Origin of the sequence: Cyclobacterium lianum, assembly GCF_900143075.1 — a bacterium.
Lineage (GTDB): Bacteria > Bacteroidota > Bacteroidia > Cytophagales > Cyclobacteriaceae > Cyclobacterium > Cyclobacterium lianum.
The window spans coordinates 1-57,671 of record NZ_FRCY01000021.1; the positions used below are offsets into that span (position 1 = coordinate 1).

Annotated in this window: 32 protein-coding genes and 1 pseudogene (1 of these 33 running past the window's edge); 5 read left to right on the plus strand and 28 right to left on the minus strand. The window is 45.7% G+C overall.

The window, feature by feature from the left end:
* On the plus strand, window positions 1–266 hold a 266-nt coding region (locus BUB19_RS22125), incomplete at its 5' end, for a hypothetical protein (protein WP_218588586.1).
* Window positions 267–452: 186 nt separating this feature from the next.
* Here the strand turns inward: BUB19_RS22125 and BUB19_RS22130 are convergent.
* From BUB19_RS22130 to BUB19_RS22250, 25 genes and pseudogenes are all read right to left on the minus strand, one after another.
* Window positions 453–1,265 (minus strand): annotated as a pseudogene (locus tag BUB19_RS22130) (RagB/SusD family nutrient uptake outer membrane protein); the annotation flags it as partial.
* 39 nt (window positions 1,266–1,304) lie between these two features.
* Window positions 1,305–4,514 (minus strand): SusC/RagA family TonB-linked outer membrane protein, encoded by a 3,210-nt coding sequence (locus BUB19_RS22135; protein ID WP_073097967.1) that lies wholly within the window; start codon window positions 4,512–4,514, stop codon window positions 1,305–1,307.
* A 1,146-nt stretch (window positions 4,515–5,660) separates the two neighbouring features.
* The gene (locus tag BUB19_RS22140) at window positions 5,661–7,988 is read right to left on the minus strand and encodes a PSD1 and planctomycete cytochrome C domain-containing protein (RefSeq protein WP_073097845.1); all 2,328 of its coding nucleotides are present in this window, start codon (window positions 7,986–7,988) and stop codon (window positions 5,661–5,663) included.
* 150 nt (window positions 7,989–8,138) lie between these two features.
* Window positions 8,139–9,662: an arylsulfatase gene (locus BUB19_RS22145; protein WP_073097847.1), complete on the minus strand. Its 1,524-nt coding sequence runs from the start codon at window positions 9,660–9,662 to the stop codon at window positions 8,139–8,141.
* Between the two features lie 26 nt (window positions 9,663–9,688).
* Window positions 9,689–12,295, minus strand: a complete 2,607-nt coding sequence (locus tag BUB19_RS22150; protein WP_073097849.1) for an alkaline phosphatase D family protein — start codon at window positions 12,293–12,295, stop codon at window positions 9,689–9,691.
* Window positions 12,296–12,354: 59 nt separating this feature from the next.
* Window positions 12,355–13,989: a RagB/SusD family nutrient uptake outer membrane protein gene (locus tag BUB19_RS22155; RefSeq protein WP_073097851.1), complete on the minus strand. Its 1,635-nt coding sequence runs from the start codon at window positions 13,987–13,989 to the stop codon at window positions 12,355–12,357.
* Between the two features lie 32 nt (window positions 13,990–14,021).
* Window positions 14,022–17,402 carry a SusC/RagA family TonB-linked outer membrane protein gene (locus tag BUB19_RS22160; RefSeq protein ID WP_245802926.1) on the minus strand — a complete coding sequence of 1,127 codons (3,381 nt, stop codon included), beginning with the start codon at window positions 17,400–17,402 and terminating at the stop codon, window positions 14,022–14,024.
* Between the two features lie 104 nt (window positions 17,403–17,506).
* Window positions 17,507–18,487 (minus strand): FecR family protein, encoded by a 981-nt coding sequence (locus BUB19_RS22165; RefSeq protein ID WP_073097855.1) that lies wholly within the window; start codon window positions 18,485–18,487, stop codon window positions 17,507–17,509.
* A 260-nt stretch (window positions 18,488–18,747) separates the two neighbouring features.
* The gene (locus BUB19_RS22170; RefSeq protein ID WP_245802927.1) at window positions 18,748–20,010 is read right to left on the minus strand and encodes a sulfatase-like hydrolase/transferase; all 1,263 of its coding nucleotides are present in this window, start codon (window positions 20,008–20,010) and stop codon (window positions 18,748–18,750) included.
* A 338-nt stretch (window positions 20,011–20,348) separates the two neighbouring features.
* Window positions 20,349–20,939 carry an RNA polymerase sigma-70 factor gene (locus tag BUB19_RS22175; protein ID WP_245802928.1) on the minus strand — a complete coding sequence of 197 codons (591 nt, stop codon included), beginning with the start codon at window positions 20,937–20,939 and terminating at the stop codon, window positions 20,349–20,351.
* 441 nt (window positions 20,940–21,380) lie between these two features.
* Window positions 21,381–24,203, minus strand: coding sequence for a hypothetical protein (locus tag BUB19_RS22180; RefSeq protein ID WP_073097861.1), 2,823 nt, complete (start codon window positions 24,201–24,203; stop codon window positions 21,381–21,383).
* Between the two features lie 243 nt (window positions 24,204–24,446).
* Window positions 24,447–25,868, minus strand: coding sequence for a sulfatase family protein (locus BUB19_RS22185; protein WP_218588587.1), 1,422 nt, complete (start codon window positions 25,866–25,868; stop codon window positions 24,447–24,449).
* A gap of 31 nt (window positions 25,869–25,899) precedes the next feature.
* Window positions 25,900–27,315, minus strand: a complete 1,416-nt coding sequence (locus BUB19_RS22190; protein WP_073097863.1) for a sulfatase family protein — start codon at window positions 27,313–27,315, stop codon at window positions 25,900–25,902.
* Between the two features lie 248 nt (window positions 27,316–27,563).
* Window positions 27,564–28,697: an exo-alpha-sialidase gene (locus BUB19_RS22195; protein ID WP_143156133.1), complete on the minus strand. Its 1,134-nt coding sequence runs from the start codon at window positions 28,695–28,697 to the stop codon at window positions 27,564–27,566.
* 90 nt (window positions 28,698–28,787) lie between these two features.
* A complete protein-coding gene (locus tag BUB19_RS22200) occupies window positions 28,788–30,833 on the minus strand; it encodes a hypothetical protein (RefSeq protein WP_143156134.1) in 2,046 nt (681 codons plus the stop codon).
* Between the two features lie 210 nt (window positions 30,834–31,043).
* Entirely contained in the window at window positions 31,044–31,766 is a 723-nt protein-coding gene (locus BUB19_RS22205; RefSeq protein ID WP_178371556.1) for an alpha/beta hydrolase family protein, read from the minus strand.
* A 132-nt stretch (window positions 31,767–31,898) separates the two neighbouring features.
* On the minus strand, window positions 31,899–33,740 hold the full coding sequence (locus BUB19_RS22210; RefSeq protein WP_073097870.1) for an FAD-dependent oxidoreductase: 1,842 nt from the start codon (window positions 33,738–33,740) through the stop codon (window positions 31,899–31,901).
* Between the two features lie 101 nt (window positions 33,741–33,841).
* The gene (locus BUB19_RS22215) at window positions 33,842–35,146 is read right to left on the minus strand and encodes a sialidase (protein ID WP_073097872.1); all 1,305 of its coding nucleotides are present in this window, start codon (window positions 35,144–35,146) and stop codon (window positions 33,842–33,844) included.
* 33 nt (window positions 35,147–35,179) lie between these two features.
* Window positions 35,180–35,962: an HpcH/HpaI aldolase family protein gene (locus BUB19_RS22220; protein WP_073097874.1), complete on the minus strand. Its 783-nt coding sequence runs from the start codon at window positions 35,960–35,962 to the stop codon at window positions 35,180–35,182.
* The gene (locus tag BUB19_RS22225) at window positions 35,952–38,381 is read right to left on the minus strand and encodes a sodium:solute symporter family transporter (RefSeq protein ID WP_073097876.1); all 2,430 of its coding nucleotides are present in this window, start codon (window positions 38,379–38,381) and stop codon (window positions 35,952–35,954) included. Before BUB19_RS22225 ends, BUB19_RS22220 begins: the two co-directional genes overlap by 11 nt.
* 274 nt (window positions 38,382–38,655) lie before the next feature.
* Window positions 38,656–40,137: a RagB/SusD family nutrient uptake outer membrane protein gene (locus BUB19_RS22230; protein WP_178371557.1), complete on the minus strand. Its 1,482-nt coding sequence runs from the start codon at window positions 40,135–40,137 to the stop codon at window positions 38,656–38,658.
* A gap of 12 nt (window positions 40,138–40,149) precedes the next feature.
* Complete coding sequence (locus tag BUB19_RS22235) at window positions 40,150–43,545, minus strand: SusC/RagA family TonB-linked outer membrane protein (protein ID WP_084097564.1); 3,396 nt, start codon at window positions 43,543–43,545, stop codon at window positions 40,150–40,152.
* Between the two features lie 169 nt (window positions 43,546–43,714).
* The gene (locus BUB19_RS22240) at window positions 43,715–44,806 is read right to left on the minus strand and encodes a FecR family protein (RefSeq protein ID WP_073097882.1); all 1,092 of its coding nucleotides are present in this window, start codon (window positions 44,804–44,806) and stop codon (window positions 43,715–43,717) included.
* Window positions 44,807–45,838: 1,032 nt separating this feature from the next.
* Entirely contained in the window at window positions 45,839–46,444 is a 606-nt protein-coding gene (locus BUB19_RS22245) for an RNA polymerase sigma factor (RefSeq protein WP_084097566.1), read from the minus strand.
* Window positions 46,445–46,780: 336 nt separating this feature from the next.
* On the minus strand, window positions 46,781–48,184 hold the full coding sequence (locus BUB19_RS22250; protein ID WP_073097884.1) for a Gfo/Idh/MocA family protein: 1,404 nt from the start codon (window positions 48,182–48,184) through the stop codon (window positions 46,781–46,783).
* 213 nt (window positions 48,185–48,397) lie between these two features.
* Here BUB19_RS22250 and BUB19_RS22255 point away from each other — a divergent pair, with 213 nt between their 5' ends.
* The 4 genes from BUB19_RS22255 to araD1 all read left to right on the plus strand — a co-directional run bounded on the left by BUB19_RS22255 (window position 48,398) and on the right by araD1 (window position 54,458).
* Window positions 48,398–48,973, plus strand: a complete 576-nt coding sequence (locus BUB19_RS22255; protein ID WP_073097886.1) for an RNA polymerase sigma factor — start codon at window positions 48,398–48,400, stop codon at window positions 48,971–48,973.
* Window positions 48,960–50,237 (plus strand): hypothetical protein, encoded by a 1,278-nt coding sequence (locus BUB19_RS22260; RefSeq protein WP_073097888.1) that lies wholly within the window; start codon window positions 48,960–48,962, stop codon window positions 50,235–50,237. Before BUB19_RS22255 ends, BUB19_RS22260 begins: the two co-directional genes overlap by 14 nt.
* Window positions 50,238–50,356: 119 nt before the next feature.
* On the plus strand, window positions 50,357–53,296 hold the full coding sequence (locus BUB19_RS22265; RefSeq protein WP_073097890.1) for a PVC-type heme-binding CxxCH protein: 2,940 nt from the start codon (window positions 50,357–50,359) through the stop codon (window positions 53,294–53,296).
* Window positions 53,297–53,495: 199 nt separating this feature from the next.
* Complete coding sequence (gene araD1 / locus BUB19_RS22270) at window positions 53,496–54,458, plus strand: AraD1 family protein (protein ID WP_073097892.1); 963 nt, start codon at window positions 53,496–53,498, stop codon at window positions 54,456–54,458.
* A 189-nt stretch (window positions 54,459–54,647) separates the two neighbouring features.
* Here araD1 and BUB19_RS22275 read toward each other — a convergent pair whose 3' ends face one another.
* The 3 genes from BUB19_RS22275 to BUB19_RS22285 form a co-directional block, all read right to left on the minus strand.
* Window positions 54,648–55,514 carry an alpha/beta hydrolase gene (locus tag BUB19_RS22275; RefSeq protein WP_073097973.1) on the minus strand — a complete coding sequence of 289 codons (867 nt, stop codon included), beginning with the start codon at window positions 55,512–55,514 and terminating at the stop codon, window positions 54,648–54,650.
* A gap of 35 nt (window positions 55,515–55,549) precedes the next feature.
* Window positions 55,550–56,518 carry a ThuA domain-containing protein gene (locus BUB19_RS22280; RefSeq protein ID WP_073097894.1) on the minus strand — a complete coding sequence of 323 codons (969 nt, stop codon included), beginning with the start codon at window positions 56,516–56,518 and terminating at the stop codon, window positions 55,550–55,552.
* Between the two features lie 184 nt (window positions 56,519–56,702).
* Window positions 56,703–57,671 carry the 3' portion of a sulfatase gene (locus BUB19_RS22285; protein ID WP_245802929.1) on the minus strand. The gene runs 375 nt beyond the window's last position, so only the last 969 of its 1,344 coding nucleotides appear in the window; the start codon falls outside the window, past its right edge — the gene reads right to left on this strand; it ends in the stop codon at window positions 56,703–56,705.

Sequence of the window (57,671 nt, forward strand, 5' to 3'; positions counted from 1 at the left end):
CCGGTATAGCTGCTACTGAGCAGATTGAAAAGAAAAGTAGGTCTAGGAAAAAGAAACGGAAATTGACGTACAAATACAACTGGAAAAATGCTTTTCTACAACTCAGAAAAAGGATTGTGGAGTTGTTCAGCCGGGAAAGTGTGGAAAAAATACTGGAAATCCTGGTCAACAAGATAGCCCGAAAGCAGGTAGCGGTAAAGAAGGGAAGGAAATTTTCTAGAAAGGGTCTGGGAAAATCGGCAAGGACCAACCAATACTATAAATAGCAAAAAAGGGAAGGAAAGAGAAGAAAATACAACATATCGCACCAAAAATTGACACCTGCTTCAGGAGTAAGGAAGGCTATGCCTAAAACCTAATAAAAAGTCCAAAACTAGCAGTTGAAAATCAAAATTTTTCAATTTTGAAACCAAAATAAAAAACAAAAAAGCTTAACTTAATAGCATTGCATCGTGAAGGTCTCCGTAAGTAGGGAATAAATTGATGAGGTTTGGGTTTGCATTGGCATACTCTATAACCTCAGCTGATTTTTGTGCAGCCATCTGGTAGTACTCGTTGCCCAAACTCAACGGAAACCCCGCCATGGTCAGGTACACCTTTGCCAATTGACTTTTTACAGCTGCTTGTGATACCCTACCGCTCACATCCATCCAGGGAAGGCCCGCAGCCTCTGCCGCTTTCAAATCGTCCACGATTACCTGATATACTGCTTCCTGAGGCGAGGGCGAAGGTCTGAAGTTTTCAGAAGCTGCCGTTTGAGGGTCGGTGATCAATGGTATATTCCCCCAAAGCCGAACGGCATAAAAATAGGCCCATGCTCTCAGGAATCTGGCCTCACCAAGAATTTTCGTTTTTTGAGCTTCGTCCATCGGCGTAATTGCAGGTACTTTATCCAAGACCATGTTGGCCTGTGCGATTACCTTGTACAAGCCGTTCCACCAATTGATAATATGACCCGTTCTACCATCATAAATCAAACCATACAGGTTGTTCAAATCGGAATTCTGGGCTGTCTCCGTAGTAGAGGTTCCGGTAGGAGCCTCCAGAAGTTGCCAATTAGAAGAAAATATCCCCGCCCCGTCACCAATAAATCTAGTATCCGCATAAACTGCTGCAAGGGCCGCCTCAGCATGGTCAGGAATGGTATAAAAGCTTTCCGGTGTAAGGTTAGAAGGATCTTCTTCACTCAGAAAATCCTGACAGCCCGTCAAAACAGCTATCGCAATAACGCTTATGCTTACAGGGGTCCAAATTATATTGCTAATTATTTTTTTCATTTCTCGATTCATTAAATAACTCAAAATTTACAAAGCGACTTGAATACCAAGTAAATAGGTAGTCGGCTTGGGATAGCTATGCCAGTTCATTCCCTGAGAAAACACGTTGCTGCCATCCCCTCCCCTTATCGGGGTCACTTCAGGATCGCCAATAATTTCATCTCCTGTAACCAGAAAGAAATTTTGAGTGGAAGTATACACCCGGAGCCTGCTCAACCGCAGCCTGTTTGCTACCTCTACAGGAAATGTGTAGCCTAAAAGAAGATTGCGTCCTCTTAAAAACGACGCATCTTTAACCCATCGGGAATCCACATTTGTCACGTAACCAGCCCGTGTATCCCTGATTTCTGCTATCATGGAATTCTGATTGTCCGGAGTCCAGGCATCCAGCACCGTGCGGTAACTATTTGCCAGTGCTTGCCGGTCTTCACTCGGATGTAAGTTCATGTCCAGAAGATCATTTCCATACATGTACTGAAGATCCACTGCCAAATCCCAATTTCTGAAGCGAATATTGTTGGTTAGCGCACCCCAAAATTTGGGATTCCCGTTACCTATAATCATGCGATCAGAATCGTTTATGGCCTTATCTCCATTTACATCGAGATATTTGATATCCCCAGGGAGAATGGTCAATCCATTTCTATAACTGACAAACTCTGCTGCCTCACTTCTTTCGGATTCATTCCAGGTTCCCAGCCGCACCAAACCCCAGAAAGAACCCACCGGCTCGCCAATCCGGATAATATTTGTCTGATTGGTAAAGTTTGGTCCGCCGACACCGAAAATATCCGCGGGTGTGGCTAATGACAATACTTTATTGCGGTTTGCAGAAAAGTTAAAACTACTGTTCCAGGAAAAATCGGCCTTTTCTACAATTACTCCATTTAGTGTAAGTTCAACGCCTTTATTCTCCATGGAGCCGACATTTCTTCTAATAGTTGCGTAACCACTGGTCCTTGGAACGGGAGAATCCAACAACATGTCTGTCGTTTTTCTGTAATAGTAGTCAAACTCCAGAGTAAGCCTGTTTTGAAACAAGCCAAGTTCTAAACCGATATCGCTCTGAGCAGTCTTTTCCCACCTTAGGTCGGGATTGGCGAGTCGGTTAATACCTGTACCTCCAACCTGGGTCTCATTCCAAATGGCGGAATAATTTGAGCTCAAAAGTGACAGGGAGGAGTAGGGTGGAATCTCTGAGTTACCCGTCAGCCCATAGCTGGTCCTCAATTTCAAATTTGAGATAAGGGTATTCCCTTGTAAAAATCCTTCCTCGGATAGTCTCCAGGCCAGGGCAGCAGAGGGGAAAATCGCATATTTGTTATTCTCACCAAATTTGGAGGCTCCATCGGCTCTTCCGGTAGCTGTAAACAAATATTTGTCGTCAAGAATATAGTTTATCCTTGCGAAAAAAGAATTTAAAGCATGCCGAGATGCATTCGATCCGACACGTGGAAGCTGTGATCCGGCTCCAAGGTTGTTATAGGTAAAGAAATCTGTTGCAAAATTCTGAATACTTGCACTCATGCTGGAGTAAGTGTTTTCCTGCCAGGAAATACCCAATAATCCGGTGAATGCATGTCTTTCTGCGAATACTTTATTATAGGTAAGGTAATTTTCCAGGGACCAGAAAGTGTCCCTGTTTAAACTTTTGGATGCCGTTCCGGATTGGGCAATGGCCAGGGTACGCGTGCTGGATTGGTTATTTTCCTGGGTGAAGATATTCACCCCCAAAACGGTCCGCATTTCCAGGCCTTCGGCAAATTTGATATTCGAGTACGCACTCCCCAACGTCGTTTGGGTATTCAGGATATACTTTCTACCGTACAAACGGTGCATGGAACTCATTGTGCCTTCGGCAAAAGGATAATCTCTGTTGTTGGCAAAGGTACCATCCTCGTACCTTACAGGTAAAAATGGAAAATCCTCCACAATTTGCCTTGGTACTGCATCGCTGACATCTACCAGGTTTTCCGATTGGTTATTGTAACTGAGTGTACCGCCAACATTTAACCAGGGTTTCACCTGATCATCGATGGTAAATCGGGTGGAATAACGGGTGAGGTATGACGTTTTTAACAAACCCTCATCATCCCGATATCCCAATGATAAGGAATACCGTGTTCGTTCGTTACCTCCTGTAAATCCTAGTTGATGGTTTTGGGATAATTTATTCTGGGTGGTTTCATTAAGCCAGTTGGTGTCAAACAAGGGATTGCCCTGACTATCAAAAATTCGTGGATCAGTTCGTCTCAGTGCAGGATTCAGATAGGCCCATCTCCCCGCGTTCCAGCCTTCCGGATCATATTTTTCCATATTCCGCCAGGCAAGTTCTTCTACAGCCAAATATTCGGCCGCGTTCAAAACTTCAGGTCTGTTCGGGCCAATTGTATTGACGCTGAAATCCACATTATAGGTCAGCGTTCCTTCACCTGATTTGCCTTTTTTGGTAGTAATCAAGATGACTCCATTTGCACCCCTGGATCCATATATTGCAGTAGAAGATGCATCCTTCAATACTTCCACGGAGACGATGTCGTTTGGGTTGATGTAATCAATCGCATTACTTGCCTGATCCTGGTTACTCATGGGCAATTGGACTCCGTCGACGACATATAAAGGATTATTGGAAGAGTTGATGGAACTAAATCCCCGAATTCGTACGTTGGTTCGGCCACCTGGCCGACCTGAATTAACGTTAACCTGAACACCTGCCACTCTACCAGCCAGGGCCTGGTTAAGTGATGGAGAGGGCCGTTCATTCAGCTCAGCTTCTCCAACTGAACCTACAGATCCGGTCAAATCAGACTTCTTCTGCGTGCCATAACCGATGACGACGACTTCCTCCAGGGCAGAAGAATCCTGATTCATCCGAATGGTAAGATTGGTTTGATTGCCTGCGATTATGGTTTGGGTCTGGTAACCGATAAAAGAGATTACCAGCGTAGACTCTTCGGGCACGGTGATAGAAAATTTGCCGTCAAGATCCGTGACTGTTCCGCGGGTAGTTCCCTGTACAGAAACAGTAGCGCCGGGAAGGGGCTCTCCGTTTTCGTCGAGAACCGTACCGGAAATGGTTACATCCGCTTCTTGCTTGACTGCGCCAAAATCGGATTTGGAATTTGTTCTCGCCTGACCGGGCTGACTGAGCGTTAGGCTAGCCACCAGTAAGATCGACAGTGCAAATTCCGCCTTTTCGCGAAATTTTATTACTGCCTTTAGTAATTTATTATACATTAGGTTTTTGTCTTTTAGATTAATGGGCTGGCGTGAGACAGACTGCTTCTCCTTACATTTACTGTCCCGGGAAAAAATGGAAAACAGCAACTCTTTTTTTGAAACCAGTAGTCACGCCGCAAATGGTAAACATCACCCTTACGGGCAACCAAGGAACGTAATCCCCTTGTACATGGAGCAACCAGCGACACCAAACCATGCGATTTGACCAGGAATCCGGCATACCCGCATGAATGGGACGCTCTGGGAAGATGTAGCAAGAGTCAGGAGCTGTTTTCTAAATTCATAGCAGTGTTGGGTTTACTGTATTGCAAAAATTTACGATCTGATTTCGATCAGACCTGGACTATTCAAAAAGCTGAACATCTTTAAACGATCCCATCCCAATTTGAGCCCCGATTCCATGGGAAAAAAACCGGAGATGAGCAATAACCAGGAAATGCAATCTAAAGATTCAGACCTTACCACTCGTTACTTCTGAACGAATACCGTTTCAAATTCAGTAAAATCAGATCACGCCAGTTACTGAGTTCAACCGAATCCTGCGTGAATTCCAGCAAGGTTCCTAAATCAGAAAATAGGAATGGTTGCAGGATATTTCCAACTAAAAAAGTATTTTAATGAGGTTATAGCTTCGCTCCGATGACCAATTCAGGCAAGTTTGACTAAATCAAGGCAGGTTTGGACACCAAAACGGAAATCACAATGGTTTTGGGCTACGCCGGAAATCCCTAAAAAACAATATCTTTTTCCAGTTCCTGTAACCTGAAATAATCGTATACAACATCAATTCAAATACAAATTTAATAATCCAATTTAAAACAAAATCAAAATATATCCTACCAAAAACATCTTAAAATAATTAATAATTTGACACCATTAAAAAGTCATTTATTTGCCATTCAAATCATGCGTGGATATTTTGTGAAATCGACCGGCACTGCAATTAATATCTACAACATTTCCAATGCATTTCAAATATTTCGCCGGACCTCAAGTGATAACACTAAATTTTTAATCATACCAATCGCACATGCCAATCCAGGGGTGTACTGAAGTACTTTTTCTGAATATCAATATCTTACGTTTTAACTACGGTATCAGATCGGGCTTTTGCCAGCCAGTTGTCGAAAATGCGGCGCCTCCTCAGGTCTTTGTAACCGCCTCTTCCAGATTATACAGCGCCACAATTACCTGCATTAGAGCAGCCGATGCTGCAGTTTTCTGCGTTTCCGGCAAGGGAGAGGCCCCGATATCCACCACTTTCTGCGCAGCCGCGGGCTGGTCTGTAAAACGACCGAGTTCCTCCTCATAATAGGTAAGCATCATTTCCTTTTCCCCCGGTTTAGGCAATCGGGCCAATATTCTGAGAAAGGCCTCCTCTATAGCCAATTCCGGATTTTCATGTGCTTTGTTCAAACTTTCTGCCAGCACCCTGGATGCCTCCAGCACCAGCGGGTCGTTTAGCATGACCAGGGCCTGAAGAGGCGTGTTGGTTCGGTTTCTGCCCACCTGGCATATGTCACGGTTACTTCCGTCAAAAATCAGCAATGAGGGTGGCGGCAAAGTTAGTTTGATAAAGGTATAGATCCCCCGCCGGTACAGTTTGTCGCCTTTGTCCTGCCGGTAAACGTTCAATTCTCCCCGTCCTGAGCTGGATGCCTCCCACAAACCGGCGGGCTGGTAGGGCTTCACGCTCGGGCCTCCGATATCGGGAACCAAAAGACCACTGCTGGAAAGTACAAAATCCCGGATAAGCTCGGCATGGAGGCGCAGTCGGGGAAATCGCGCCAGGTATACATTTTCCGCATCCTTTTCCTGATGGTCGGGTTTCAGCTCAGCGGACTGCCGGTAGGTAGCCGAGCTGACGATTAACCGTATCAGGCGTTTGATGTCCCAGCCATTTTCCCGGAAATCCACAGCCAGCCAGTCCAGTAGCTCAGGATGCGTGGGTAATTTTCCCTGCATGCCAAAGTCACCCGCCGAGGGCACCAATCCCTTGCCAAATATCTCCTGCCAAATCAGATTGACAAATACCCTGGCGGTAAGCGGGTGGTCATCCTGAAGGGCCCATTGCACCAGACCCAATCTATTTGCCGGCAGCTGGGGGTCAAAGGACCTGATCGCTGCAGGGGTCCCTGCCTTCAAGCGCTCACCGGTAGGTGCATCATAGAGGCCCCGGTCCAATACATAGGTAGGCCGGACTGAATCCTGCAGATCCTGCATGATGGATACAGCCACCCTGCTCGTATCGGGATGATTGACAAAATCCAGAATGCCTCTGGTGTCTGCTTCCTCTACCCAGATCAACGGGGTCTTTGCCCTTACTGCTGATCCTGCTCCTCCCTCAAATCCCTTTTCGGGAGTATTGTTGAAAAATGCATAGAGGTTGAAATAATCCTTTTGAGAAATGGGATCGTACTTGTGATCATGGCATTGGGCACATTCCATTGTGATCCCTAACGTGACCTTACTGAAGGTGTTGGTTTTGTCCAGCACATATTCCACCCGGTATTCTTCATCAATGACGCCTTCTTCTTCGGTGATCTTGTGGTTTCTATTAAAAGCCGTGGCGAGTAGTTGTTCCTTATTTGGGTTGGGCAGCAGGTCGCCAGCGAATTGCCAGGTAAGAAACTGGTCATAAGGCATGTTCTTGTTAAAAGCGTGTATTACCCAGTCCCGATAGGGCCACTGAGTCCGGATGTTGTCATTCTGGTAGCCAAAGGAATCCGCATATCTGGCGATATCCAGCCAAAGCAGGGCCATACGCTCCCCGAACGCAGGCTTTTCCAGATAATGGTCTATCATCTCCTCCCAGGTCCTGCCGTTGTTTAAAAAGTCTTTTACCTCAGCGATTTCAGGAGGTAGCCCTGTAAGGTCCAGACTCAGCCGTTTCAACAAGTAGGATTTTTCTGCTTCCTGATTGGGGCTTAGTCCGTTTTCCTTCATTTTTGCCAATACAAATGCGTCAATAGGGTTTTCTGACCATCCCCTGCGGTCAACAGCAGGCAATTTGCTTTTCTCAGGAGGAATAAACGCCCAGTGTTTCTCATACACTGCCCCCTGATCGATCCATTTTTTGATCAGTTTTTTTTCGTGTTCAGAAATCTTAAGGTTGGATTCCGCCGGGGGCATCATTTGCGCCGGATCAGTGGAAAAGATCCGCTGTATCAATTGGGATTCCGCTGGTTTCCCGGGGACTACAGCGTGTGTACCGGGGTTTTCCTGCAGTGCGGCATAGGCACCCTCTTCTGTATCCAGCCGCAACCCGGCCTCTCTTTTATTCGCATCCGGGCCATGGCAGGCAAAACAATTGTCCGATAGAATGGGGCGAATATGAAAATTATAACTTACCTGATCCGGGATTTCAGGACTTTTTAGGTCGCCACTACCGCTACAGGCGTACAATAAAAAAACGGCCATCAAAGGAACTATCAGGCCTGCCAGCAGGACCTGGTATCGTTTTACACGCATGCGATTATTTGGTTATTTACCCGCATAAGGTACCAATTATCTCTTACATTACCAATAGAGCAATGAATTCTAAAGGGGACCCGGAATAAATCCGGGATAATTGGATAAATGGCCTGATTAGGGGAAACCTACTTTCGGGCTTTTCTTAACCTACTCTCCCAGGGCGGAAAACCTCCACCGGGGATTTGCTGCCGGCACATGGGCTTCAGCCACGATTTGCGCTACTTTTCTGATTATTTCGGGATGTTCGGCAGCCAGATCATTGGTTTCCATTGGGTCGTTTTCCAAATCAAAAAGCTGCCATTCAGACGGCTGCTCCTGCATGTTTAACCGCAGCGCCTTCCAATTGCCCATTCTCACGGCCATTTGCCCACCATAGGAAGGAAACTCCCAGTATAAGAATTCATGTTTGTCTTGTTTTTCACCCTTTAACGCGGGAAGGAAACTAATGCCATCAGAATCAAATGGGGCCTCCACTCCAGCTATTTCCGCCAAAGTGGGCATGACATCGTAAAATGCGGATACATGATCAGTAGTGGTGCCTTTATCTATCACCACAGGCCAGGAAGCAATCATGGGCACACGTATGCCGCCCTCGTAAAGATACCCTTTTCCAAAACCCCTTTCTTCCCTGAAAGGCCCGGCACTATTGAACCAGGGAGAATCGGTACCACCGTTAAAGGTGGGGCCATTATCAGAAGTAAAAATAATCAGAGTATTGTCATATACCCCCTGCTCTTTGAGTTGCTGTACCAGTTGTCCTACCTGCTCGTCAAGGTAGCTGACCATCGCTGCGTAGGTAGCTCTTGGATGGCGGGCGGGAAAGTAGGAACGCTCGCCCAGGTAAGGTTCCTCATCTCCGAATTTATCGACATAGTAATCTACCCATTTGGTCGGCACCTGAAGGGGGACGTGTGGAATAGGTGTGGCCCAGTACAGGAAAAAAGGATTGTTTTTCTGATCCGATACAAATGCCGTTATCCGTTCAAACATTTCCCCGGGTGCATAGTCGGTAAGAAAATAATCCGAATAACTTGCTCGTGCATAGGGATCTGCTCCTTCCGGAAGGCGGGTATTGGGAGGGACGGTATCATTATTCAGATACACTCTTCGGTCATTTTCCCAAAGGTGAACCGGATATAAAGTATGGGCCTGACGCTGGCAATTGTAACCGAAAAAATAATCAAATCCCTGTTTGTTGGGCACGCCCTCCGTATGGGGTGCTCCCAAACCCCATTTTCCAACGATAGCCGTAGCATATCCTGCGCCCTGCAGAAGAGAACCCAGTGTAGTGGTTCCCTCCCTGATCGGACGCTGCCCTTCCAGTGTGGAGTCAGCAAGCATGGCCATGAAATCCCAGACATCTCCTCGATCCCCCCATTCGTCATTTCCGCGTACCTGAGCCCTTCCACTGTGCTGTCCCGTCAGCAATACCGCTCTGGATGGTGCGCAAACCGGTGATCCGGCATAATGCTGTGTAAATAGCATCCCGCTTGCGGCAAGCGCATCGATGTGAGGAGTTTCAATCTTTTCCTGTCCGTAACAGCCCAAATCCCCATATCCCAAATCATCCGCCAGAATGTAGATGATGTTGGGTGGGGCCTGCTCTGCCGGCTTTTCTGCAGAGCAGGCGATAGCAAAAAAAGCGAGAAATAAGATTAATCTGAAGGTCATGAAACAACAGTAATTTAGTTTAAGATTTAAGCCCGGCGTGCTACAAATAAGGAAGCTTTTTCCTCATGATCCAAGGCCAAACCGCTAAAAATCTGCGGCACTTCCTCATCTGCCTCCCATACTTTTACCTGGTATTTGCGGTCTTTAAAGATCCTGGGGCGGAAGTTTTTCTCCCTCACCCTAAGTCCATAAACCAGCTCACCGGTCTCTTCATCTATAACCTGGACGACCGGTTTGTTCCATTCCCTCAAATCCAATTCCGGCAGGTAGCCGATACTTGCTTTGGCGTAATTGTCCTGCTGGCTGATGGTCATTGGCCAACCCTCGAACTGGCCATCGGGATTTCTTTCCGGGTCCATGTAGCGTGGCCAGCACTCCATGCTCATGGTTTTCTGAACTTTATCAAAGATAACGATCCCATAGCCTGTAGAACGGTCATGGATCAAGGCCGGCTCCTGACCTGTTTTCTTTGGATTGGCTACTGCATGCACGGTCATTTTATTGCCAAAGCCATCATGAAATTTCCCTGTATAAGCAGGTTTTCCCGGTAGTTCTCCCTGTTTTTGCTCCAATGGTGGCCACCAGCGGCGCGGGAAGAGGTTATTCAATGCCGGACCCGCAAATGCGTATCCTGCGTCTTCAAACTCATCTACCCCATAATGCACTACTGACGCCAGGTGTTGGTCACCCGCCACGTGCAGGGCAAAGCCTTTGCGGATGATTTTCAAGGCTTCGTCTCTTCCCTTCTGGGGCCAGCCATTTGAATCCATGTCAGATGTAGGGGCATCTCCCGGTACATATTCACCCGGGTTGGGTATGGGTAGCCGGGGTACGATACTGTCAATGATACTTCCTTCGGGCAAGGTTGCCACCGTGCAAAAATTGGTTTGCGAAAGGACCGCCTTCATTTCAGCTCCCTTGCTCCAATCGGTAGACCAGTGTTGCAGAAATTCCAGTTGACGCTCTCCCAACAATTGGGCATCGATGTCATAATGCTCCTTAATATCGAATTCAGGATTTTGAATAAAACCGTTCGTTACCATGGCCTCCTCAGGCAAAACATTTTTTGGAGCAGATTTAAATTTACGGTCCTCCAGTATGGCAAAACTCACCCCTCCATACACCCAATCTGTATAGTAAGTGCCTATTCCCTGCTTGACCGGCCTGGGGTCAAATGGGTCAGGCAGGTGGCCAGTCTGGGTCAACTGTACCATATTTACCCACTCGGGTGGCATTTTGTATCCACCCTGATCCTGGGCAACATAGCCCCAACCCTCATTCGTAGGCGCATTTTTACCACCTTCGCCCCAGACATTTCCATGGTAGACATCGTGGTCATCCGGAATAAAGGCGCTGGGAATGTGGCGGAATATCTCCCTGTAGGACCAGCCAAACATGTACCACTTTCTGAGGTAATCCAGGCTTGACTTTTCTAGGGGAGCCGTCTGAATGCCAAATCCTCCCGTACTTTCATAAAACTGATCGCCCAGGAAGACTGCCATATCTGGCTGGTGCTTTAGCGAATGGTTACTGACTTCCTGATCTGGAAAACCATAGTCTGCATTACAGCTAAAAACAGCCATCTTGACCTGTTCCTGCTCGCCTGGCTCCCTAGCGATGGTACCTGTATAGTAATAAGTAGCAATACCTGACTTTAGGGGCAGGTCCAGTTTAATCCTGTAAGGAGTGGCCTGATTGGCTGTCCAGTTTTCCTGCCGGAAGTGTGCCACCCTTCCCAGGGCATCGGGACGGGATTGCTGCAATGTTTCCCAATTTCCGTTTTTCCGGATCTGGAGGCTGAGCTCAAGCCCACTAATGCTGTCTACGGGAGCCAACTGCGCTGCCAGCTTGAGTATACCGCCATGCAGGGTGTACTGAGCAAAGCAGACCGGGCCAAAAGTCTGCGCTTCATCACCGATTATTTTACTGCCAGAGATTTGCCAATCGGAAAATGAGACTGATGGGCTGTCGGAGTCCGCCTCGGGAAAATGGGCCACCAGGGCCAGATTGCCCTCCCATGTGGCTCCTGGCTGGGCATAGGTCAGCATGGCCAGTAGTTTGCCAGTCTGCTGATCTTGGGCCTTCAACTGAAGTTCATGTCCTCTTCCTCCCATTTTTAAGACGATCTCATCGTCCAGCGATAGCTGTTGGCTTCCCGTTTTATCTCCAATAAAAAGGTAGCCGGCACCCGTGATGCCCGCATCGAGTCCCTGACCAAACACCGCTGCAGAGCGGTAGTCGTCAAATTTCCCTTTGGCAGCAAGGCGAAACCCAGCGTAAGCATCTGCCTGCCCTTTTACCGCGGAATTGTGCCATTTCATTTTTACCTGAATATCAAAATCTCCAGTCTCAGGGGCCATCTGGTGGGTAAGGCAATGGAGCGAACGATTCTTGTCCGAAATGACACAAATGGCCCGCCCATCCTGAATTTCCCAGTCCTGAAGCCGGTTTCCCCAATATTCGGGGCCTACCCAGGGCATGTCGGGCCATTCATCCCATTGGCTGGCAAATGCGGCAGAACCCACCTTCCGATTGCGCTTTGGTGCCGGAACAAAGCCAGCCGTGCCTCCCAAAAGTAAATGAGGGGTCACAGATCCCAGGGCAATGGCTTTTACTGCATGTCTTCTTTTCATATCTCTATCATTATTTTTCTATGGTGATTTACCTGCTCAGACAGCAATCCGCTGCGGACTTAATTGGCCAGCTTAGGATTGATATTGGTTTCTGATTCCGGAATCGGCCAATGGTAGTCTGAGGCTCTGAAATTTTTCGTCGTGACATACCACCTGGATTGTGGGTCCAGCTTGATCGAGGTAGTGGGGTACCTTTCGGAATCGGGGAATGGCGCGCCCCAAAAATCACCGGTCAATACCTCCTCACCTATTTCCCAACGGAATATGTCCCACAATCGGGTACCTTCAAATGCCAGTTCAATTCGCCGCTCCCTTCTTAGAATTTCCCGAAGCGCATCCGGGTTAGTTTCCGTAACAGGGGGTAAACCAACCGATTCCCTACCCCTCACCAGGTTGATCGTTTGATCCAGCAAATCCTGCGTGATGGGATTACCCGCTTCCAGTTCGGCCTCCAGGTAACTGAGTAAAACTTCTGCGTATCGAATAATTGGTATATTTCCACCGTAGTCATTCCTCAAGTTACCATTAAATGACTCGTCGAAATATTTCCTGATTCCAAAGCCGGTACGGGTAGCCTGTTTGGAGTACGTCAGCTGGTCAACGGATTGTGTCGAATCCGGGTGACATACATATCGTCTCCCCTGGAAAGTAGACTCGTTCCAGATGAATGTATCTCTGAAACGCTGGTCTCTGTTGGCTCCCATATCTTCCTGGATAAATTTTGGATCCTCATAGGAGAAGGGTGTCCCATCGTCAAACCCATACTCCTCTGCCAGGCTGCCCAGAGGGTTGATGATGTGCCAGCCACTGGAAGCAGCGGGGAAAGCATGCTGCGGCATGGCATTGGGTGCCAGCCCGGAAACAAATTGAACACTGAAAATATTCTCCCTGCTGTCTTCATTTTCGGTAGTGAACAGGGGACCGTACTCCGGATCAATGATATTGTCTCCGTAGTCAATGATCTGTTTGTATACGGCAGATGCTTCGTCGAATCTCTTTTCGGAAAGGTATAACCTGCCCAAAAAAGCAAGAGCGGCCTGTTTGCTTGCCCTGCCTGTTTCCGAAGCCGGAATATCAGCAAATCTGGGCAAACCCGCTACAGCTTCCTCCAATTCCTGTATGGTGAAATCCACGATCGTCGCTTTACTGGATTTTTCAACATTATTGGCCTCATCAGGGGTAAGGGTATTGGTGACCAGAGGTACATCGCCCCAAAACTGAGACAGGTAAAAATATTGGGTTGCTCTTAAGAATCTGGCCTCACTTTTCATACGTTCACGTCTTTCCCCGGGCATATTGACATTGTCTATATTCTCCAGAAAATCGTTGGTAATCGCAATTCTTCTGTAGGAACCCTGCCAGTATCCATTCACTACATTGTTATTGGGAAGTAAGGTACCGTCTGTAAGTCGGTTATAGGTGGAATTATCGCCTCTCCTGTCATAGGCATTGTCGGTGGCAAATTCCAAAAAAACTATTCCACAATAGGTCCACCAATCAGAGGGAACCACCTGGGTTCCATAATTGATATTGCCCCTATACATGCCCGTCAATGCGATAAGGGCATTTGATTCCGAGGTCCAGAAGGTTCCGCTCGCAAAGGCATCGGTGGGAAATTGCTCCAGTTTATCATCACAGGAAATGCCCGAAACCAACAAGAGCACAACTAACAATGGCTTATATATCGTTTTCATAGGTTCTGTTCTTAATATTTTTATTCATTTACTTAAAATCTGGCATTTACACCCAGGGTATAGGTAGCCAGGATTGGATAATAGGCGCCGCCGGTATTGATCTCGGGATCCCAGCCTTCTACGTAGGAAGTGAAAGAGAGCACATTCTCCCCGCTCAGATAAATTCTCAGGTTCTGAAGCCGGATCCGCTCAAGAACTGCTGGTGGCAGTGTATACCCCAACTGAAGGTTTTTTACCCTGAGGTAGGACGCATTGGTCACCCAGAAGTCGGAAAGCACTGTATTCGGAGTCCCGCTGTTGGTAATGACTTCGAGCCGGGGATAGGCAGGATATCGTTCCGGACTTTGGGGATCAAACCGGCCGTTCATTTGCCATTCCTGAATATTGCCTAAATTAAAAAAGGCCCATCCGGCATAGTTATTCAAAAATCCGCTTACGCCGGCAACACCCTGCAGAAACACGGAAACATCAAATCCTTTGTATCTGGATCCAAAATTTAGTCCGTAAGTATATTTGGGAATTCTGCTGCCCAGAAAAGTTCTGTCGTAGGTAGGGTCGACCCTGCCATCCGGAACCCCATCCGGGCCGCTGATATCCTTATATCGGATATCCCCAGGCTGGGGATTGGGGGTTATTGCTGCTTGATTTGGCCAGGAGCCGATTTCTTCCTCGTTGATAAATACGCCATCTGATTCATAGCCATAGTACATTTCCATGGGAAAGCCTAAAAACAGGGAGGATCCGTTACCGACCATTCCATTGGGTTGCTCTACATTGCCCAGTCCCAGGGTGACGACCTCATTATTGATGATGGAAAAATTTCCTGAGATATTGTATTGAAATTGATCAATTTGATCCCTGTATCCAAAGTCAAACTCCCAGCCCCTGTTTCTCGCGGCACCTGTGTTGACTTCTCCAATACCTACTCCCAGGATCGAAGAAACGCTTGCGGTAGGTTGAAACAAAATGTCGGTGGTATTGCGGTTAAAATAGGTAAAGTTAAAGGACAATTTACCCTCGAGAAAACTCGTTTCAGCTCCAAAATCGAGCGTTTCAGTAGATTCCCAGCGAATGTTGGCATCCCGGTAGTCTGAGTAGGCTGCGCCGGTGGAAATACTGCCCCCGAAAGGATAATTTCTGCCGGAATTAAGCACCGTTTGGTAGGGGTAATTGCCAATATTCTGGTTTCCCAAAACTCCCCAGGATGCTTTCAATTTGAGGTCTGAAAGCCAGGTCCAGTCTTCCAGCAATACCTCGTCTGAAAGTCTCCATCCCAATGCCATGGATGGAAATAAAGCGTATTTGTTGTTTTCAGGAAATCTGGAGGAGCCGTCGTATCTTAATGTAGTCTCAAACAGATATTTTTCATCATGGTTGAACTTCACTCTGGTAATGAGCGATTGGATGGCCCATTGTTCGTCAAAACCACCTACTCTCTGGTTATCTGCCCCTCCCATATCTATCACGGTATAATCATTGCTGGGGAAGTCCTGCCGGTAGCCATTGAAATAGGTATTGATCTGATTTTCGAAGGTATAACCCAATAAAAAATCCAGGTTGTTCTTATTAAAACTTTTCGAGTACTCTCCGATAAGCTGGGCGGTTTTGAAAATCTCTTTGTTACTGAATTGGTTCAGGTAAGATTGAGCATGAAAAACGTCATCGTTGAGTCTCTGGGATGCGAGGTAGGAGCGTTGTTCCAGCAAAAATGAGTTGTAGCCACCGATCGCTGAGAAAACAAGCCCCTCTACCGGCGTCCAGTCTAGTTTCATATTGATCCCGGTTCTGGTCCTGGGATTGGTCAGGTACGAATCGGACTGCAACCAGGATACCGGTGTACCGCCACTTTCCGGCCCGATGCCAAAATCACCATTTGAAGCCTGTCCCAGGTAAACCGCCGGGTAGCGGATAGCATTCTGAATGAGCTGATCACTGAGTTCGCCGCCCTTATTGGCCGTGGCCTGTGGTTCATTGCGCTCTTCTATGGAGCCAAACAGGCGTGTGGTCAATTTAAAATGTTCACCCAACTTATTTTCAAGATTTAGTCTCAGATTATACCGGTCATACTTGTTCTTTGGCACGATACCTTCCTGACTCAATATTCCGGCAGAAAGAAAGTACTTGTTATTTTCATCACCTCCATTCAGGGTAAGGGTATGGCCGGTCTGTACCCCATCACCTGCAAACACATGGTCCAAAAACCGGGTATTGGGATAATTGTCCGGATCGGATTGCGAACGGTAGTTGGCGATGTCCTCTTCGGTATAACTGTTGCTTCCTGAAGCGATATTGTACATGGCAGCATAATCCCACGAATCCACAAATTGTGGCAATTGGGTAGGCCGGTTAACGCCGACATAGCCATTGTAGCTCACTGTCATTTTCTTGGCCGAACCATTTTTGGTGGTTACCAGAATAACTCCGTTTGCAGCCCTGGCTCCATAGATGGCCGCCGAAGATGCATCTTTCAGCACCGAAATGGACTGCACATCATCCGGGTTTATATCGTTCATGTTGCCAGGTATACCATCTATCAGGATCAACGCACTGGGAGTGGCACCAAAGGAGCCTACCCCCCTTACCCTGATATTGCCGCCGCTTTGCCCAGGCCTGCCGGATCGCTGAATCACGGTCACCCCAGGCATTTGCCCTGTAATGGCCTGAGACAATTGTTGTACAGGACGATTTTCGATATTCTCAGAGGTGATCTGTGATACCGAACCGATGACATTCACTTTTTTCTGAGTACCGTAGCCCACCACCACTACTTCTTCCAAAGAAGACTGGTCTTCCCTCAACGTAACGGTAAGGTTCGTTTGGTTAGCTACAGTAATTCGCTGGGGCTCATATCCAATAAAGGAAAAAAGCAATACAGCACCTTCTGCAGCCTCTATTGTAAAATTGCCGTCTATATCGGTAGCGGTACCGGTAGAGGTCCCCTCTACCAGCACGGTGGCTCCGGGTATGGGGCTTCCATCCTGATCTACCACCTTACCGCTAATCTCTACAAAATCGAAAGCAATAGTGATTTCATCCTGGGGTTCGGAATCATTGCTGCCGCCCACATAAATCGCATTATTGACCTGTCTGAATTTTAATCGGGAAGATTGGGCTACCTGTATAAGGATATCATTGACCGACTGGCGGCCGGTTTTCAGTACTAGCGGATCCCTGCCGGAAAGCAAATCATCCGGAAAAACAAACACATATTGTGTTTTGGATTCCAGTGCTTCAAAAACTTCCTTCAGGCTCCATTCCTTGTTGGCCAGCCGTAGAAATGTTTCGTCGATGGGTTTGATCTGGGCTTTGGAATCATTTGCCAGCAGGGTAGTCATAAAGATACACTGCAATATACAGCCGTATAACAGGTTTTTCGATACCATCTTGATTAGGTATAGTATTTTTCTTTTCATAATTTTAGGTGTTTTATTGAATTGATTCTTTAAAGCAAGCAGGGTAAAATGTTTCATTTGGCGATGGGAATTTTATCCTGCTTTTTGTTTTTTGGCATAGGCTATCAAAATTTTATTTGTACTCTTTTTTCGTCAATCTGATATTCGAAGCCGAGTGAGAAACTCAGTCCGGTTAAAATATCGTCCAGGCTTTCGTTGTTAAATAATCCGGTTACTTTTCGATCTTCAAAGGCTTTTACCTGGAATTCCACACCGTACCAGCTTTCGAGTGTGTGTATAATTTCGCTGAAAGGCTTACTCTGAAAGCGAATCTTTCCCTCCTTCCATAAAGTAGTCTGCTCCGGATCAAATTTTTCTTTGATCAACTCATATTGCCTATCCTTCTTTTCAGATGCCATTTCGCCAGGTAGTAGTGAAAGGAGCTGGGCATCTCTGGCAACTTCCACCTTACCCGCTGTAAGCGCAACCCTTACGGCTTCCTTTCTGGCATAAACATTAAAAGCGGTACCCAGCGCAGTAGTGATTACGTCGCCGGATCTGACAATGAAGGGCTTTTTCTGGTTCGACTCAACACTAAAAAAGGCTTCTCCTTCCAAAGTTATTTCCCTGTTGCTGGTACCGTAATCAGAATAAAAGGTAATTGAAGAGAGTGAATTGAGGATCAGCTCGGATTTATCAGGAAGGAGCAGTCTCATTTTCTCTCCTGCACCAGTGCTCTTCCGGATAGGGTATGGAGCAACTTCCGTTACGGGCTCCGGTTCAATCTCTCTAAAGCCCAGCTCCAGCAGAAAATACCCTGAAAACAGCAACAATAAAAAGCTGGCTGCCATTCTGCCAAACTTTCCGATAAAATAAAATGTATGATTTACTCCGGAAGGTTTCAAGGTAGCCTTGTGGATTTGATCAAGGATTTTTTCCCGTCTGGAACTACTTACCTCTGCCGCCCTCTGGAAATCCCAATCCTCCCGAAGCTTCCTGAGAAACTGTTCTTCAGATCCTTTTTTGTCCAGCCAGTCCCTGATTTCCCTGTTTTCAAGCGGTGTGGTCTGGTTATTTAAAAATCGCTTAAGCTTTTCCTGATCCAAAATATTTTTTCATTTTAAGCAATACACCTGGTACCTACTTTTTACTTAAAAAAATGAATAAAAATTTTAAAATATTTTATTTCAGGAAAACAGACAATGAAATTATATAGCTTATGGGCAGTATCACAGGATTTTTTTTTGGAATTTACCCTATTGGGTACCACCGGTAACACCAGCAAAAACGACCCTTATAGGTTAAGTGTCATATGGAAACAGAAAGGGCAATCCACAGCTCCGGTTTTTAGCTGGTAACAGTTAGACTACTCGGGCTTTTGCCAGGGAGTCCTCCCTCCTTCCTGTATATGAAACCTCAACAGTGCGTTCAATTGCTTATAAATTTCGGAGTTTTCTTCTATCACATTCATTTCCTCTCCCGGATCCTCCCTGAGATTATAGAGCTCCATCGGTTCATAAGGACTATTTTGCAGCAGCTTCCAATCACCCAATCGAAGGGCATGGTAACTCTTACCTCCATACCGGATACCTCCTTCCCGGCGCACGAAATACAGTGGTCTTTTTTCCTCTTTTACAGGCTCACCAAAGAGAGTAGGCAGGAAACTCCTCCCGTTAACTTTGGGATCCAAAGGGACACCGGCAATTTCCGCGAGGGTCGGAAAGATATCCATGGTAAGGTTTACCTGTCTCGAAACAGATCCTGGCTGAATCACCCCGGGCCAGGAAATCACAGTGGGCACTCTTAGCCCTCCTTCATACATGCTTTGTTTCCCATCTCTGATAGGACCATTATTGGCAAGCGAAGGTAGGTGCCCTCCATTGTCGCTGGTAAAAATAATGAGGGTATTTTCGTACTGTCCGGTTTCTTTCAGCGCCTCAACTACTTTACCTATGCCATGATCCATGTGTTCGATAAAAGCTACCAATTCAGCCCTTTTGCCGCTGATGCCAGGTTCTCTTTCTTTCACCTTCTCCAGCCAGTCTTTTGGGGGCTGAACTGGAAAATGCGGCGCATTATAAGCAAGATAAAGAAAAAATGGTGCTTCGCTTCCTGCTCTGGACTCGATATAGTCGACAGACCATTGTGTAAAAATATCTGTGGCATGCCCCTCAGGATCTATAGTATCAGCATTGAGACGCATGTAATTTCTACCATGCCTGCGATGGGTCCAGTAGTTATCCATCATATCCTCCAGCCAGCCGTGGAAATGGTCAAATCCATGTTCGTTGGGTAAATTTGGGCTCTCAAAACCTAAATTCCATTTTCCAATATGTGCGGTATGGTAATTGGCTCTTTTGAGCATGGCTGGCATCAACTGGGTGCCGGGATTCAAAAATCCCCAATTGTTATCTGGGATGGATCGAATCAAACCCGGTACCCCCACCTGGTCGGGGTATCTGCCCGACATAAGAGCAGCCCTGGTTGGTGCACACACGGGAGAGTTGGTGTAGAAATAGTCCATGCGCATGCCTTCGTTGCGGATGGCATCTATATGGGGAGTGCGGATGTCCTTTGTTCCATAATAAGATACGTCGTGATACCCCTGGTCATCTGTGAATATCAGCAATATGTTAGGTTTGTCCTTTTTAATGGCTGATTGAGCATAAAGACCCATAATATTCACTAAAAAACAACTAAAGAAAAAAAGGCTGCGGTGCATCATCTCTTAGTATTTAACGTAACAAATTTATTTTTCCGGCCAGGAAAATTCCCGCCAATCTATGGTTTACGTAACAACTCAGGTCGCGATACCCCAGATCATCTGCCAGAAGAATTACAATATTCGGTCTTGATGAATTTTGACTAAATAAGCAGTTATTTCCTAAAAAAAGTACAAGTAGAGAGAGTAAAATTACTTTCCGGTTCATCGCGAACTATATTTGTTTATTAGGTATGTAATCTGAATTAACCCAGAATCAAAACCAAAATCAAGGATCCCAAAAGAGAAGTCCTTTGCACCAGCTCACCTTTCAAAAATTTTGTAGCCAGATAAATATGGTGTTCTACGGTCCTTTTAGATAGGCTTAGCTGAGCTGCTATTTCGTCGTTACTTAGCCCGTCAATTTTGCTTAGAATAAATACTTTCTGCTGGGTTTTAGGAAGGTTGCTGATAAGTGCAGTGGCAGTGTTTTCCAATTCCTGGTAAGTAAGGCTCTCAATGATATCTTCTGAACTTACGAAATGCTTTTCAGGTGTTTCTTCGATTGTGCAAATATTTTTCTGGTTCCTCAGTTTATTAAGCAGCTGGTTTTTTACGGATTGAAACAAATAGGCCTTGAAATTTCGGTTCTCATCCAGCATTTTGCGACTTTCCCATATTTTAATAAAAATAACCTGCACCACTTCCTCAGCTTCCAATTCATTGCTCAGGTAGTTACAGGCAAAGCCCAGCAGCCTGGGAAGGTAGCGGTAATACAATTCATCAAAAGCTCTCATATCCCCTTGCCTGAGGGAACGGACCAACTCTTGCTCACTTTTGTTAATCAGCGATCTCAAAATCCGGGTTTAAGTTAATTGACGGCAAATTCTTCAGGTGATCTACCTCAAAAAGAAGTTAATTCATCCTTTGTATTGTAAGGCATTCGGTTACAATAATCCAATTTATAAAAAATAAATGAATAAAGTATAAACGCTACTAAATTCTGCCAGCACTAATATCCTAGCTCGGAAGCATAGTAGTTAGCGGGATTGATGGCGAAGAAAAGCGAACTACACACCATCCATACATGTGCATGCAGAGGCTCACTTACCAGCTTGAAATCTGTTCATTATTGCTAAGCAAAGATACATCCTCTTTATTGAACCTTTGACTATCAGCATTCAATGCGCAAGAGGGCGATCTCATTCGCTTAAGCAGCCGGCAGGTTAAATGGAAAATGCTCAGAAGTTCAAAGAAAAAATTTTGATCAATACTTCTTCACAAGAAAAAATTAAGGTTCATCTCAACACAAAATAACGGTATCCGCGCTCGGGGATGGTGACTTCCATTGTCAGCTTGTAATCACGGGCTACGCTCAGGGTCTGTTTTTCTCCCAACTGGTCCTCCACCTCCACCCGTTCGTGTAGCCCGGTATAGTAAACAGGAATTCGCAGGGTACGGGTGATTGCTTCGTTAAGTGGATTGTACAGCATGAGCAAACCTTTTTCTTCTCCCAATGGGTTTACGTGCAATAAACCATCCCAATCTCTGCCATCCGGTCGCCTAAGGTGGATGATATCTGCATCTAATACCTCACGGTGTTGTTTGTAAAAACCAACCCATTTTTCGACCAGCCTCCTGGTATCGGGTGCATCGTACAATTGCGGCCCTCTGTAGCAGGCCTGTACACCGGCACCGAAGAGATTAGCGAGCCGCTGTTCGTAATGGGGCAGGTGCTCCCTCAGTGGTTCAATTGTTGCGGCCTCCCCTCCCCCGTGGTATTGTACCAAAGGCACAAACATCCAGCCCATAGAGGGGGTCTTTGTCCAGGTGCCGTCGTATATATTTTGGCGTTCGATGATTTCCTGTTGGGCGCGGGGCAGGGACCAGTTGGTTTCCCGGTAGCCCATACCGGTTTTGTTGCTTCCTGCAAGAAAATAGTAATCCGGCACGTTCAGGTATATCCCCTTCGCGCGGGCCCATTGGTAAAATTCTGAAATCTTTTTGTATTGGTTCCACTGCGAATCTGCCAGTCCCTTGTGCCCGGGATGATCGGTAGCAGCACATATATCTCCGGGATAGGAACCGTCGTGCTCGAGGATATCCAGGCCTGTGGCGGTATACAGGTTGTACAGACTTTCAAAATACCGATGCCCCCACTCACTCTCCAGGCAGGGTGAGTTGCCAAACCGGGGAGTCATCTCCTCAGGCATCTGCACATCATTACCCCCTCCTACCTTGCGGCTGGCAAGCAAAGAATAACCACCCAATGCGACTTCCTTTGAATGTGCGTAATCTGCAAGTTCCTTCATCCGGCTCAGGTTTTCCTGACTGCCATCTTCGGCGTTGAATCCGCTTCCAAAGGTCATGATCACCATTTCGAATCCTACTTCCGCACTCTGATCAATGGCCTTCTTTACAGACTCAGAATCGGCCGAGCGAACGTGCATCAGGATGGGATTTTCGGTCACCCAGGGTGCAAGGGCACGCATCATGCGCCGATGCTCCAAACCTTTCCGCTCACGGTCCCAGCTATCGTGCAGTAGTTCCCATACCCGGTAAGTCGAAAAGGAAGTACCTGGTTGTAACTCCTGCTCGGGCCCATACTTCGGTGAAATTTCCAGCAACACAGGCATGCTGCGCTCGTAATTCACCTGGGTGGTATACAGCGGGTCCGCTTTCCAATCAATGCTGGAACGCAGCAGGTTTTCGGAAGTCATGCCCCCAAAATTATAATCTGTCTCGATTGTAATATTGGGCAGCATCCACTGCTCCCGGCTGTCGACCGTGCTTTCCGGTTCGGTGACCGCCAGAATCTCGCTGGTGAAAGAATTGATGGTTACCGGTCGATCAGAGTGATTTTTAATGGTAATCCATTTGCTGAATACCGGAAGGCCATCGTACAATTCGTAATGTACATCCACGGATAGGTCCGACAGGTATAGGTAGGATGCCAGGCCAGCCGCTTTTGCAGCGGAAGAAATTTCGCCCAGCATATAAAATTGCTCGATTTTGCTTCGCCCTAATTCTCCCTTTTCACGGTAGTCATTCTTGTTGCCCGTCACATCCATCTTGCCAATTCGTACTCCTTGTGGGGCATTTTGCAGCGGAGTCTCTCCAACCGGCTGCCAGTCCGCTTTGTCGTAGGACCAGGAGGCCAGTATTCGGCTATCCCGGAGTTCCATACGCATCCACACCGGCCTTCCTTCTTCCAGGCCGGGGATAGTGTGTTCCCGATTCCCATCGTAAAAGCCTATTTCATTTTTACCGGGACGCAGGTTGAGCTTGATCACCCGGTCCGGAAATACAAGTCCCAGGCCCGGACCCCAGCTACTACTCCGGTCGGTGCCAGGGTTGATTTTGGCCAGGAATACTTTTGCCTCAGCAGGCACGAACTGTTCAGCATATACAGCGGTATTGGCCAATGCCATGATCTCGCCGGCTTTACCCTCATTGTTGAATGAATTTCGTGCATGCGCTCCCGACTCAACCCGGTTCCAGTTTTCCTGCAGGATCGTAAAGTCGTCCTCAAAAATAATTTCTCGGCCTTCGTCAGTTACAGATCGCTCAGAAAGTAAGCGCAGGGCCTCCTCGTCCAATTGGTAAGTAAAAATCAACTCCTTTCCGGGTGCCGGCCAGGGCAGGTCTTTAGGCATCCATTCGAGGCGCTTCTTCCATTGAAATCGTGCTTTGGTGTTTTCTACGCGGTGCTCCACCAATTTGAATGATCCTGGAATTGATTTCATGGATCTGATCCAGTCCGGAAGAAGATAGTTGTGAATGGGTTGTCCGGTAAGTCCCCCGATATCAAAAGGAATTCCGTCTAGTTGGATAGCCGCTTCCGGTCGCACAGAGCGCAGGAAGGATTCTCCAGTCTGGAGGTGATCAAGGCCAATGGTGGCTCCGTTGGGATCAGTGGCGAAAGTTCGCTGTACAAGACCGTTACTTAGTACTAAATTTCCATCATCGTCAGCGTCCACCCTGGCGGGTTGATCGGATCGGTATAGCAGCCAGTCACTATTCGCTGTCATAGCTTCATATTCACCTGTAGTACGCTGGCCCTGTGCAAATACCAAAACACTGGCAAACAGGTATAAGAGACTAAGAAAAAATTGCTTCATGAATTTCGAGATTGCTACCAGAGACCGACCCTGAAATGGCGCAGTAAGAAAAGTCTCCAGTAATTTTTTTTATTGATACATTTTTGATGGTTTGCAGTTCATTACTTGCCCTGGCATCCGCCGGACCTTCAGATAAATTCAAAATTTATTAATCCTTTAGGCGACCTTGGCGCAGACGGATCCGGAATTTTGAACCCATTTGCATCAAGCCAGTATACCCTCAGCTTTCCGGTCAGGCATGAATTAGCGTTCAATGGGTCCCAGAGGATCATTTACCGACCGCTGCTGATCGGCGAGCAAAAGCAGTAAATGCTGCTTGATACCTTGATAATCAGGATCCGCTGATCGGTCTCTGAGTTCTCCGGTATCCTTTTCCAGGTCAAATAACAAAATTTTATTCAATTTTGGATAAAAAATCAATTTATACCGTTCCGTGCGTACCATACGCTGGAGATCGAGGTAACAACTGTAAATGGCGGGGTAAGCACTTGGAGCACCTGTTTCAACATAGGGCATAAGGCTGTTAAAAACGGTGGTTTCCGGTTTTTCAACTCCTGCGAGGTCCATGATTGTGGCACTAACATCCTGTAGGTAAACCTGTTGCTGGTACCTCTTGCCCTCTGGAATACGCGGACCAACGAGTAGCAGCGGAGCACGTATGCTGTGGTCAAACATGTTCTGTTTTCCCATCAGGCCATGATGGCCGACCGCCAGCCCGTGATCTGCAGTAAACAAAATATAGGTGTTGTCTCTCTTGCCTGTTGCTTCCAAAGCATCCAGGATTTTACCGATCTGGGCATCCATATGACTGATGATGGCGTAGTATTCCTGGATGTTTTTTCTGACTGAATAGGCATTTCGGGGGAAGGGGGCCAGCGCCTCATCGCGCAGATTTTCGCTCAGCCCGATACTGTCTTTGTAGGGATACATGTCCATATGACTGGCAGGCAGGGCAATGCTCTCTACCGGGTACATATCAACAAATTCTTTGGGAGCTTGTCTGGGGTCATGTGGGGCATTGAAGGCCAGGTACATCAGGAAAGGTGCGGCACTTTTTCCGGCCTGTTGCAGAAATCCGCGTGCATCATCGGCCAGCACTTCTGACCAGTGCTTGCCTCCTTTCCAAAATCCCTCAAAGCTTTTGTCCCAGGGTTGCCAGGTGGTATCCGCCTCACTTTTGGGACGGTCGTAGCCTTCGGGGGTTTGGTTGGGCATTCCCGGCCGTACATGCACTACGTTTTGAAAAATACTTCCTGCATCGGCTTTCACATGCCACTTTCCTGTCATATAGGTTTCATAGCCGGCTTTTTCCAGCAATTGAGGCCAAAACCTGCCCTCATCAGCCATTTGCTGGAATTCACTTTCCTGGTCCCGGGCATCCCAGACCGAAAGGCCGCTGATCATCATGGCCCGGCTGGCCACACAAACTGCACCATTCCAGGCACCCATATTATAAGCGTGCGTAAACACAGCGCCTTCATGCACCAACCGATCCAGATTAGGGGTAAGTACCTCCGGATGCCCGAGGGCTCCTATCAGGTCGTAGCGCTGGTCGTCGGAAAAGATAAAGATAAAATTGGGTTTCTCACCATCGGCTTGTTGCGCCTTCGCCAGCCCGATCAGTGAGATGCTAATCCAGAATAAGAGGAGTTTGGTTTTCATCATTTGGTTTTTGTCAATTGGTATTGGTGTACGATTAGTAATCCATTCCCCGATTGCTCTCCTCACATGAAATGAGCCAATTTTTGAGTTCCCGGGCCATAGCGCTAACTATCTGAGGATTTGACGAGGCGATATCAGTTGCTTCCCCCGGATCCTCGTACAAGTCAAATAAAGCGAAATTATCTCCATTATCCGAGGAATACAATTTATATCGGTTATCCATTATAGCTTGCTGGTTCTGAAACCGAAATGCAATCGATGAGGGTCTGTCTTCCACTTCTTCACGAACCAGCGGAAGAATATCAATGCCATCGACAGGCAAAATGTCCTGATTTGTGTCCAAGCCCAGAACGGACAGAAGTGTGGGAAAGATATCACTGGTGGAAACGGGTAATCCGGTGTGCTGACCCGGTTTGATCTGCGCCGGCCATTCGACCAATCCCGGCACACGGATGCCCCCCTCGTAAAGGCTTCTTTTCCTTCCTCGGAAGGGCCCGGAGGAGCCCTGGGTGCGGTTGACAGCCGCAGGGCCCTCCGGTCCGTTGTCGCTGCAAAACCAAATTAGGGTGTTCTCGGCGAGTCCTTTCGCCCGGATAAATCTGCGTAGCCTTCCGATTTGATCATCCATAGCGGAAATGCTGCCGTAGTAATGCTGCTGGTCCTCAGAATAATCGGGATACCTGCTGCGGTAAGCAGGCCCTGCCAGCACGGGCAAATGTGGCGTATGGAACCAGATCACAGAAAGGAATGGCTTCCCGGAGGCCGATGCTGTATCTATAAAAGGAATGACCCGATCCATGATGACACGGGAATCGTCTCCTTCAAGATTGTCAGTTACTTTTTGGTTTTCTCCCGACCAGTAGTAGGTACCAAAATGCTCTCCCGGAGTCCGGTTTCCTATATCCTGGGCGTCTGATGCAGGCGTAACCATGGGGTCCCAGGTGGGCACTTTAGACTCGGTCGAAAAACAGACATCAAAGCCATTTTCCCAGGGCGGTGCATAGTGGGCAGCTCCCCCGGGGCCACCCCTGTTTGCATCTTTTTCCTTCACGGTTAGCGTTCCGAGGTGCCATTTCCCAAAGTGTCCGGTAGTATATCCTTTCGATTTCAGGATTTCAGCGATGGTTTGCTCCTGCGGTTTCATGTGTCCTGTATTGGCATGGGTGATGCCATACCGTTCCGGATGTCTGCCAGTGAGAAAGCTACCCCTGGTGGGAGAACAAACCGCGGAAGCGGCATAAAACCGGCTCATCACCAGTCCATTTCGGGCCATGGCGTCGAGTTCCGGAGTCTTGATGCGCTTGTTTCCATTAAACCCCACATCTCCCCAGCCCAGGTCGTCGGCCATGATCAGGATGATGTTGGGGGGCTTTGTCTGGTGCCCAGAAGAACCCGCAACAATTAAAAAATAAATTATTAAAGTAAAATCAACCGTCTTTTTATAATTCATGCACTTTCGTGTTTAAATTGTGGGATTCGAAATTTTGGATTTTTATCCGAAACGCGACTCGTTTCTTTAACTCGAAAGTTCAAAAGCCAGCGGATAAAACATTTTAAGATTTCACTAAAACACATTTATCACTCCCAAATAGACTGATATTGATTTAGACTAAAACCTACACTTTGCGGACGAAAGGCCCCACTAGAATCATTATAATAATGACCAATTCCTTCCTAATCCCTGAGATTTTAATAAACTCACCTGATTTCATCCCACAGGAATTCATACCTTTCAATATTCGGGTTTTCCCTATTGGCTCCTTTATAATTGATTACATTAAAAAAAGTCACTCCTTCTTTTTCCTGGAAATAGGGGACCGCATAATAGCCATCCGTTATATCGGCCCGGTCACTATTGTCGAGAACCACCCATTGTTTCACTTTTAAGGTTCCCGGATCAATCTTAAAAAGCCCTAACTCCATCTTTCTTTCCTGACCTTCTTCAGTTCGCCAGTTCCTTCCCAGTAGATAAATATGTCCATCTTTGGAAAAAAGGCGTGGCCGGCCAATATGTGATTCCATAAAATCATACTCCGAGCTTAAATTATGTTCTTTGATGAATTTAAAATCGGCATCTGTCAAATAGATCCTTTGGTTGGGGCCATATTCGCGAGTGGTCACCACAAACCCATCTTCCCAGGGTATAAATGCACTTTCATTTATTCTATGGCCCCCAAACTCTTCGGTTAGGTCACGGACCAATGTCCAGGACCGGCCATTATCCTTGGATTGAACCACATCAACGGACCATTTTTCCCCCGGGCGGTATCCAAATCCCATGACCAGCATGTAGGTAATCTGACCCTCATTGATAAAATCAAAAGCGTAACCATATTCCCGTCCATTAACCTTCGGCGCCAATTGGGTAGGCGAAACGTCGAACCCCTGACTCGTATTCTGTACCCTAACTTCCCTAAGACCGGCGCGGTAATTGTCGTTGTCATGCCCGGTATGCTGGGTATCAATATAGAGGCCGATGGAACCATCCGGAAATCTAACCCACTCTCCCATTTGATGAACCAGTCCCGGATCAGCAGCCAAGCTTTTTTGTTCTATAATCTCATTGTTTTTTGTATCAAAATGGAGCATTTCCAATCGGGCTTCCTTATCCTGCCCATGCTTTGATCCCCTTTTAAAAGAAATCAGGATTTCATTGGGGTTCAGCCTTAGAATAGAAGGAAAGGCCAAATAGCTTTCCGTGTCCAACTCGTCTGAGGAAACCAAAATCTGAGTGGTCTTGTATTTTGGTACGATGGGATGCTGTCCATTAGCCATCAAAACAGCTACTATATATAAGCTGAAGCTACAAAAGATCGTTTTCAAGTTCATCATAAATTGTTAGTTAAATTTCTTAGGATGCTCGCCACACCCAGGTATCGATTTTATTGAAAATGTTTTTTATATAAATTTTTCCTAATTCGACTATTTTAAATGAATATGATCTACATGCAAGGTACCAGATCCAAGAGGTCGGATGGTGAGGTTTGTCTTGATTTGATCGTTTAAATGGGTCAATGGAATGAGATAGGACGTCCATTTATCGTTGATCTTTACACGTTTCGTATTTCCCTCTCCCAAATTTATTAATAGTTCCATTGATTCATTCCTGGACGTTCGCAGAAACAATTCTATTTGGCCCTGACTTCCCTTATCTAATAAAAATTCCTGTGAAGTAATTTCGTACCCTTTTTTTTTAATTTGAAAACTGCCATACCGGGTTCCGTCCGGTGCCTCAGCACTTGTGATGATTTTAAAATTTTCAGTTGCCGGTGCGCCGCTTGCGTCACTAATTCGAAATGCATCAAACCAGAGTCGTCCATGGGTTGCCGTATTTGATGCGACCACCATCTCCAACACTACCTCCATTTCTTTTGAGTTAGCTGGAATCTGTTGCCTCGAAGCCAACTCTCTCCAGGAGAAACTTCCTTCAACTTTCTCCTTCTCCTCAATTCTTTTGATGACATGATCGTTGGCGTCTTTAAAAACGATTCGCATACTTGCCCATTCGATACCTTTTAAATCTTCTCCATGAATCTGAACAGAAAACCGGGAAGGACCTTCGGGTACCTCGGGGATTTCAGATTCCGCCTTCCAGGAAACGGCGCGGTGAGGGCCTTTCCCAGCACCGTTTTCTGCATATACCAACATTGCCGACCTACCCGAATAGGACCTACCGGAAAATTCAGAACTAGCCATTACCTTCCAATCATAAATAGCGAAAAGGTGTTCATTACCCTGATTATCTGACGTCCAGTATTTGACAAAATCATCTAAAGTTAATCCAGAAGCTATATTTCTCCCAGGGAGCCAATCGTTCATGGAAGACCATGCAGGTACTATTTCCCAAAACAAACGGCTGTTTTCCTTTTCAAAACTTCCATGAGGTAATGGATTATCGAACATTGACGCTATGTAATCCCTTTCCAGATTTGGCACCTCAGTTTTTTGGAGATCATCTTGGTCCGTTTCTTTCCAATTTCCAAGGGCCTCCCAAATTTCCTTTTGATAGACTTCATGAATTAAAACACCGTCCGCACCCATCTGATGGAAAAAATGGAGTTGCCTTGGAATGTATTCCAGCAGGTGACTCCAGGAGTATTCATCCTTAACCTTCCAATATACCGTTGAAAGGATATAGGCATAGAAATCCATATCATTTTCCTTTGTGGCCATTCTGATTTTTAAGAATTGATCTATACCTCCTTTTTCATACCAGGCAAACGTCTCTCCCCTGGAATTGGCCATCACCAATCCATCAGCCGCCTGATTTGAGATCATTGTTTTCCAGTCCAGAAAAATATTTTCCCCAGATGGTTGCAAATATCCACTAAGTGTGGCGCCGGCAAGGGTCGTAATATTATCATCCCGCAACATATTTTTTGCTTCTTTAAGAAATTCAATGATAAAATCACCATGTATTTTGGCCACTTTCTTCCTGTCGGGGATGCTGGTTAAAATGTCAATGCCGTATAACTCTTTATATTTTTCAACCACCGGTAAATTATAAGCCGCATACGTATTTCTTGGAACATGCGTCATATTCTGGGGTGTGTGACTGGACTTTGTACAAAAAAACACCTGATCAACACCATATGCGGCCAAATCTCTCACCCTGCCCAACATATAATCCCTCACCTCCTTATGGGCATAACTCGGGAAGGCATTGTAAATTACGGTATCCTTACGGGCCTGGGGAGTAAATTCGGGATGGGTGATAAAAAATTGATCATAGCTGGATTCAAACAAATCGAAATGTACACCAACCTTTATTCCCAACTGATGACCTTCGTCCACAAGCACCCTTAAGGGGTCAAAATCTTCTCCAAATGCATCCAGCCTTTCCTGATAGACGGTTCCATGGTCGATTCTGGCATTGATTACACCTTTATTATTGATTCTTAAATTAATCTGATCAATGTTTTTTTCCTTAGCCAAACGCACAAATTGCCTGATTTCAGAAGGTCCCATGACAAAAATGTTGTAATCCCAGGTCAGAATTATCGGGAAGCTTTCTGATGGATTTAGGCAACCCTTCCTGTCACCTTCGCTGCTACCATTTGACTCAACGATTGGCAACCCATCTTTAGGAGCCCATACCAAAAATGCAACAGATAATGTCGTTAATCTTATAAAAAACCTAAGCATTAAGGTCATTGTTTAATAACAAATAATTCGCTTTCATTTTGATAGGAATTTATTGATTTGATGATTTTTATACACCTTCCAATTTGAAGTACTGTGTCCTCCTGATACTGTCCTTAACTTTACTGATCCGCCAAGTGCATTGACCTCTTTCTTTAATCGTAAGGAGTGCTTTTCATAAGGAACTGCCTGATCCTTGCGGCCGTGAAAAATCAACATGGGAATGTTTATCAATTTTTCAGGAAACGTTGCAGGATTGATACTTTTAAATTCCTCTCTTGATTGCCAAATGAAATTGGCCGACTTTCTTCGGGAGTACGCTTCTTCAAGGTCGTAGACTGGAAAGGTGCCGATAATCCGTTCAATTTTTTCCGGATGATTCCTGATCATCCTAAACATTTGGACCCCACCTGCCGAAGTACCCCATAGAACCCATTTTTCCTTAACTTTATAATTTGATCGGATGTATTCATATACTTTCAGCAAATTTTTCAGTCCCAGGTCAGTTCCCCAGGTATCGTTTCCGTTGGAAAGGACTACAAACAGGTACCCGTTTTTTAATGCGAGATTTCTTTGGTGAACATAAAAAGACACACTTTCTTCCTGTCCTGGAAGATAATTCAAGGCATTCCTTCCACTTCCATGCAAGGCCATTAAAACGGGATAAGCAACTGAATCCGATTTTTGAACCCTTTCAGGTAGCGAGATATACACTATTCGATCGCCTATCTCAAACAAGGTGTCTTTCTGATGAGTCAATGAAAAAGAATTGGAATAAAATAGGAGATTGAACACTCCGCCAATCCAAATTATAAGAAAGTATGTTTTAAGGCTTTTTCGATTTGAAGGCATGGAATTCTTCGTTTTTCAAATAGTTAAGTTTTTGCATTACTATTCATAAACCCTTATTTCTATGACACGCGCATGATCAATGCCATTGGTAGCCAAAATGGTAACTACCAGTTGGTCCGCAGGCTTGCCCTTCAAATTATGAATTCGGTGTCTATGGTAATTGTCATCCTCCTCCAGGACTTCCTGACACCGGCCATTTAAGAAAGTTTCCAAACGGTATTTTTTTACGGTTTCAGGTTGCGGCATCCCCCAGTGCATTTTGCGGGTATATTCGTCTGCAAGACTAAAGGTCAATACCCGGTGGGATCCCGTATCGAAGGTGAGCTGGATACTTCGTATATTTTTAGGCTTCTCCCAGCTCATTTGAATCCAGGCTGGTAAACTACACGATGAGTCACTCATCCAACGATGAGTTCCGGGAAACGCTATTTGAGATCTAACGCCTCTCTTCCCATGAACACTTCTGTTTTGCCCACTGATCACATTTATTGCCGGACCAATTTCCTGTTCGCTACTACATTGAATTTTGGACACTTTAGCCAGATCGGTAGGGTCCTCATTTACTACTCCGGGAATAAAGGCATCCTCCTTTATAAGCTGCTGTTGGATTTGCGAGATTAACTTTTTATTGCTGAAAATTTTCAACGGTGGGGTATTGTCTCTCAAGGCCAATGCCGCTGCTGTTCCAACTCCCTGCCCTACCACGGCACAGGTGGCCATTACGCGAGTCGACGCAAATGCCACATGGCTTGCGGAAATGTTCCGGCCGGCGAACATCAGGTTGCGTATTTTTTTACTGATACAAGCTCTTAACGGGATTTGATACAATTGGGGCACCTCATGATGGATACAGGGAAGCTCCTTTATAGCGTCAACGCCACTGGGTGGATGAAGATCCATGTGCCATCCCCCAAAAGCGATCGCATCTTCAAAAAGGGTTGCACCTTGAATGTCTTTTTGGGAAAGGGTGTATTGTCCAACAAATCTCCTGCTTTCTCTCTTTCCGGGTAAAAAACCACACCATTCCAACGCCCAATTTTCAGCACCATGGTCTCCTCCATTTTTAACGTGGTCCCAAACCCCCAGCAAAATAGCCAAAAGTTCATCCCTAATGATTTCATTATCTTTAATGGTATCAAGGGTACCGCCCCATTCTAACCACCAATACCCGTATTCCAACCCCAAATCCATATCCATCGCCGGGGTTGCGTGAGGCCGAAGTGCCAGGTCTTCTTCCGTGACTTTTCTTGCCCATGCGGGTGGCGAAAAGGGCATGGGGCGGTCATGCTTTTTTGCTTGAAACATCAACGAGGATCCTAACCTTAAATTGTCCGCTTTATCCTGCCCCAGATCTTCTCCGAAAGTGGATTTGGACTCTCTCCCTTCATAATAGGGGGCACCAGAGCCTGCGCCTATGGTACCATCTCCAGTACAATCGATAAAAATTTTTGCTTCAATTTCAAATTCATCTTCGGTGGAAGGTCTTCTGGCAAAAGCTTTCGTAATGATCTCATATCTGACCTCCACTCTTTCAACCCGGGTATTAAGCATTAAAGTAAGGTTGGGCTCCTGTCTACATTTGTCATACCATATGAGGTCAAAAATGGAAGGGGACCGCTGTGGGTTTCGCACACATGCCTCAAGTCGTAATTCTTCAATGATACCTGATTCCCGTGCCTCTACGGATAAATATTCACCCCGTTTACCGCTACAATCAGCTCCTACCATATGCATTCTTACTTCACTCGACGCATTTCCTCCCAATACGGAACGGTCTTGACACAGAATTACTTTTGCGCCGTTTCTTGCCGATGCCAAAGCAGCCGGCAAGCCACCAGGTCCACCCCCTGTCACCAATACATCACATTTTAGTTGCTTCATGCTACTATTTTTTCTGATTTTTTGTTCAAAATATCTAGTTAAAAAGAATCTTATATTGGTAAATGATAAATAACAAGAACCGCGTCCTTGTAGGAATATCACTATCCTTTGAAATATAAATTGGGTTGATTCCAACGGATTTTGGCCACGAATACGCTTCCGTCACTTCCATACTGTTGTACCGCCCCATTGGCTTCGGGAGTGGAATATTTTCCTGAAAACTGCATCCACTCCGCCACCGTTACCCAGGTTTCTTGTGGACTTACATCCGTTACGCCAAAATTCCCTAACCTCGCTCCCCTTTCTTCGACGATAATTCGTTCGGTTTTACGAATGATACATAACCTCTCAGGGTCCACCTGTGCCATAAAAAGGGGAGCACGGTGCCGGAAAACATGGTCATTTCCAGCTCCTTTCCTTGTATAAACAAGAAATAAACCTTCGCTATGGGTAACCCAATGCTGCTGGGTATTATAATTGCCCAGCTCCGTTCCATCATCAAATTTCCAGGGTACAATCTGCTCAAAATTCAACCCGTCCTGACTTCTGGTAACATATCCTTTATGATCGTTTCTCAGGGTTAGAAAATAGTTATTCTGAAACCTGGTTAACGATGGTTCCTGTAAACCCCGTGAACCGTCATCAATTTTTATTTCCTTACCATGCGTTTTGTAAATGAGGTTTTCTCCATCAAAACTGCACCTCAGCACAGCAACCTGATCAGACCGTTTTTCATCCTTTGGATGGGGGTTAAAGTAAATGGGAAGCAGGATGCTGCCATCCGGCTCGTCGTACCGTTGCACTGATCCCGCTCCTGCAAAGTAAAATTTATCACCCACAGGCATTTGAAGCTTCTTCCAATGGTTCCACTTACCGTGCTTTTCATCGTAAACCGCATAGGATGTATGCCTCGGCCGAGGAACCATCACCTTCCAGTCCGATGTATAAACCACTGTATGCCCTATTCCCAGTAATTTTTTAGAATGGGAATGAAAACCTGGCCAAAAGTCACTGGCTGCTACCGGGTGCTTTTTTCCATCAATGACTTCATATCTTGGGTTCAGTTGAGGTATTGCCACAGGATCGGAATATGATTCTCCTAAATCAACCGTATCGAACCCATACATACCCTTAAAGACATCACTTCCTGACAAATCATGGGTATTCATAGTAAATAAAACCCTTAAATTGGGCTGAGTTCCTATCCCGGGAAGGATTCCCGCGCGAGGATGTACCCAACATTTGTTTCCATCGTATAATTTCGTTGGTACATCCTGGCGGAGTCGATATTTCAATTTCTTCCCCATTTGGGAAGACAAAACACCTATCGTTCCATATGCGGGCAACACCATTAGAGAAACGCTCTTAATGGCAGATGATTTTAAGAATTGTCTACGATTTACCATTACGCTATTATTTCAAAATAAATCCTTCGCTCATCAGGAAAATCTGAAACCCAGTGCTTGAAACTCGTTCATTATTTCAGTCAACCGTTTCCGGATTAAGGTCATATCACTGGAATAGGTAATCAGCATGGCACCCATATCTAACAATTTTTTGGCATGCTCGGAGGAGAAGGCCGGGGTTCCCCAACGTTTTCCTGCATTTTTAGCGGACACAGCCAGCCTATCCAGTGCCTCCCAATACCTGGAATCTTTAAAATCTCCCGGAAATCCACCCTGCAGGCTAAAATCTCCGGGCCCGAAAAAGAGCAGATCCACACCATCCACCTCTGCAATCTCTTGTGCAGCATTCAAGCCCATTTCATCTTCAATTTGCACTACTAAAAACGTTCCCTCATTGGCTGACTTCAGGTAATCAACTAAAGGAAGGGTTCCATAACGGGCATCTGGTCCCGAAGCATCCAATCCTCTTCCCCCTTTAGGCGGAAATTTGACATGGTGGACCGCCATTTTTGCTTCCTCCACACTACTGCATCGCGGATACATGATGCCGTTTGCCCCTGCCTCCAGCAATCGGGCCATTTGAACAAACTCTCCATTCCCTGGTCTGACCAAAAGATCAGATTTGCCCACCCGGGCAGCCCTCATCAGCCCACTCACTGTCTCAGTAGAATGGGAATGATGTTCCATGTCTACCCAAATGACATCAAATCCCAAAATACTGGTCAATTCAAATAAAGCAGGGTCTGTAAGGTGAAGTGTGACTCCTAATACCGGATGACCTGATTTCCATTTTGATATGCAATTACTACTTTTCATATTTTTTGCTATTTTTTTCGATAAAACTGAGCGTGCATGCCACTACCGCCCCAGAAAGAAAGGAAAATGGCAACACCCACAACACAGTGATGCCCCCTATTCCGTAAAAGGAAATTCCCACCGCTACGATGATGGCCACAATTCCTCCTATAAATGTCCCACTTTCCGAGGCAAAGGGTATAAACAATGCCATAAAAAACAAAACAAATAAGGGTGCAACAAACAGGTGTGTCACCTTTATCACGATATCAAATAAATTCCCCTGAACACTTCCCACAAAAAAGCTCAATCCAATTACAATTAACCCGGTGAGATAAGATAGCATTTTCACCTGTTGCAAGGATCCGCTGAACGAAAGCGCTACTTTTCTTTTAAAAAAGCGGTTAAAAATATCTTCTGAAATCACCGTTGAAACGGAATTTAACCCTGAAGAAAGACTTGACATGGCCGCAGCCAAAAGGCCTGCAATCACCAATCCCGATATTCCGATAGGTAGTCCTAACAATATGAATCTTGGAAATAGCGTGTCGGATTGTTCACTGAAGGATTGCCCGTCTGCCAGAAAATGTTGATTCTTAGAAAAGAACGCAAACATGGCTAATCCCAGAAGACCCAATAAACATTTGGCCAGCAAATTGGTATACAAGGAAACCTTCAATGATTTTCTGGCTGCCTGAATATCCTTGGTGGACAAGTACCTTTGAACAGCTAACTGATCGGATCCTGTGGTACAAATATACCAGGCAAATAACATGATGACAGCGTTTCCAATGGTCGTCCTTTCCTGGGTATCAAATCCAAATTGAATCGGTTTCCAATAAGCCGGCCATTCTGATGGAAACCACGAACTGACCGACCCAAAATGCAGGCTGACAATCACAATACTCAATAAAGCACCTCCCAGGAATACAATAGATTGAACCACATCTGTTAAGACCACTGCCTTTAGCCCGCCCATGGAAGTGTATATAATCGTAATGATCAATAAAAAAGTACTTATAAAAGGAACATAGTACGGATCCAGTGGAACCACCGACAGGAAGGCCACATCGACCGTCACATAGATAATCGTGGCCATCCAAAGAAATCTTAATGACAGAAACATAAAGATGGCCAACATCCTGATGCTTAATCCCAGCTTTAATTCCAATATTTCGTAGGCACTGGTCACCTTCATGGCCATAATCCGGGGAATTAACCACCATCCCGCCACAAAATATACGAGGGGAAAACCTAGCATTCCCGCAAAAATCACCGGACCATATTTAATCATTTCTCCGGGATAGGAAAGGTAGCTGACTGTACTGAGTAACGTAGCAAAAAGAGATACACCAATTGAAACGGCATTCATATTCCTACCGCCCAGCAGGTAGTCTTCTTTCGTCTTATTTCTTTTGGAATAAAAATAGCCAATACCTAACATTAATCCGCCATATAAGGAAATAACGAGCCAATCAACCCAGGAAAGGTGCGTTTCTACCCGACGGTCAATTCTCAATAGGGCATAGGCTGCTGTAACTTTAAGATCCGTACGTTCATTGTTGTTAACATAACCATCATCAGTCTTTGTGTTAAGCATCTCCGCCAATACCTTCCTATCCGCGACATTGCCTTCCTCAGCCAGGGTATAGGCATATTCCCTTTGATGAATCCAGTCCTCTCTATTTGTTACCTGTGTCAACTCCTCCTTAATTTGCTTCATCCTGGAACCGGATAGAGAATCAGCAGGCGCAGTAATCCAGCACATGGAGGCCAAATAAACCGCAAAATCAGAAATGTCTGTTTGATTAATCGCCATTTCCGTCAATTGATACCAGTCCGCATGGGCGATGTCCCGGATACTCCGCAAAGCATAGGCCGCCAGCTTTCTAACACGTTCAGGCTGGTCCTTATCCTTTATTAGTTTCATCAATTCATCAAGGCTGGACTTCTTTCCGGAATCTGAAGCGTAGGCATTTGCCCAGGTGCTGAAAATGGACAAAATCTGATCTTGGGTCTCTATTTCTGTTCTTGGAGCGATTCCCAGTTTTGCAAGGGCTTCTGCAGCGTGAACCCTATCCAATGAACTACTATCCTTATAAACCTCACGGATTTTATCAATCCAAATTTTTCTAAGTTCTTCGTTTCCGTCTGATTGAGCTAATACCCTCCAAATCCCAATCCGGTAATACAGTTCATTTCCAAATTCCTTTTCTTCCCTTTTAAAAACGCTATCCACACCTGACCTGTAATCCAGTTCCAATAAATATTCAGCGGCATGCACCTTTTCCCAATTCAGATCACTGTATAATACTGATTGGAGTTGAGTTATTGCCTCTTGTCTTACTTCAGAAGAAACTTCCGCCCCGGAGTGGGTATTGACTTCACAGGAAACTAAAGGTAAAGCCAATACAATCAATCCATAAAGAAAGCTTTTCATATTTTGGTGTTTATCAATTTATGCAGGAAAAACTAGTAATAACGTTTGGGTTTGCCGGTCCCTTCTAAATCTCGGGAGCAATTGGCAAGTGAAAGGCATACTTTCTCCATAGAGAAAAAATCTAATCGATTTCAAGGGAGAAAATATGCCTCATGAATTAGGAAGATTCAATCGTATGCCCCTCTTGGCTACCGAAAACCCTCCTTCATTATTCTTTCTTAACAAGAATATTCCCAAATCAGCTTAAAACTAACTTTTGGCAGGTTTTCATTTTTTATTGAAACCCAGGATTCTGAGTAATGATGGGATTGGTTTGAATCACCCTGGATGGGATAGGATAAAGGTACTTTTCCCTCGTCACATTTCCATCCAATCCATAATCGCTTAAGAAGGATTTCATGACGGCTAAACCTTGATCCGTTCTCACCAGATCGTGCCACCTTTGGTGTTCAAAGGCAAATTCAAACCGTCTTTCATTTAACACCCAATTTCTGAAACTTTGCTGATCGGGGACCTCATTCGGTGTTTTGGGACCTAAACCAGCCCTTTCCCGTACGTTGTTTAAAATTTCAAAGGCCTGACCATCCGGAACATAGGATTGCTCATTTAATGTTTCGGCATACATCATCAAAACATCAGTGTATCGAATAATGGGCCAGTTTATGTCCCAGTTGTTTAGCGGACCGGAGTTTCCGGAAACAAATTTCCTGGAAAACGGTGTATTCTGCATGGTTCCATCATTTTGAAGCCATTCCATTTGGACAGTGTGAGCCAATCGCACATCTCCCTCCTCAAATCTATCGATTAAATCCTGAGAAACAATTGGACTGAGGGGTGATCCTCCCGAAGAAATCCCTAATTCTGGATTATTTCGATCAATATTGTTCGGAGCCTGTATGCGGGGAATTGGGTTTCCCTCACCTTGCGCGTCCGAATTAAACTGAACCCAAAAGACATATTGCCTGCCATTATCATTTGCAATATCGAAAATGGAGCCATAATCCGTAAAAAATTCGAAATGCCCTGAATTGATCACCTCTTCAAATAAAGCCCTTGCTTCCTCCCATTCCCCCGTTTCCAACGGATATCCGCTTCTGGTTAAATAAACTTTTCCCAATAGCGCCTTGGCGGCCATTGAGGTAATTCTGCCAACATCCACTGAGGGATAGGTCTCCGGCAAGTTAGCCGCTGCTTCCTCTAAGTCTGAGATGATAGCGGCATACACTTCCTCAATGGAATTTCGGTCATATTGGAGTGATTCGGTAATCGATAAAGGCTGTGTCACAACGGGAACGCCGCCAAAATACCTTACCAGATCAAAATAAAGCAATGCCCTGATTACTTTGGCCTCTGCCTTCATCCGCTCTTTCGCCTGACTATTTTCAAAATCAACCCCCTCAATTCGCTGTAAAAAAATATTGCACCGGTAAATAGATTCATACAGGTCCGACCAGGCAGGAAACAATTGCGTGTTCTCCGGAGATTCGTTAAAGTGAAATATGGAGTGAAAATTATACAAGAGTGATTGCTGAAAGGAATTATCCGACCGTTGCTCTTTCATCAACATCGCATAGACACTGGTCTGAGTGGTTTGGAGCCCATCGTAAATCCCCATCAATGCCTGATTCAACTCATCTTCGCTGTTATAAAACCCTTCTACGCTCCTTTCGGAAATGGGTGCCAGATTTAGAAAATCCTCAGAACAGGAAAAAAGAAAGATCAGGGAAATGGACGCATATTTATTTATAAATTTCATTTTTTTCATTCTTTAAAATGTAACATTTAAACCCAAAACAAGTGATTTGGCCAATGGATACGTATTGGTAGCATCAATACCAGGTACCAGTAAGCTGTTGTTCCTCACTCCTGTCTGCGGGGTGCCAAAGTAGTTGTCTTTGGTGAATACATTTTCAGCACTTAGGTAAACTCTCAATCCGGCTATAGCACCACCTAAATTGTCCAGAAGACTGTTGGGTGCGTTGTAGCCAAGCGTAACATTTCTGATCCTCCAAAAACTGCCATCAAACATCCAAAAGGTAGAGGGTGTGGTCAGGTTTGGTGTTACTGCGGCCCTGGGTGTTTTTCCGTCTCCCGGATTTTCCGGTGAAACATACCTGTTTCTCCAATATCCCAAAACGTTTCCTACATGCGACCTTCCCGCTCCGCCCTGACTTTCATTAATTAACTCAAAGCCTGATTCACCATACACCATGGCACTTAAATCAAAACTTTTAAACTGTATGGTTTGGGTTAAACCCCAGGTATAATCAGGCTGATTTTTCCCGACAATGGTTTTATCCTCATCGGTGATAACACCATCCTCGTTGGTATCGATATATTTTAGGTCACCGACACTTTGGGTCTTCGAGATGGGACTGGAGTTCAGCTCTTCTTCACTCATAAAAATCCCCGCAACAGGTATAAGGTAATAACTGCCAATGGGCGATCCTATTTGAGTGATGGTAACCGAGGTTCCTCTCGCAAATCCGGGGATAGGCGCACCCTCAGGACCTAACTCCAAAACGGTATTTCTATTGAATGCCAGATTTCCATCTATTCTCCAGGAAAAATCTCTGGTGCTAACGATTCTCGCTCCCAGTTCAAATTCCAATCCTTTATTTTCTACTTTGCCTATGTTTTGCAAGGAGCTGCTAAACCCGGATATAACTGGAATAGGCACGTTTAGAAGCAGATCGCTGGTAACACTTCGGTAGGCGTCTACACCAAGAGTAAACTGGTTTTCCAACAATCCGATGTCCATGCCAATGTTCAAGGTATTGTTTTTTTCCCAGCTCAATTCCGGATTACTAAAAGAGGAAGGACTCAAACCGCCAACTAATACACCAGACCCATCTCCGAGTACATAATTGGTTTGCGAAAGCGATCCTATATATCCATAATTGGGAATATTATAATTTCCGGTAGCGCCATAACTGGCTCTTAATTTCAGATTATTTACGAATTCGATTGGATTCATAAATTCCTCCTCGGAAATCCGCCATCCTACCGAGGCAGAAGGAAACCAACCCCACTTATTGTTGCCACCAAATCTGGAGGAACCATCTCTTCTGATACTTGCAGTAAACAGATACCGGTCGTTTAAACTGTAGGTTGCGCGGGAAAAATAGGACAACAGGCTGTGTTCACTTGCTGCGGAACGCGCTGCTATTAATTCGGTTCCGGCATTCAGCGTTTTGACCAAATCATCCGGAAATCCCCTCACTTCGCTAAAAGTACTTTCATTGTAAAATTTCTGTGCGGAAAAACCAGCAATAGCCGTAAAAAAATGATTGTCGGTGTTGACGGTATAATTCAACAAGGTTTCGTTCAATAAATTGGTATTTAGAAACGTAGAGGCTTGAGCAAAACTTCCGTTATCCCTGTTTACATTATTGGTTTTGTAGAAATTATTGTTGCCATTGGAATAATCCGCAGACGTAGCGTTTCTCAAACTTAAATTATTGGTCACCTCCAATTCTGCATAAAAACTACCAATTGTCCTGAATCTTTTGGTTTCATCGTCTGTCTCCTCCAGCCATGCCAGTGGATTGACAAGAATATCTGTTCGGGTATAAGGCTCACCTCCGGTTTCCACTGTCCCCAAATTTGGTTCTACAATGGGAGCCAAAAATTTTGCTCGTGAAACGGGTCCTCCTACGTCTTCTGCATCTGCCTCATTTTGAATAGAAAAACTAGGACTAATATTAAGACCCACCTTTACCCGATCGTGGATTTTGGTTTCCACATTGGCTTTAAATGAATAACGGTTATAATCTGTATGCTTGATGACACCTTCCTGTTGGAAAACATCAGCATAAATATTATAGGTTGTATTTTCAGTTCCTCCGGAGATGGATAATTGTGAATTATGGATAGGGGCAGTCCGTGAAATCAGTGCCTGCCAATCCGTATCTGGGAAATTTTCAGGGTTAGATATCCATTCAGGATTAATCCTGGCACCTCCTGGCCTTTCGTCTAAGGGTACGATGGGATCCCCCCCATTTAGCAAATACGTATTGGTCCGTTCCTCCACCGCGAAATCGATCCATTCATCCCGGTTTAAGACATCGTAAGTTTCTGCCACCTGCTGAAATCCGTATCGGGTTTTAACCGATACACTGGGTGCTCCCCCTTTTCCTTTTTTTGTAGTTATTATCACCACTCCGTTGGCCCCCCTTGATCCATAAATCGCAGAAGCGGCGGCATCTTTCAAAACCTCAATACTTTCTATATTGCCCACCGCAATGTTGTCCAGATCTCCTGAAATCGGAACCCCATCTATTACATATAGTGGTTCAGAACCGGCTGTGATAGAGCCTGTCCCCCGCACCTTGATACTCAAAGGCCTACCCGGTTGACCCGACACTTCCTGAACCCTCACCCCTGCTAAAGCGCCTATCAGGGCTTGATCCACTCGGGTAATGGTACCCGTTCGATCCTCCAATTTTTCTCCGGAAAGTTTAGATACGGCTGTGGTCAGATCCCTGCTTTTCTGCGTCCCATACCCCACTACCACCACTTCCTCCAGGGACGATTGATCCTCCGTAAGCGTAATGGACAAATCCGTTTGGTTCCCAACGGTAATGCGCTGAGACTGGTAACCGATAAATGAAATCACCAATACGGCCCCTTCTTCTGCTTCCAGACTGAAATTGCCATCGATGTCAGTAGCTGTGCCCGAAGACGTACCTTCGATCAACACAGTGGCACCGGGAATAGGATCGCCATTTTCGTCGGTTACGGTGCCCCTTATTTCTATGTCGGCCTCTGAAACTGACACCAGCGGCGTCTGCGGCTCTTTGCTGGACTTTTGTACGTGAATATTATGGTTGATTTGCTTGAAATCCAATCCAGACTGCCTGGCTATGGCCACCAGTACCTCATACAGGCTTTGGTCCTTGTCTTCAACGGAAACAGGAGGTAAATTCCTGACTTCTCTTGTAAGGTATACAAACGTGTAATCGGATGCAGCTTCGATTTTCCTGAATGCCTCTTTGACAGTTACCCCTTCCAGGGGCAAACTGACCACTACCTCTTCAATGCTTTTGATCTGGGCATTGCCATTAGAGGCCAATAAAAAGCCCATGGTCATACACTGGAAAAGAAATGCATAGGTAAATAATTTGCTCATGCGTATAACATGCCTAAGTATAAGATTTTTCATATCTTTACATGGTTTATTTTGGCTATTGTGTAAATGGTTGAATAAACTGGCATCGGGTACTGATTGGCGTCAAATGCCCCGATGTTGTACTGCTTCCGAGGGTGTTACAGCACCTTCGGTTTTTTTTTGTTTTTCTGAATTAGTTTTTCATAGGCAGATTACTTTTGGGTTATTTGTTGAATTTTATACTGACCTGGTCTTTGCCGATCAGGAAATCAATCCCTGCGGTATAGCTCAGGCCTTCCAGTACGTTTTCCAGTGTCTCATTATGGAATTTGCCCGAAAGATGCATTCCGGGTTTAGGTTGGTTTTGAAAGTGAATCCTGACACCGTACCAGTTTTCAAGGGCCCTTATGGCTTCCGCCAACTTCGTATCATCAAACAGGATGGTTTTTCTCGTCCAGGCCAGAATGGCATCTTCATCAAATTCAGTCCTGGAAATCAGCCTTTTGTCCGTACTGATACTTATGGCTTCTTTTGGGGCCAATAAAATTTCTTCATTTTTTAAATCTGGAAATGCAATGGATACCTTTCCAGTTACCAGGGATATCATTTGCTTTTCCCCCTTGTAGGCCATGATATTAAAGGAAGTCCCCAATGCTGTGGTATTGACCCCTCCTGCATGTACCGTAAAGGGCCGATCCGGGTCATGGGCAACTTCAAAATAGGCTTCACCTTCCAAAAAAACATCCCGAACGGCTTTGAATCTGTTCTCCTCATAGGACAAACTGCTTCCCGCGTTGAGCATCACCCGGGTACCATCGGCCAGAGAAATACTAGATTTTACCCCAGGTGGATTATTGAAAACAACATTTTTAACGGGTTGGGGTATTTCTGCAGTGGGTTCAGGCAACATATAGCGGCTCGCTAAAAAACCTAAACCAAGTGCTACCAGCAATATAGAGGCAATGCGCCAGAAATATCCCAATTGAAAAGCAGCCTTTGTGCTTGTAATTTGCGCTTGTACCATCCCTTGCCGGATAGGAACTACCTTTCCAAATTGCTTTTGTTGGTCTTCCTTAGTGGTTTCGGTCTCTATTTTGTCCCATATCTCCTTATATTCCTTATTCTGAAGCGGGTATTGGTTTGAAAACAACTCCAGAATAAGTTCCCTGGCCAGCTCAACATCCGTTACAGATGCCGGGTTAGCGGACAAATATTGCTTCCAGGTCTTGTTAAGTTCTGGATCCGGGTATAATACCCATTTCCTAAACTCCGGGTTTAGTACGAGGCTCTTGACTGTATCGTTGTAAATATCCATTCAGGCGTGATTTCACAGATAGGTGTCGGACAAACCAGAAATCTATCCTTTGTTTTTTGATTATTTTAAAAAATTATCACCGGTAACTGCTTTTCAGGGGTGAGCGTTCGATTTAAGATCGTCCTTTATAACCAGTTGGTTTATTAGAGATTTCCACGGCTTGCAAAGCACAACCCTACTCTAAGCCCACCGATCTCTTTTTTATTAAATACCTGTAAATCTATGTATTGAAAAACCCACATCGTCATCCCGATTTCTCCGTATTTTTTTAAATATTAGGTCTATCGGTGACGGATTCTTGCGTCACTGCGAGGGTGCGTTTTCAAATAATAAATAGTATTGACAACATTACTCGCACCCGCGGCAGTCTCAACGAATACACAGGCGAATTTCCGGTCTTCCTGTTTTTTTCGATGGACTTTGGTTCACTCTCTGGTTCAGATTGCTTCGCGGGGCTACCGATGACGAGTATATTAAAAAATTGTAAATCAATGTATTAAAGAATCAACACTATCATCCTGATTGGTGTATTTTCTAAATGCTTAGCCTACCGGTGACATAATTGAATCAGTAATTTTTTATAAAGAAGAAACCCTAAAAAATCTGTTAAATTTAAGAAGAGATAAATTTAACTACGCAAAGAGCGCAGGCCCGACAAAAAACCGGGGTGCGCAGGAGGCTTGTGGGAGGAAGGATTTTTTTGTCTTGATTTTTTGGTACTTTTTCATCAAAGCCTGCCCCGAGCAGCGAAGCGAATCGGGGGAAAAAGTACAGAGAATAAGAGGCTTACCAGATGATGTTTAGATCTAATCCTGATAAAACCAACAATAACCTTATATCCCGTTTATTGCAAAATACCAATCGTCATCCTGATTCCAGCGTTTTTTAAAATGTTAAATCTCGCGATGACGAGTTTCCCAAATAATCGAAATTCATTATGTTCAAAAAAAACCTCGTCATCCTGATTTCTACTTTTAAAAGAAGTTAGTTCTACAGATGACGGATTTATTATTTAATTATCCCGATTTCCCATTACAAAGAAAAATAAAGTGAGATAAGGAGGAGGTACAGTTTTTTTAAATTGCAGATGGCCTTCCAGCTCAGTGTATATACGGATTGCACATTGATCCCCATCAGCCTGGCAACCTGTTCATTGGGAAGGTTATCGAAAAACACGTAGCGGATTACTTCCATTTGTCTGGGAGGAAGCTTGGAAAGTGCTGCTGATAATCTGGAGTTGTTGGCTTCTTCCTGATGAATATGAATGACCCCAGCCTCAGCGTCATTCTGAAAATAGAGCGCATTTGCACCCAGTTCCTGATCTTTGGCATTTCGTTTTTTTTCCCTACCTATTTCCTTTTTGATTTTATTGGAAAGGGCTTTAAAAACATAGACTTTTACATTTTTAACGGATGTTCCGTTTCTCCTGTACCGCCAAATCTCGATAAAAAGTTCCTGAATACAATCTTTGACCAGATTTCGATCCGGAACAATCGAAAGCCCAAAAACCATCATTTCGCTGACAAATAAATCGTAAAGCCCCTTCAAGCCCGTTTTGTCGTCCAGCTGAATTCGCCTCCAATATTCCTTACTTTCAGCAAGCGCGCTATCATCAATATGGGAATGAGGTATGGTCAATTTGGGTTTGTTTGGGTTTAGTTTTCAATAATAGTAAAAAATTTTGCAAGACCAGACCTTAATTGTTATTTAAATCGCATATACCAGGCATTGTTATACATTTGATTCCTGATACTTATTTTTTGAAGCTCTCCCTCTTATTGGAAAAAAGTCAGCAGAACAAAATAATATCACCGGAAACTCTTGTTTACAGTCTCTTTTTTTTCTTTATCAATAAATACCAGCGAAACGTGTGATCTTTTATAAACTACCTTCTTTCCTGTGATGAGGCAGCCAGTGCACCAACGGTATTTGCGACAGACCGACCCAGTCCAGTACATGACAAAATAATTGGGGCTAACTATTAAATGAATAGGGTTCTCTGTAAACTTTTGACAGGTAACTGTCTGCTTCAGAATCATTGGCAAAATTTTCACTATCCCCCATAAACCTCAATTCCCGCCTGACCAGGTAGGATATATTGGCCAGCAGCGGCAAAGCTGAGGAATAAAAACCCTCTTGCATGTTGCATTGGAGCTGATTTTGATCTCCGGAACGAATGGCGTCCAGGAAGTTGGAAAAGAGCGTCGCTTCAGATCCGGAAGGTTTTTCGCCGGAACTCGCAAATGGCTTGGTATCGCGATGATGAAATGCCCTCCATTCCGTACCTGCAATTTCCAGCCAGCCTTCAGTGCCGTAAAACAGGTTACCTACTTCCCTGCCATCACTCCCCTCCTGATTGGTATACCTGCCCCTGGCTTCATATTCCAGCATGGTGCCATCGGCATAATTAAAAATTGCGGTTTGTACATTTGGGGTTTCCTGCATGGACTGGTCGTGCCCATAGGTCTTTACATCGCCATAGACAAAGGTACCGGGAGTGCAATCACCTGGATTACATTTATCCTTGTCAAAACCAAAAATACCTCCACTGGAGTATACCGTTTCGGGATGCTCGTACTTCTGCAATCCCCAGCGTGCGATGTCCAGTTGGTGTGTGCCGGTATTACCCGAATCACCATTGCCCGTATCCCAGAACCAATGCCAGTTGTAATGACTTCGCTTCTCGTTGTAGGGTCGGTAAGGGGCCGGACCCAGCCAAAGATCATAATGTAAGGAATCCGGAGGCATGCTGTCTTTCGCCGTACCGTAAGAGTTGCGCAGCTTGTAAGTAAGGGCGCGAGCCATGTACAATTTCCCTATTCCCCCTTCATGCAGAAATTGTACCGCATCCCTAACATTAGTATATGCACGATTGGTCAAACCCACCTGTACGGTCAGGCCCGACTTTTGGGCTGCCTCCACCATTTTTCTACCTTCCCATAGGGTATGAGATGCTGGCTTTTCCACATAAACATGCTTTCCTGCCTCACAGGCCCAAACTGTAGCCAGCGCATGCCAATGATTGGGTGTTGCCATGGAGACTGCATCGATTTCTTTGTCTTCCAGCACTCTCCTCAGGTCCCATTCCAATTGGGGCCGGGCGCCGGTTTTCTCTTCTACCAGCTTGGATTTTTCATTGAAAAGGGCTTCATCGGCATCGCAAAGAACTCTTATGGTCAGGTTATGACTATCTTTGAGACTGCAATAATTGTTGATATGCACCGTACCTTGGTTACGGATACCGATCTGAGCCAGGTTGATGCGGTCATTAGCACCCATAATGGAGGCATAACTCTTTGCACTGAATCCAAGACCGCCCATACTTATTCCAGCAGAGCTGATTGTGGTCTTCTTTAAAAATTCCCGGCGGTTTGTCATGAGTTAAAGTTATTTTTGGTGAATGATCGGGATATTAATCATTTATTTTAATTTTTTAAAATCAAAGCAACTATTTTTGGCCCTTCAATAATTAAATTTTCGCCCTAACACAGTTGAAATGTAATTGCCTTTTTTTGAAATTTTTACGATAACTAAAAATTTTTCTATTGGCAGGCAACCCCCCTTGCCCTTTTACCCGTGATGTAAATACATATGCATCTGCACGAATCTCCTAAGTTAAAAAAACTCATTGACCAATGTTGCCGGGGTCAGACAAAGGCCCAGTATGCACTGTTCAAACAAACGTATTCCTATGCCATGGGAATTTGCGCACGCTTTTCCTCAGGCCCTGAAGAAGCCAAGGAAATTCTCAATGATGGTTTTCTGAAGGTGTTCACCCAAATCAAACGCTATTCTCCGGACTTATCCTTTGCCGGCTGGATCCGGCGGATCATGATCAATACGGCCATTGACCATTACAGGAAAAACAAAAAATACACCGAAAGCCATACAGGTATCGAACAGGTTCCCGACAGACCTGATATGAACCATACACTGGCTCAGATGCATTCAGAGGATATTCTCCAATTGGTACAAGACCTTCCCCCGGCTTACCGGATGGTATTCACCTTACATGTGGTAGAGGAATTCAGCCACAAGGAGATCGCCGGAATACTTGGAATTTCCATGGGTACTTCCAAATCAAACCTCTCCAAGGCAAGGCTGAGACTTCAGCAGGCGTTAAACAAAATATCCACTTCAACAGAACAGGTATATGGAAAAGAATAAAACAGATCGCCTGATCAAGGAAAAACTGGAGGCATGGCACCCCGTATTTACCGAGGCTGCCTGGGATGATTTTGCTCCTCATCTGCAAAACAGTTATTGGTGGAAATCCTGGTGGGGTCTCACTACTATCGCAGGGATACTGGCAATCGGCATGTACCTGTTGTATTCCTCCACCCTCATCGAAAACCCTGGTGATGCGGTACGAAAAATTAACAGTGAGGGATCAGCAGCCTTACGGTCTTCGGAAATTCCAGCTCCATCGAACCCATCTGCTTTGGATAGCCTGGATGATAATCCGGAAAGCGATCGACCAGCATCGATTCAAGCCTCCTTTGACAAAAGGACAAGGTCAGCCATAAATATTGTCCCAGATGGGAAAGCATCAGTTGCAAATTCCCGCACTAATATCCAGGCTGTAGAAGCGAAGGCCCCCGATGCAGTATTTCCAAATGGGCTGGTCTTTAAAAAGTATTACGAGACTACACATTCCGAATATAAAGCTCGAAACCATTATGCTGACCTGAAACTGATCCAACACTTATTGGGAATCGAGGAAAAGAGCTTAGACCAAGCCTCCGCTTCCGTCAAGGGAACCGGCAACTTATTTGAAATAAAAGAATCAGCCCATTGGGACCTATCCATAGGCCCGCAAATGAATTGGCTATATCCTGTGGATGGTTTCAGCACCACGCGACTGCCCTTTTCGGAAGAATTATTTTCCTGGCGTGCTCCGGGAATAGGTATTGCCCTGGAGCTGAATCAAAAATGGTCTTTTAATACCGGAATAACGGGTGCTGGTACGTCAAGTTATATTACCGTGGGAGAAGGGTACCCTACGCAAAAATTGCTTCATTTTCCCGATTGGTCCGAAGTCAACTATGTCGTTGATCATATCAGAATAGAAAACAGACAGCTTTTTATTCCGCTGACTCTCCGGTACCAACAGAAGATTTTCGGTAATTTTGGTTTGGCGATTCATTCCGGACTTGTTGTTCAGCACCTCGGTAATCAGGACTTCTTATACAGTCGGCCCGGAGTTTCCTCCTCTCCCTCATTTGCTACCGCTACAGACCAGCAAAAATGGCAACTGTCTTATTCCCAGTTTGGTATGGGATTTTACTACAGGTTGTCAAAACGACTGTCCGCTTATTTAAATGGTGACTATTGGTATGCTATCCAGCCGATTGGTGGTGAAAGACACCGGTACCAGCTAGCGGGGCTTTCCCTCGGTATCAATTATCATTTATTTCCCAGGAAACAATAATCTTGTCAAGAGACCAGGTAGGACTTTCCTTTGACGACTTTTTTTTCTACTTTTAGCCTTACCTCTGGAATAAAAGATGTCTTTACACCAGTAATTTATCCATTAAATTTTGCCCAAAAATGCCAAATTCAATCTTAAAGACAGGTGATTCAAAGCAATCAATTGCCCTCGCTGGATCATTGATCCTATTTATATGCCTTTTCAGTAGTGGTTGTCAGCAGGAAGCCCCCCGGCAACCTTTTTCTTTGGGTGAAAAATATTATGACGACAGCACCGGACTGTATCTGCCTGAAGATCTGCAAGCCACTTTATGGGCGGAATCACCCCAGTTTTTTAATCCTACCAATATGGATGTGGATGCAAAAGGAAGAATATGGGTGACAGAGGCACTCAATTACCGTTTATTCCGGAATGATCCCGAAAAATTTAAAAACCACGCAGCAGGAGACCGGGTGATGATATTGGAAGATGCGGACGGCGATGGGGTAGCCGAATCCTCCAAGGTGTTTGTACAGGACGAGGATTTGACCGCACCTCTGGGTATTTCCGTGATCGGCAATAAGGTAATCGTTTCTAGTGGCCCGTCTGTCATCATCTATACCGACGAAAACGGTGATGACAAACCAGATAACAAAGAGGTGTTTTTAACCGGATTTGGAGGCCTGGATCATGACCATGGATTGCACGCAGTAGTAGCCGGACCGGACGGCAAATATTATTTCAATGCAGGAAATGCCGGTCCACACATCGTCACTGATAAAAGTGGCTGGACGCTACGCTCAGGGAGTTTGTATAATGGTGGTTCTCCCCATATGAAAGACAACGAACCGGGAATGGTGAGTGATGATGGCAAAATGTGGGTGGGAGGGATCGCCTTGCGAATTAACCCGGATGGCACAGGCATGAAGGTGCTGGGCCATAATTTCCGAAATTCCTACGAACTGGCTCTGGACTCCTATGGCAATATGTGGCAGAATGACAACGATGATGATGGCAACAAGGGCGTTCGTGTTTCCTGGTTGATGGAAGGTGGTAATATGGGCTATTTCAATACCGATGGATCCAGGAAATGGCAGGCCGATCGACGTCCCGGCCAAGCTACCGTGACTGCCCACTGGCACCAGGAAGACCCCGGCGTCATTCCCCTTGGAGACAGCACAGGTGCAGGCTCCCCTACTGGCGTCACCTTTTATGAAAGTGATCTGCTGGGCGAAAAATACAGGGGTACACTGATGGCTGGCGAGGCCGGAAGAAATGTCATTCTGGTCTATAAACCAGAACCCAAAGGAGCCGGATTCGAGCTGAACCGACACAACCTGATCACCTCCTTGCAAGAGGAGGAAGTGGAATCGGCAAAAAGCCGGGCCACGGATGCGGATAAGACAAAATGGTTCCGTCCCAGCGATGTACTGGTGGGAACAGATGGTGCCATCTATGTGGCTGATTGGTATGACGGTATGGTTGGGGGCCATAGGATGATTGACAGTACCGGTTATGGCCGCATATACCGCATCACACCTAAGGGTAAAAACCTTCCAAAACCTGAAATCGACCTCTCTACCAAGAGCGGACAAATTGCCGCGTTATTGAACCCGGCTGTCAATGTTCGAAATGCCGGCTTTGCATTACTGGCAGCACAAGGAAGCGAGGCATTGGAGGAAGTGAAAGCTATTTTGAAAGATGAAAACCCCTACCACCAGGCCCGGGCAATCTGGCTTATGTCTCAAATGGGTACGGCCGGCATCTCAGAAGTTGAAAAGCAACTCGATGCTGACAATCCTGATTTGCGGTTGACTGCATTCAGGGCTTTGCGTCAGGTTAAATCTGATATCTTACCGCATGCGAGGGAATTAAGTGCAGATCCCTCGCCGAAAGTCAGACGTGAGGTAGCAGTGGCCCTGAGGGATATGCCTCTGGAAGCGGTAGAAGAAACCTTGATTCAATTGGCCTCTCATCACGACGGCGCAGACCGCTATTATGTGGAAGCCCTGGGATTGGCTATGGACGGAAAGGAAGAAGATATTTATCCTGCGCTAGAAAGGGAGCTTGGATCTGATCCTCTGGATTGGAAGCCTGGATATGCCGATCTGCTATGGCGCCTCCATCCCAGACAGTCCATCGCTGGATTGAAAGCACGGGCCATGGCAAATCAACTCTCCGCTGCACAACGACAAAAGGCGGTAACCGCACTGGGCTTTATCAATGATCAGGAAGCCGTCAGTGCCATGCAGGAAATCGCTGCATCAGAAATTACGGATGTTAAGGACCAGGCTTTGTGGTGGCTTAGGTACAGACGAAATAACGATTGGAATGGTTTTGAAATGGAGATCCCGGAATTGGAAGCCAATCTAAGTCCTGAAATTCAGCAGGAAATGCTCGCTCACAAATCGGTACTGGAAGACAAGAATGCGTCCATGGAGCAAAAAATCACCGCTGCAAATGCAATGGCCAAAGACAGGACCGGCGGATACATGCTGCTGGCGCTGGCCGAAAGGGAAGCCCTGTGGCCGGAATTGATGGATGCAATAGGACCCTCCATTTTTGACAATCCGGAGCAAGCGATTCAGGTCCTTGCTGGTGACTATTTTGAGTATGCCTCACATGACGCGGTGCTTTCTCCTGATCGCATTAGCAATCTGGAAGGAGACCCACAAAAAGGTAAACTCGTCTATCAGGGTAAATGTGCTACCTGCCACCGCATTGGAGAGGAAGGCCGGAACATTGGTCCGGACCTGGGCATGATTGGCGCCAAGCTGGACCAGCAAGGGCTGCTCGACGCCATCATCAATCCCAGTGCAGGAGTTGCATTTGGATATGAAATGTGGTTGATCACGCTGAAAGATGGGACTGTGGCAGCAGGCTTCCTTCAGGCAGATGGACCCATAGTGGTGTTGGAAGGCATGCAAAATGAAGTGTACAATATTCCTGCTGAAGACATCGCTTCCAGAAAAAGGTTCAACACGAGTATTATGCCCGATCCCGGTCAACTGGACATGAACGAGGAAGATCTGGCACATCTCACGGCTTATTTGACGGGGTTGAGCGGGGAAGGAGGTTGAGGAAGATTGAAGGAGATTGAAAGAGATTGAAGGAGATTGAGGGAGATTGTACAGGTAGCCTGAAAATTATTCTCTGTTGTATCCTTTAGATTGCTTTCGAAATGAAGCGTCAAATATGCATGTAAATGCGATTTATTCCTTGTCTTTTACGGCTGACCATGCTAACTTTTCCCTTCTGTAAACCTAAATTCAAATACCCTTGAGAATCGTACAATTCAAAAATAAGGACAGCAGCACGCAGGTAGGCCTGGTGGAAGGGGAGCATCTCCGTTTGCTACAAGATATCAAAAGTACCTATGAATTGGGCCGGATGGCCTTTGAAACCGGAAATTCGCTTGTTAAACTCGTCGAAGAGCGTGCAGGCAATGAAAGGGTGAATTATGAGGCGCTTATTTCCAATAATCAAATCCTGCTCCCCCTGGCGCATCCAGATCCCTATCGTTCCTGGATCACTGGAACCGGACTAACCCATTTGGGTTCGGCTGCCTCCCGGGACAAAATGCACCAAAAGCTAGCCAGCACTGACTCCGAAGAATTAACTGACTCGATGAAAATGTTTCAGATGGGCCTGGATGGGGGCAAAATGCACGGCGAGATGCCTGGTGTTCAGCCGGAGTGGTTTTATAAAGGCAACGGGCTTTGTGTGGTTCCTACGGGGCATCCACTGCTCTCACCTGCCTTTGCCCTGGATGGCGGGGAAGAACCTGAGCTGGCAGGCCTGTATATCATAGATCCGACAGGACAACCTTTTCGCATGGGCTTTGCTATTGGGAATGAATTTTCAGATCATAAGATGGAGAAAATCAATTACCTTTACCTGGCTCATTCCAAGCTGCGCCCGAGTGCCTACGGGCCGGAAATGCTGATCAGCGAGCTCCCGGATCACCTGCAGGGCATGAGCAGCATAAAAAGAGGAGACCAGGTGGTTTGGCAAAAAGAATTCCTTACCGGAAATGCCAATATGAGCCATAACATTGCCAATCTGGAACACCACCATTTCAAATACGAGCTTTTCAGACAGCCCGGTGATGTGCATGTACACTATTATGGCACAGCAGTGGCAAGTTTTGCCGATGGGATAGAAGTGCAGGACGGGGATCGATTCGAAATACAGATTCCGGAATTTGGGAAACCATTGGTGAATCCGATGAGACTGGTATAGAGGGAAGGGTTGAGGGAGATTGAAGGAGATTGGAGGCAGGTGGGATGGCGTAAGGCTGAGTCTTAGGCTGATAATGGCTAGCTACAAGCTGCCTTTTCAGGCTTTTTCTTACAGAGCGGCGCGGCCAGGCAACTCAGACGTTGGATTAAATAAGAATCAGAATTGAAGGGAGTGAGCCAAAGCATTATCCTACAATATGTAACTTCCAAAGAGTTTGGGGCTCACAGGTTTAAAGAGCAATTGAGAGAACTGGTAGAGTCCGCTTTTCCACACCTTAAAATCATGGCCGCCCGGTTCGATATAGTAGATGTGCGGAATATTATGCCTGTCCAGGTACTCGTGCGTGCGCTCGCTGAAACGTAACAGCCGGTCTTCATCTCCACAGGATAGCCACAAAACTTTTAAAAGATCCTTTGCCGCCTGAGGATCTGGAATCAATGCTTCAGGTGCTTTGGTATTAGGTGCTGCAGAAAACGCGCCCACCCAGGCGAAGCTGTCGAGATTACCCAAACCAAAATTCAGAGATTGCCCTCCGCCCATGGAAAGGCCGGCTAAAGCCCTGCTTTCTCTATCCTTTATCACCCGGTAATTGGTTTCAATGAATGGAATAAGGTCATTCAAAAGATCCTTCTCAAAGGTGGCAAATGCGGCAACTTTTTCAGGCTCCATCACATTTCCTCCGGCACGATCATCTTTCATGGCCCGGCCATTGGGAAGAACTACGATCATTGGCTCCAGCTTTCCATCCGCATAAAGGTTGTCCAGAATAACATGAGGAGTCCCGCCCCTCAACCACTCTTCTTCATCTCCACCTATGCCATGCAACAGGTACAGGACGGGATAGTTATTTGCCTCCGAATATCCAGGGGGCAAATAGACGAAGGCCCGCCTGACTGTATCTACCGCTTTTGAGTCATAATGAATGGTGTCTATTTTTCCCCTGGGAATTCCGGTTCTTTCCTGGTCAAAATTGGCAGCGGGCTGCTTTTCGAAATCTTGCGCATTGATGCCGCCACACAATAGCAGGCTGATCAGGCAAACAAACAGGTTCTTCATTTTATTCGGTTTGATTTTTAAGTGCTTATGGCTTTCTATTTCCATTCCATTGTAGGGTTTCTTAAGCTTGGTGAACCAGCCGTAGGAAAATCAGGTGGAACCGGAAAATCCACTTTGCCTGTGGCCAGCCATTCGGTGACCCGGACCACAGTGGTTTGGTAACCCGCACAGCGGTAAGCCGGAGGATAGACCTCCCCTTCCCAAAGGTGCCCCAGTGATGAATTATAAACCCTGCCTTTTCCGTACTCAACCACCCATTCTACCGGCCAGTTTTGTTGGGTACTTGTGCTATCATTAGCATAAGATAACACCTCAATATTTTTTGCATCCCCTCGTGGAAAGTAGTAAACTTCGGTATTCACCGTCTGCCAGGCATCGGGATAACCCAGATTGATCGGGTGGCGGTTTAAAATCTGAATAAGGGCATTAAAACGCTCACCATGCCCGGTACCTTTCCCCTCACCTGGGGGATATTGTTTTATATGTCCCTTTGGGTCAATTTCCAATGCCGTACCTACCGTTTGAGGCCTCCAGCCTAGCCCTATCATTTCATTATAAGCTTCCCAATGAGCAAATGCGTTGTTGGCCGAATGAAGGATATACAATCCGCCTCCCCTGGCCACGTATTCTTCCAATGCCCTTTCGGCATCTTTGGGCCACCTTAAAGTTGAATTATGGATATTATTGGTATTTTGAATGACCACAGCATATTGGTCGAATACTGGCTGCCAGGACTGCATCGTCAGACTGTCTTCAGGAACTGTGCTTATATCAACTTTAAACAAACCGCTTTTTTCCAGAATCCATTGGGTGACGGCTGACGTTTGTTGCCAGTCGTGGTTGCTGAACCCATCCACAATTAAAACAGGGATCTTATCGGATGACTGCGCCCGAATCTCGGATTTAAGGAATAAAAATAAATTCAGAAAGAACACCAGGCGAATCAAATATACCCAATTCGATCGTTTATCAAAATTACGAAGCAAGCAAATGATTTGGTACATAAGACTCGGGTTTATTGGGCAGCTATTCAAAATTAAAATCCAAGTTAATTTAAATGACACCTTAAATCCAGTAAATGGCAAAATAAAAACAGGATTGATCTGGGTTGATTGGGAAAAAGATTGAAGGAGATTGATGGGAGATTGAAGGAGATTGAGGGAGGTCATTTATCAACTACTAAATCCTCTATTCACTTTGCTCCTTTTTCTGTTGTCGAAAATAATCATTGTTGTCATAGCGGGAATCTGCTGCCCATTTTACATTGATTTTTGGCAGGTGCTGCGCCAACTCCGATTTGACGGGGGCGTATTTTTCCTCCCCGGCTACATTGTACCACTCATTAGGGTCTGCTTTCAGGTCATACAATTCTTCTGAACCATCCTCATAGCGAATATAGCGATAGTCCTGGCTGACAACCGCATGGTTATTCCGGGCCCATGTGGCGATGGCAGGGGTGGTCCATTTACTCCTGGGGTTTTTCAGCAAGGTTAAGATGCTTTTGGCTTCAATATGCTGTGGATTAGGGAGCCTGGCCAAATCCGTGAGGGTGGGGTAAATGGAAAACAATTCCACCGGAGCGTCAACACGCTGGTTTTTGGGGATGCCAGGCCCGGCAAAGATCAGGGGAGAAATGGTGGCCCTGTTCCAGAGCGCCACTTTGGCAAAGGTGCCCTTTTCTCCCAGCCGGTAGCCGTGATCTGACCAAAGCACCACAATGGTGTTTTCTGCATGGGGACTTTCTTCCAGGGCTGTCAGCACCTCCCCTATATAATGATCCACAAAGGAAACACAGGCCAGGTAGGCATGCAGGATATTTTTCCATTGCCTGTTTTCTATGGCCCATTCCGTCGTAGGCATCATGGGTAAATCATCAATTTCAAGGGCAATCTGTGGCAGGTCTTCCCGGTCATTTTCCAGATAGGCCGGATAATGAATTTTTGCCGTATCGTAAAGATCAAACCATTTTTGAGGTACATGCCATGGCACATGAGGGCGAAGAAAACCGATGGAGAGGAAAAAGGGCTGATCATATTCTTTTTGAATCCTTTCAATGGCCCATTTGGCCGATCGGTAATCCGGCATCTGCTCATCCCGCTCCGGAAAGGCACCCCAATCAGTAGAAGTGCCCCTTTTGTCCCAGTGGAAGCTTTGTGC

Coding starts and splice junctions, on each gene's coding strand:
- BUB19_RS22185 (WP_218588587.1), bottom strand. CDS start 25,868: ATGATGAAAACCAAACTCCTCTTATTCTGGATTAGCATCTCACTGATC.
- BUB19_RS22250 (WP_073097884.1), bottom strand. CDS start 48,184: ATGACAAACCGCCGGGAATTTTTAAAGAAGACCACAATCAGCTCTGCT.
- BUB19_RS22275 (WP_073097973.1), bottom strand. CDS start 55,514: ATGAAGAACCTGTTTGTTTGCCTGATCAGCCTGCTATTGTGTGGCGGC.
- BUB19_RS22140 (WP_073097845.1), bottom strand. CDS start 7,988: ATGCGTGTAAAACGATACCAGGTCCTGCTGGCAGGCCTGATAGTTCCT.
- BUB19_RS22180 (WP_073097861.1), bottom strand. CDS start 24,203: ATGAAGCAATTTTTTCTTAGTCTCTTATACCTGTTTGCCAGTGTTTTG.
- BUB19_RS22230 (WP_178371557.1), bottom strand. CDS start 40,137: ATGAAATTTATAAATAAATATGCGTCCATTTCCCTGATCTTTCTTTTT.
- BUB19_RS22225 (WP_073097876.1), bottom strand. CDS start 38,381: ATGAAAAGCTTTCTTTATGGATTGATTGTATTGGCTTTACCTTTAGTT.
- BUB19_RS22190 (WP_073097863.1), bottom strand. CDS start 27,315: ATGAATTATAAAAAGACGGTTGATTTTACTTTAATAATTTATTTTTTA.
- BUB19_RS22195 (WP_143156133.1), bottom strand. CDS start 28,697: ATGATGAACTTGAAAACGATCTTTTGTAGCTTCAGCTTATATATAGTA.
- BUB19_RS22260 (WP_073097888.1), top strand. CDS start 48,960: ATGGAAAAGAATAAAACAGATCGCCTGATCAAGGAAAAACTGGAGGCA.
- BUB19_RS22210 (WP_073097870.1), bottom strand. CDS start 33,740: ATGAAGCAACTAAAATGTGATGTATTGGTGACAGGGGGTGGACCTGGT.
- BUB19_RS22280 (WP_073097894.1), bottom strand. CDS start 56,518: ATGTACCAAATCATTTGCTTGCTTCGTAATTTTGATAAACGATCGAAT.
- BUB19_RS22265 (WP_073097890.1), top strand. CDS start 50,357: ATGCCAAATTCAATCTTAAAGACAGGTGATTCAAAGCAATCAATTGCC.
- BUB19_RS22235 (WP_084097564.1), bottom strand. CDS start 43,545: ATGAAAAATCTTATACTTAGGCATGTTATACGCATGAGCAAATTATTT.
- BUB19_RS22155 (WP_073097851.1), bottom strand. CDS start 13,989: ATGAAAACGATATATAAGCCATTGTTAGTTGTGCTCTTGTTGGTTTCG.
- BUB19_RS22135 (WP_073097967.1), bottom strand. CDS start 4,514: ATGTATAATAAATTACTAAAGGCAGTAATAAAATTTCGCGAAAAGGCG.
- BUB19_RS22255 (WP_073097886.1), top strand. CDS start 48,398: ATGCATCTGCACGAATCTCCTAAGTTAAAAAAACTCATTGACCAATGT.
- BUB19_RS22220 (WP_073097874.1), bottom strand. CDS start 35,962: ATGAAAAGTAGTAATTGCATATCAAAATGGAAATCAGGTCATCCGGTA.
- BUB19_RS22215 (WP_073097872.1), bottom strand. CDS start 35,146: ATGGTAAATCGTAGACAATTCTTAAAATCATCTGCCATTAAGAGCGTT.
- BUB19_RS22150 (WP_073097849.1), bottom strand. CDS start 12,295: ATGAAAAGAAGACATGCAGTAAAAGCCATTGCCCTGGGATCTGTGACC.
- BUB19_RS22160 (WP_245802926.1), bottom strand. CDS start 17,402: ATGAAAAGAAAAATACTATACCTAATCAAGATGGTATCGAAAAACCTG.
- BUB19_RS22240 (WP_073097882.1), bottom strand. CDS start 44,806: ATGGATATTTACAACGATACAGTCAAGAGCCTCGTACTAAACCCGGAG.
- BUB19_RS22145 (WP_073097847.1), bottom strand. CDS start 9,662: ATGACCTTCAGATTAATCTTATTTCTCGCTTTTTTTGCTATCGCCTGC.
- BUB19_RS22200 (WP_143156134.1), bottom strand. CDS start 30,833: ATGGGACCTTCTGAAATCAGGCAATTTGTGCGTTTGGCTAAGGAAAAA.